Raw genomic sequence first — 56616 nt, 5'->3', positions numbered from 1 at the left:
CCTTGATCCTTTTTTGCATTTGGGGCGTCTTGAAAGTCGACGTTGTCCAAACAGTGCCCTTGCTTTGCACGGTCTTCAGTGCCGGCTTGGCCTTTTTCTGCATCATCAGCGCACTGACCCATTTCATGGGCGATGCGGGACGCGCTTTGGCCATGGTCTTGCTGGCCGTTCAATTGACCTCATCCGGCGGCGTGATGCCCGTCGAACTCAGCGGCAGTTTTTTTGCCACCCTGAGCCCCTGGCTTCCCATCACTTGGCTGGCGCACGGTTTGAAGGCCACCTTGTTTGGTGCCTTCGAGGGGACTTGGCTCGTGGAGTGGTTCAAAATTTCCGCGATGGGTTTGCTGGCCTTGGGCGTCACCACGATTTGGGGACGCTGGCGCTTTGTTTTCGTGCGTCAACTGCGCCCACAACTTGACTTGTGATTCGCCGAAACCGCCATGAAGACCTCGTCCATCTCACGCATCAAGGCCTGTTGGACAAGCACGCACTCAGCAGCTCATTGAACCGGTCTGCCGCTTCGAACTGCACCCAATGACCGGCCCCCGGCACTGAGTGCCATTGGCCCCAATCTTTGGCCCAAGCTTGCATGGCCAAGTGGACTTCGGGTAAGCGCCAACGGTACAAAGCGTCGTGCTCACCGTACACCGCGCTGATGCGGCAAGTCAGGCGTGGCAAGGCCTGCGCCACGATATCGGTCGAAGACAAGCGCCTGCGCGGCATGCGGTCACGCTGCACATTGGCCGCATGCAAGCTCAGCGCCAAACCATCCAAAGCTGTGGGGTCTTGCAGCATCAAGGCCATCAGGTTGTGCCGATGCACTTCGTTTTGCGCCTCGGGCGTGGGCAGGTGTCGCCAGCCCTTGAGCGGGATGCGGTCTGGCAATGCAAAGCCCATGCCGGGCGCGCCCACCAAGACCAATTGCTGCGCGTCCTGCGGAAAAGCCTCTAGCCACAGTGCTGCCGCCATGCCGCCAAACGAAAAGCCCACCAAGGCCACCGGCCCCACCGGGTTCAATTGGCGCAAGCCTTCGTGCAGATGCACCGGCAAATCATCCACATCGGTGCAGCCTGTGGGCAAGTCTGAATCGCCAAAGCCTGGCAAATCGGGCACCAGCACGCGCCAGCCTGCGCCCCGCAAAGGCGCGATGTTGCGCACCCAATGCGTCCAGCTGCCGCTGCCGCCGTGCAGCAAAACCACCACCGGCCGGTCGGCATCGCCCCAGGCATGCCAGACCGTGCGGGCACCCGCGTGCTGCGTGACATGGCGCTGCACACCGGTCAGTTCCCGCTGCAGTGTGGGCGGCAAAAATTCAGGCAAAAGGGTCATGAAGCAGCCCGTGTGACGGCGGTGCGCGGGTGTTGCAGGCGCCACACCTTGTAGGCCGCGGCGGTGGCCACCAGGCTGGTCAGCACGCTGGCGGCAAACACGCTTTGCAAGCCCCAGCGCTCGCTGAGCACGCCGCCCAGCAAACCGCCCAACACACCCGGAAAGCCATAAGCGATCACGGTGTACAGTGCTTGACCTCGCCCGCGCAAGCGGCCCGGGAAATGGTGCGACAACAAGGCAATGCAAGCCGTGTGGTGCGCCGCAAAGGTCAGCGCATGGATGGCTTGCGCCAGCAGCAGCACCCACAACACATCGGCCCACGCGGTGGTCAAGGCCATGCGCAGCACCATGGCCGCCGAGCAAGCCACCAGCCAGCCCGTCAAGGGCAGGCGCGGCAACCAGCGCGATTGGGTGAAGAACCAAACGATCTCGACCGCGACAGACACCGCCCAGAGCACACCGATCATGGTTTTGCTGTAGCCCAGCGCATCGAGGTACAGCGAGAAAAACACATAAATGCCGATGTGCGACAGCACATGGAAAAACGCCGCTGCAAAAAACCAGCGCACCGGCTTTTGGCGCAACACCGGCCAGATCGGCAGGTGCGAATGCTCAGCATGCACCGATTCCTTCAAGTCGGGCAGCCAAAAAGCACTCAGCAACACAGCCCCCAGACTGAACACCGTCCAGCCCGGAAAGTGGTGCATGCCAAAGGCTTGAAACCAAGCCCCAGCCAAAAAGACCGTGACCAGAAAACCGAGCGAGCCCCACAGGCGCACGCGCCCATAGCGCTTGGTGTCAAAGCCCCCACTCTGGCTGACCAGGTGCGCCATGGCCGCTTCGCTCATGGGCATCATCGAGCTGGTGTGGGTGAACATGACCAGCAAAACCAAACCCAGACCCACCGGCCCCCAGTCCAGCCACAGCAGGCAAGCCGAGGCAAACGCCACCACCGCGCCCAAGCGCAGCAGCTTGACCCGCTCGCCGGTGCGGTCGCTCAAGGCGCCCCAGGCATAGGGCGCAAACAAACGGGTGGCCGCCTGCACCGAGGTCAGCACGCTGATGGCCAAGAGGCCCAACCCCATGTCTTTGAGCCAAAGGGGCAAATAGGGGTTGAAAAACCCGATGTGCGCGAAATACGCGGCCGACATGGCCGCAAAAGGCAGCAGCTGCTTGCGGCTGTCGGGCATCAGGGTTTGACGGCAGCGATCGGGGCCACGGCATGCACCACATCGCCGCATTGGGCGCGGTGTTGCAAGACATGGTCCATGACCACCAAGGCCAGCATGGCCTCGGCAATCGGCGTGGCACGAATGCCCACGCACGGGTCGTGGCGGCCCTTGGTGATGACTTCGGTCGGCTGGCCATTCGAGTCGATCGACTCGCGCGCAATCAAAATCGAGCTGGTCGGCTTGACGGCGATCGACACTTCCAGGTCTTGCCCGGTGCTGATGCCGCCCAACACGCCACCGGCGTTGTTGCCCACAAAGCCCTCGGGCGTGAGTGCATCGCCGGCCGTGCTGCCTTTTTGCGTCACGCAGCCAAAGCCCGCACCAATCTCCACACCCTTGACGGCGTTGATGCCCATCATGGCGTAAGCGATGTCGGCATCCATCTTGTCAAACAGCGGCTGGCCCAGGCCCACAGGCACGCCACGGGCCACCACGCGCAAGCGCGCACCGCACGAGTCACCCGACTTGCGCAGCGCGTTCATGTAGTCCTCCAGCGCCGACACATCGGCCACCGGGGCAAAAAACGGGTTGTTGGGCACATGGTCCCAGCTCTCAAAGCCGATCGGCACATCGCCGATTTGCGTCATGCAACCCACAAAAGTGGTGCCCAGTTTTTCCTTGAGCCACTTCTTGGCGACAGCACCCGCAGCCACCATGGGGGCGGTCAAGCGGGCCGACGAACGGCCACCGCCACGCGGGTCGCGCAGGCCGTATTTGCGCCAGTAGGTGTAATCGGCATGCCCCGGGCGGAAGGTCTGCAAGATGTCGCCATAGTCCTTGCTGCGCTGGTCGGTGTTCTGGATCAGCAGGCAAATCGGGGTGCCGGTCGTCAGGCCTTGGTAAACGCCCGAGACGATTTGCACCGCATCGGGTTCGTTGCGCTGGGTGACAAACTTGCTGGTGCCGGGACGGCGGCGGTCCAAGTCGGGCTGGATGTCGGCCTCAGACAGCGGCAAGCCCGGTGGGCAGCCGTCGATCACGCAGCCAATGGCCGGGCCGTGGGATTCACCAAAGTTGGTGACGTTGAATAGGGTTCCGAAGGTATTGCCGCTCATGCGTGGATTATCCCCGAATGACGCACTTTGCCGATGACTACTTTTGTGGGAGCTGCACCCCGTGCGCAATGCTGGAATGATCCACTTCGTTCGGCAATCGCGCACAGGGTGCGGCTCCTACTCATGAATCTACCCCTCGCATCAAAAAAGGCCTGACCCCTTTTCGGAATCAGGCCCTTTGAAGGGGTGGGCAGGCTCAGATCTTGACGCCTGGCTCGGCATTGGCCTCGTCCGGCCAGTCGCGGATGTAGGCCTTGAGCATCTTGTTTTCAAAGTTCTGGCCATCCACCACGGCCTTGGCCACGTCGTAAAAGCTGATCACCCCCATCAGCATGCGCTCGTCCATGACGGGCATGTAGCGGGCGTGGCGGTCCAGCATCATGCGGCGCACCTCGTCCAGATCGGTTTCGCTGCTGCAGGTCATGGGTTGTGGGTCCATCGCATCATTGACGGTGGTGTTGCCCACCTGGCCGCCGTTTTTGACGATGCGCTGGATCACCTCACGGAAAGTCAGCATGCCGGCCAATGCGCCTTTGGACATCACCACCAGAGAACCAATGTCTTTTTCGGCCATGAAGCCCATGGCTTCGGACAAAGGTTCGTCGGGCTTGACCGTGAACAAGGTGTTGCCTTTGACGCGGAGGATGTCGCTGACTTTCATGGTGTGTCTCCTGAGGGTCGAACCGGGGTGAATTTGATTGTCAATATAGCCCACAATGCAAGCAAAGCGTAGCGAAACAAGCTTGCCACACACTTTCTTTTTCGGAGACATTTCATGGCTGGTTACAGCGACCCCGGATTTGACACCCTCGCCCTGCACGCAGGTGCCGCACCCGACCCGGCCACCGGTGCCCGCGCCGTGCCGATCCACCTGACCACCTCTTTCGTGTTCGAGTCCAGCGACCAGGCCGCCGCACTGTTCAACCTCGAGCGGCCAGGGCATGTGTACAGCCGCATCAGCAACCCCACCAACGCGGTGCTGGAGCAGCGCATCTCGGCTTTGGAGGGCGGCATCGGGGCCATCACCACGGCCAGCGGGCAAGCGGCTTTGCACCTGAGCATCGCCACGCTCATGGGCGCGGGCTCGCACATCGTGGCGTCCACCGCTTTGTATGGCGGCTCGCACAATCTGCTGCACTACACGCTCAGCCGTTTTGGCATCCGCACCACCTTTGTCAAACCCGGCGATCTGGACGCGTGGAAAGCCGCGGTGCAGCCCAACACCAAGCTGTTTTTTGGCGAGACCGTGGGCAACCCGGGCCTGGACGTGCTGGACATCCCAGCCATCAGCGCCATCGCCCACGAGGCGGGTGTACCGTTGCTGGTGGACTCCACCCTCACCTCGCCCTGGCTGATCAAGCCTTTTGACCACGGTGCCGATCTGGTCTACCACTCGGCCACCAAGTTTCTGTCGGGCCACGGCACGGTGGTGGGCGGTGTGGTGGTCGATGGCGGCAGTTTTGATTGGGACAAATCGGGCAAGTTTGCCGAGCTGAGCCAAGCCTACGAAGGCTTTCACAACATGGTCTTCAGCGAAGAAAGCACCGTGGGCGCCTTCTTGCTGCGGGCCCGCCGCGAAGGCCTGCGCGACTTTGGCGCCTGCATGAGCCCGCACACCGCGTGGCTGATCTTGCAAGGCATCGAAACCCTGCCCCTGCGCATGGCGCGCCACATGGGCAACACCGAAAAGGTGGTGGCATTTTTGGCCGCACACCCGCTGGTCAGCCGCGTGGGTCACCCCATGCTGGAAAGCCACCCTTCGCATCAGCTCGCGCAAAAGCTGTTGCCTCGCGGCGCGGGCTCTGTGTTCAGCTTCGACATCAAGGGCAGCCGTGCCCAAGGCCAAAAGTTCATTGAGACCCTCAAGGTCTTCAGCCACCTGGCCAATGTGGGCGACTGCCGCAGCCTGGTGATCCACCCGGCCAGTACCACGCATTTCCGCATGAGCGACGAAGCCCTGGCCGCCAGCGGCATTGGCCCAGGCACGATCCGTTTGTCGATTGGCCTGGAAGACCCAGACGATTTGATCGACGACCTCAAAAAAGCCTTGAAATCGGCTGAAAAGGCTGCGGAGAAAGCCGCATGAAAATTACAGTCCAAGACCACGAGCTCTACGCCTACACCGGCGGCAAAGACTTCAACCCCGCGCAGCCCACCGCCGTGTTCATCCACGGCGTGCTCAACGACCACAGCGTCTGGATTTTGCAAACACGTTACATGGCGCACCACGGCTGGAACGTGCTGGCCATTGACCTGCCGGGGCACTGCAAAAGCGCAGGCACGCCACCGCAAAGCGTCGAGGAAGCGGCAGGCACCGTCATCGCTTTGCTCGATGCGCTGAAGATCGAAAAAGCCGCCTTGATCGGCCACAGCTTCGGCTCGCTGATCGCGCTGGAAGCCACCGCCCGTGACGCGGCACTGCATCCGGGGCGCGTGGGCCACCTGGTGATGGTCGGCACGGCCTACCCGATGCGCGTCTCGCCCGCCCTGCTCGACTTGTCGGTCAGCGCACCGTTCAAGGCGATCGACATGGTCAACAGCTTTTCTCATTCCACCTTGGCCCCACCACCTTCGGCATTGGGCCCGGGCACTTGGCTGTATGGCGGCAGCAAGGCGCTCATGCGCCGTGTGTTGGCCAGCAACACCCAGGTCAATGTCTTCCACACCGGCTTCAAGGCCTGCGACAGCTATGCCGGTGCCGAAGCGGCCATGCCCCAAGTGACTTGCCCCACCTTGTTTGTGCTGGGCTCGGCCGACCAGATGACGCCCCCCAAAGCCGCGCAAAGCCTGATCCAGCTGTGCGCCCACCCCACCGTGGCGCAGTTGCCTGCGGGCCATTCGCTGATGACCGAAGCGCCCGAAGGCGTTCTGCAAGCCCTCAAGGATTTTTTAAAGCCGTGACCCTGGCGAACATTCGCGCACAGGGGTGCGCTCCTACAAGATGAACACACTGCCTGCCCACATCACCCCACCCTTGTCACCCGAACGAGCCCAAGAGATCGCCCGCACGCTGGACCTGCGCAGCCTGCCGCGCGATTTTTTGGACAACCCCTACCCGGTCTATGCCATGCTGCGCGAGGCCGAGCCTTTCAAGCGCATGCCCGATGGCTCGTATTTCCTCACGCGACATGCCGATCTGGTGGCCGTGTACCGCGACGCCAAGGTCTTCAGCTCCGACAAACAAGTCGAGTTCGGACCCAAATACAACCACGCGCCCTTCAACCAGCCGCCCTACACCACCGCGGGCGGTGTGGCGCCGCTGTTCGAGCACCACACGAACAGCCTGGTCTTCAACGACCCACCGCTGCACACCCGGGTGCGACGCCTGATCATGGGGGCGCTGACCCGCCGCGCCATCGAGGCCATGGAGCCTGGTCTGGTCAGTCTGGTCGACAGCCTGCTGGACAAGATCGAGGCCCAAGGCGGCGGCGACCTGATCGAGGACTTCGCCTCGGCCATTCCGGTGGAGATCATCGGCAACCTGCTGGACGTGCCGCATGCCGACCGCGAGCCGCTGCGCAACTGGTCGCTCGCCATTCTGGGGGCACTGGAGCCCTCACTCACGCCTGAGCAAGAAGCCCTGGGCAACCGCAGCGTGAATGAATTTTTGGATTACCTGCGCGAGCTGGTGGCCAAGCGTCGCCAGCACCCGGGCGATCCGGAGCACGATGTGCTGACCCGCTTGATCCAGGGTGAGGCAAGTGGCGACGCCCTGAGCGAAGTCGAGCTGTTGCAAAACTGCGTCTTTCTGCTCAATGCCGGACACGAGACCACCACCAACCTGATCGGTAACGCGCTCATCAGCCTGCAGGAGTGGCCCGAGCAACGCATGCGCCTCTTGTCGGACCTGCAGCAAGCACCCGACGAGGAAGCCGAGGAACAGATTTTGGGCCTTGCGGTGGACGAATTCTTGCGCTTTGAATCGTCCAACCAATTGGGCAATCGCCGCGCCTTGCAAGCCACGCAGGTCAATGGCGTGGACTTGCCTGCAGGCACCTTGGTCACGCTGTGCATAGGCGCGGCCAACCGCGACCCTGAGGTTTATGAAAACCCCGAGCAGCTGGACCTGCGCCGCACCGGCAACAAGCACCTGGCGTTTGGCTTTGGCGTGCACCAGTGCGCGGGCCTGAGCTTGGCGCGACTGGAAGGCCGCATTGCCATTGGCCGGTTTTTGGGGCGCTTCCCTGATTACCGCTTGACCCGCGATCCCGAGCGCGGTGGGCGTGCCCGCTTTAGAGGCTTTTTGAGCGCCCCCTTCAGCACCCGTTAAAAAACCAGAGGAGACAAAAATGACCCACAACAGCTTTGCCGAGTTCTACCCGTTTTATTTGAGCGAGCACAACAACCGCACCTGCCGCCGCCTGCACTTTGTGGGCAGCACGCTGTCTTTACTGTGCCTGGCCATGCTGGCCTACACCGGCAAGCCGCAATACTTTTTGTATGGCCTGCTGTGCGGCTATGGCTGCGCCTGGCTGGGCCACTTTGTGTTCGAGAACAACAAACCCGCCAGCTTCAAACGACCGCTCTACAGCTTCATGGGCGACTGGGTCATGTACAAGGACATCTGGACGGGCCGTATCCCGTTCTGAAAACCGCCCATCGATGCCGGCGCTCAGTCACCAAGCGATCAGATCAACCCTTGAGGCCCCCTTGCGTGAGGCCGCCAACCACCCGCTCCTGAAACAGGGCAATCAAAATCGCCACCGGCACGATGGCCACAATCAAGGCCGCTGAAATGATGGGCCAAGGGAAGGTGAATTCGCCTTGGTACAGCGCGATACCCACCGGCAAGGTGCGCACTGCCGGACTGGAATTGAGAGACAGCGCCAGCAGAAACTCGTCCCAGGAATTCACAAAAGCCAAAATGCCCGCCGTGAAAACACCCGGCGCAGCCAAAGGCACCACCACTTGCCAAAGCGCGCCCATGCGGGTGCAGCCGTCGATCATGGCGGCATTCTCCAGATCACGCGGGATGCTTTGAAAGAAACTCACCAACACCAAAGTACAGACTGGCAAGTTGAGCACCACGTAGGGCAAGATCAAAGCGATGTAGGTGTTCAACCAGCCCAAAGCGCGCATGGTCTCGAAAATCGGCACCAACAAGGTCACCAGTGGGAACATGCTGGAAGCCACGATGCACGTCAAGATGAGCTGACGCCGTTTCAGGTTCAAGCGGGCAATCGCATAGGCCGCAAAAGCCGCCACCACCAAAGACAAAGCCGTGGCACCACAGGCGATCAACAAACTGTTCTTCAAGTAAGTCAACAGCGGCTGGTCGGTGAACGCCCGCACGTAGTTGTCCAGCATCGGCTTGGCCGGCCACCAGGTGATGGGTTTTTGCACCAGCTCCGCTTCGCTTTTGAGCGAGGTGAACAAGATCCAGACCGCCGGGAAAAAGCCATTGATGACCACCATGCCCGCGGCCACCCAGCGCAGCATGGGCGAGCTCCAAAGTCCTGTGGGGTTCATGCGGCGTTCTTCCCGATCTGTTTCAAATAAAAGCCGGTGACCACCAAGGAAATCAGGAACATGAAAACGGCCAGGGTCGAGCCAAAGCTGATGTCCGAATAGTCGATGGTGTATTTGTGGATCAGCATGGCCAAGGTCTCGGTGGCTTCACCGGGCCCGCCACGCGTCATGGTGTACGGAATGTCAAACGTCTGCAAAGCCGTGATGGTGCGAAAAATCAGCGCCACGATGATGCTGGGCATGAGCATGGGGATGGTGATTTGCCAGAACTGCTGCCAACGGCTGGCGCCATCTACCTCGGCCGCTTCGTAAAGCGACTTGGGGATCATTTGCAAACCAGCCAGCAAAATCAAGGCCATGAAAGACGATGTTTTCCAGATCACCGTCAGGCAAATGGCCGCCATGGCCCAGTTGGGTTTGAGCAGCCAGCTGGTGGGCTCGCTTTGCAAGCCAAGACGGTTCATCACATCGTTGACAACGCCGTACTCGGTGTGAAAAAACCAGGCAAAAATCAGCCCGGCAAATGACAGCGGCAGCGCCCAAGGCAAGAGCAAAGACAAACGCACCGGCCATTTGCGCTTGAAGGGCAAATTGGCCAGCATGGCCAGCGCCAGCCCGGCGATCAATGCGCCGGGCACCGTGATCAGGGTGATCAGCAAAGTGTTCTTCGTGGCATTCCAGAACAAGGGGTCCTGTACAACATCGATGTAGTTTTGCAAGCCCAGAAACGCCCCGTTCTTGTCCACCGCGTACAGGCTGTTGTAGACCAGCTTGCCAATCGGGTAGACCACGATCATCAGCAGCAACAAAAATGCCGGAGCCAAGAGCAGCACTGCAAGCGTTTTTTCACTGGGATCGCGCAATTTGGACAACATGAACGGGGATGGGTTAGCTTAAAAAAACAAACCCGGGCACAAGCCCGGGATGGCGGTGCGTCAATGCCTCAAAGGCCTTCAGCGCATCAAACGGCCAACGCGTGCGGCAATTTCATCCACACCGGCTTCTGGCGTCTTGGTGCGGGCCAAGATGGCGCTGGTGGTGGTGCGGATGATGTCCGACACCTGGCCGTAGTCTTCCACCATGGGGCGGCTTTGTGCAGCCAGCACCACAGGCAAGGCGTCCTTGAACCAAGGCACCACCTTGTTCACTTCGGCGTCCGAATAAACGCTCTGGTAGACCGGGAGGATGGAGCCTTCACGGGCGATGAAAGCGCTGGCCTGCTTGGACGACAGGAACTGGATCAGCTTGCCTGCGGCGTCCTTGTTCTTGCCATAGGCATTCATGGCCCACTGCCATCCGCCCATGCAGGTGGCCGATTTGCCGCCGGTCATGGCCGGCAATGGCATCACGCCCACTTTGCCTTTGACGGTGGAGTCGGCATCGTCCTTGAAGCGGTCAAAGGCAAAGCCCCAGTTGATCGCGAACACCGCCTGCCCGGCCTTGAATTCGTTGACCGTGATGGGGGTGGTGACTTCGGCCACGTTCTTTTTGATGACGCCTTGGTCCATCATGTCCAGCCAGCTCTTGAGGCCTTTGACGGCAGCGGCCTTGTCCAGCGTCAACTTGCCACCGGCATCGTTGAACTGCTTGCCCTGCCCCCAGTACGGCAGCAAGAAGGTGCACACCGCGCCTTCGATCGGCGCGCCCTGAATGGACAAGCCTTGCAAGTTGGCGTTGCCCTCGGCTGCGGTGATCTTCTTGGCCGCTGCGGCCAACTCTTCCCAAGTCTTGGGCTCGGCCACGCCATGTTTGGTCAGCAAGTCCTTGCGGTAGTACATGAACATGGCATCGCCCTGGCTGGGCATGGCATAGAGCTTGCCGCCAATCACGTTGGCCTGCTGGTACACCGGCAAGTAGTCATTTTTCAAAACGGCGGCGCCGCCCACGTATTTGTCCAATGGCTCGATCCAGCCTTTGGAGGCGTATTGCGCGGGGTTGACGATGTCGATCAAGAACAGGTCGATCGCCGAGTCCTTGGCGTTGAGCACGGTCGACAGGTACTGGCGCTGGAGTTCGGAGGTCGCACCGCCGGTTTCCACCTCGACTTTGACGCCTGGATTGGCCTTGTTGTACTGCTCGAACAGTTTGGCCTGCAGATCAGGGCGCTGGTTGGGGCCGACGAACACACGCAAAGTGGTTTGCTGCGCCCATGCAGAGCCCATGGCCAAGGTGCTGGCCAATGCCCATGTGGCGAATTTCAAAGTGTCACGTTTTTTCATGTCGGTCTCCTGGTCGAAGTGAAAGAAAGAAATGGTGGCCAAGCTGTCAGAGCGCTTGGCCGGAAGCACGGTCGAACAAATGCATCGCTGCGGGGTTCATGTAGAGGGTCTGCGCTGTGCCGGGTGCGGCCTTGAAGCTGGCGGGGCAACGCGCCACCAATTCGGCCTGGCCCACTTGGAAGGTGACCAAGGTTTCCGCTCCCAAAGGCTCACTGATGACCACGCGCGCAGGCACCGCCACTTCACCGGTCAGGTGTTGGGGTGCGAGCGACACATTTTCTGGGCGGATGCCAAACACCTGCGCGGTGCTGGCCGCTGCCCTGGCTGTCAGATCTGCAGGCAAGGCGATCATGGCGCCGCCCAAATCGGCATGGCCTTGCACCAAGGTGCAATCGACCAAGTTCATGGGCGGGCTGCCGGTGAAACCCGCCACAAATCGGGCCGCAGGCCGGTTGTAGATCTCGTCGGGCGTGGCGTACTGCATTTTGTGCCCACCGCTGAGCACCGCGATGCGGTCGGCCAAGGTCATGGCCTCCACCTGATCGTGGGTCACGTAAATGATGGTGGCGCCCAAGCGCTGGTGCAGCTTTTTGATTTCGCTGCGCATCTCGTTGCGCAATTGCGCATCGAGGTTGGACAAGGGTTCATCGAAGAGAAAGACCTTGGGCTGGCGCACGATGGCCCGCCCAATGGCCACACGCTGGCGCTGCCCGCCCGACAAGGCGGCGGGCTTGCGGTCGAGCATGTGGTCGATGCGCAGCAATTTGGCCGCGTCCATGACCCTTTGGTGGATCTCGGCTTCGGGCGTTTTGCGCAGGCGCAAACCGAAAGCCATGTTGTCGTACAGGCTCTTGTGCGGGTAAAGCGCATAGTCCTGAAACACCATGGCGATGTCGCGGTGACGCGGTGGCTCGTCGTTGACACGGCGACCGTCGATCAACACGTCACCGCCCGTGATGGGTTCGAGCCCTGCGATCATCCGCAGCAGTGTGGACTTGCCGCAGCCCGACGGCCCCACAAACACGACGAATTCGCCATGCTGAATCTCCAGGTCGATTCCATGGATGACCTTGTGCTGACCGTCGTAGCTTTTTTGGACTTGTTGAAGTTGGACCGATGCCATGGCGTGTTTATAAATGAATCAGACACACTCCATAAGAAGAACTTTTCATATGAATATGCAATGTGAATGAATCATAGAGAACTTGGGCCGCCAAAGCTCTTGGGGTTTTCGCCACCCCAAGAGGAAAACCCCTCTCGAAAAGCGGTCAGAAATCCAAAATTTCAGACACCGGATCGTCGTGCCTTGGCAATTGCCCCGCCACAGGACTGGCCACTGCAATCTTGGTGCCCTCAGCCACAAACATCGGCAAATGCCCAAGCGGTGCTGCCACGGTGTGCCAGGCTCCGGCGGCCAACCGTTGGCGGGTTTGAAAGTCCACCCAGCAACGCCCGCCAGACAGTTGGGGCATGTAAACCCGTTTTTCACGCTGACCCTCGGTCACGACCGGCGACACCAAAATACTCTGGCCCAGCATGAACTCGTCAGAATCTTCCAGGCATTGCAGATCGTCCGGGAAATTGAAGAACGTGGGGCGGATGATGGGCACGTGCTTTTGGGTGGCCTGCTCAAAGCAATCCCACAGATACGGCATCAGCCGGTAACGCAAAGCGATCGCGTCGCGAACGGCATCGGTGACCTCGGGGTGCATCCAAGGCAGGTTGCTGATGCCGCCCTCTTTCCAAGAATTCATGACCATGCGGGGGTTGAGGCAGCAAGCCTGCACCCACCGCAGGAACAACTCCGGCTCTGGCAACGGGCCATAAAAGCCCCCCACGTCGTGCCCCACATTGAACATGCCCGACAGGCTCATCTGCAGGCCCGTGCGCAAATTCCACTTGAGCGTGGCCCAGCTGGTGGTGTTGTCCCCCGACCAGGTCTGGGCATAGCGTTGCAAGCCAGGTGGACCGGCACGGGTCACGGTGAACGTGGCCTCAGAAGGGTCGGCCGCATGCGCTTGTTGCGCCTCAAAGGTAGCGCGGGTCATCAGCAGCGAATGCAGCGGCCTGCTGCGGTGCATGGCCAAGCGGGCACCGCCAGCGTCGCTGTAGGCGTCTTCATTCTGGATGGCGTATTCGTTGTTGTCGTTCCAGCCGGCATCAATGGCCTGCTCCAGCACTTGGCGCTTGAGCTGCTCCTGCCACCAGGCCACTGCTTGTGGACGGGTGAAGTCCAGGTGCGAGCCCTGGCCATCCCAAAAAGGCTCAACCACCGCCTGATCCGTGCTCTGGTCTTCAATGAAAGCATGCTGTGCATTCAAAGCCTGATACGACGGGTGGTCGTCGAGCAGGCATGGCTTGATGTTGGCCACCAGCCGCATGCCGTGGCTTTGGAATTTGTGGTTGATGGCCTTCGGATCGGGGAACTTGTCGTGGTTCCAGGTGAAGACATAACGCTGCTTGCCTCGGCTCGAATACCCCGAGCCGTAGTGGAACGATGAAATCGGGATGCGCTGGCTGGCGCACAGGTCGATGAAACGGTCCAGCTGGTTTTGGGCATCGGGCGCATCGGCCAGGCCCATGGCCGTCTGGGCATAACCCAGGCTCCAGCGCGGGGGCAAATGCGTGCCGCCGATGAGCGCCACAAATTGGGCCAACACCTCGGCCGGGGTCTGGCCCAGCATGAGGTAGTAATCCAGGTCACCATCGTCAATGTCCACGGTGCGGAAAAAGCCGTGGTAGTTGTCATGCTCACAGCCCAAATCGAAGGTGCACATGGCCAAGGTGTCGTAATACAAGCCCACCCACAAACCGTCCACGGTGCGCGACATGACAAAAGGCCAATGTTTGTACAGCGGGTCACCGCTTTGAGGGTCGTAACCCAAAGCGTCCTGCCCCAGACAGCGCAGGCGGCGGCCATGCAGGTTCAGCGGGCCGGTCTTGTCGCCCAGGCCGAAGTAGTGCTCACGCGGGTCGCGCACCACGCTGTGCCGCACCAGGCCTGTGCGCCGCTCTTGAAGGTAAGCGCTCGTGGGCCGGTCTTCCAGCACCGTCTTGCCCGTGGCCGCACACACCCACTGCAAGCGCAAGGGGGTTTGCCCATCGCCGAGCAAACTGACTGACAAGCGCGGGCTCGACAAGGTCGTCACGCCCGCCGAGTCCTTGGACACCGCCAAAGCCGGACGCTCGAAACCGCTCATGTCCTCACGCGGGCGACCCGACCAAAGCACATCCGAGCCTGCCACGGGTGCAATGGCCCAGGTGTGTGGCTCCTTGAAGCCTTCGGCAGGTCGCACCGTGACCCGCGCCAAGGTGGGCGACAAAAAGGACAGTTGCAACTGCCCCCCTGTGGTCAAGGAAGCGGTGGCATCGGGCGCTGTGCGCGACGAGGTGGCCAATTCGGTGGACAGTGTCCAGGACTGCGCCAGCAAAGGTTTCATGGCTTCACCTGCGCCAAGCGCTGTTCGTTGTCGTCAAAGGCATGCAAGCGGTCTGTCCGCGCCGTGATGTGCAAGGTCTCGCCCACATGTGGCGAACGCTCACCATCGATCAGCACCTCGACGCGGGTGCCGTCCACCAACTGCCCCTGCAGCAAGCGTTGCGCTCCCAGGTATTCGGTGCCCAGCACCCGCAACACCAAGCCCTGCCCCGCCTCGCACACCTGAAAGTGCTCGGGCCGGATGCCCACCTGCTGGGCGCAAGCCGGCACAGCCGCCTGCAAGGACGCGGCCGTGCGCGCCGTGGCCGCCGGGATGAAATTCATGCGGGGGCTGCCAATGAAGCCCGCCACAAACACATTGGCCGGTTTTTCATACAAGGCCTGTGGCGTGCCCACCTGTTCGATGCGCCCGGCTCTGAGCACCACGATCTTGTCGGCCATGGTCATCGCTTCGACCTGGTCGTGCGTCACATAGACCATGGTCGCGCCCAGCCGCTGGTGCAGCTCGCGCAATTCGGAGCGCATGGACACCCGCAATTCGGCGTCCAGGTTGGACAGCGGTTCGTCAAACAGGAATATTTTGGGATTGCGCACGATGGCGCGGCCAATCGCGACGCGCTGGCGCTGACCGCCCGACAGCTGGGTGGGCTTGCGCTGCAGCATCGCGTCCAGACGCAAGAGCGCGGCCGCGTCCTGTACTTTTTGCGCGATCTCGGCTGGGGGCACTTTGGCGTTTTCCAGACCAAACGCCATGTTGGCGTACACGCTCATGTGCGGGTACAGCGCATACGACTGGAACACCATCGCGCAGCCCCGGTCGGCAGCGCCAACGTCGTTGACGCGTTCGCCATCGATCAGCAAGTCGCCTCGCGTGGGCGAGTCCAGGCCCGCGATCATGCGCAGCAAGGTGGACTTGCCGCAGCCAGACGGCCCCACAAACACAACAAATTCGCCATGGGCGACGTGCAAATCCACACCATGGATGACGTGGGTTTGATCGAACGATTTCTCGATGGCGCGCAGTTCTAAAGTGGACACGGTGCTTCGATTCAATGGATAAAAATGGACACGATCACTTGACACCCGCACTGGCAATGCCGGTGGTGATGTAGCGTTGCAAGAAGGCAAACACCAGCGTGACCGGGATCAGCGTGATCACCGTCATGGCCAGCAGGTAGTGCCACTGTGTGTTGAGCTCGCCCTGGAAGGAGTTGAGGGCCAGCTGCAAAGTGAAAAATTCGCTCTTGGACAGCACAATCAGCGGAAGTAAAAAGTCATTCCAACGCCACATGACCGAGAAAATGGCCAGCACCGCCAGCGCCGGGGCCGACAAAGGCAAGACGATGCGCCAGTAAATCCGCCATTCGCTGGCGTGGTCCATGCGGGCCGCTTCGATCAACTCGTCCGGAATGGTCAGCATGTATTGGCGCAGCAAAAACACCCCAGTGGGCGTGGCCACCGCAGGCAAGATCACGCCCCACAGGCTGTTGAGCAAGCCCACCGAGTTGATGACCAGAAACACCGGCACCAAGATGATGGTGGGCGGGATCATCAAGGTGGCAATGATCAAAAGAAACACCGCCTTTTGCCCCTTGAACTGGTATTTGGACAAGGCAAAAGCCGCCATGGAGTTGAACAACAAGGTCAGCAGCGTGGCCACCACCGTGATGAAAACGCTGTTCCACAGATAAACACCAAAGGTGAACTTGCCAAACAGATCGGTGTAGTTGCTGGTGGAGAGCTTCAGTTCATTGACCGGCACCCGCTCGCGGATGTTGACCTGAACCGTCTCACTGGGTTGAGCCGGATTGACCATGGTCGCCATGATGCCGATGCGGCTGACCTGGGCCAGCTCGCGCACCTGACCACCCTCGCCTGCCACCTTGAACAAGGGCAAAGGTTTGTCGTGCCCCGGCACCACCACGGCCTTTTGGCTGTAGGGCAAAAAGGTGGGCGGAAACTGGCCAATGGCCGATTCGGTCTTGAAAGAAGACATCACCAGCCAGAGCACCGGCGCAAACATCACAAACAGACCGACCAGCAAATAAGCGTAGCTGAGCACATCGGTCCAATGCAGCTTTTGACGGCCACGGGTGAGCCAGAGAAAACGAAGGGACTTCATCTCATTTCACCTTCTGGCCAGCCTGGCTGGCACGGGTCAAGCGCAGCTGCGCCAAGGTCAGCAAGATCAAAAAGACCGCCAACGACAAAGACGCCGCAGCCGCCAGACCATACAAATGGATCTGCTCGGCAAAACCAGTCTGGTAGATGAACTGCACGATGAAGGTGGTGGCCGATCCGGGGCCACCACCCGTGAGCACAAAGACTTCGTCAAACACCTGCACCGCCCGAATGGCCGCCAGCACCAGCACCACAATCAAATTGGGCATGAGCAGCGGCAAGGTGATGCGCGTGAGCGTGCGCATGGGGCTGGCCCGGTCCATTTGAGCCGCTTCGTACAAATCGCCCGGAATGGCCTGCAAACCCGCCAACAAGATCAGGGTGTAAAAGCCCATGTGGGCCCAGATGGACACGAACACCGTCCAGAAAAAGGCCCAACCGCCTTCGGTGAGCCATTCGACCGGGGGCATGTCCAGCGCCACCAGACCGGCGTTGAAAACGCCTTGGCTTTGCAGCAACCACTTCCAGATGAGTGCCACCACCACCGGCGACAACAGCACCGGGTAAAAGTAAACACCGCGCCAGAAACCTCGGCCAATGATCTTGCGGTTGAGCACCAGCGCCGTCACCAGCGAAAACAGCACCATCAAGCCCACTTGCAAGACGCTGAACTTGAGGGTGTTGAACATGGCACGCCAGAACACGTCTTTGCGGCACGATGACAAGTCGAGGTAGTCGCGGCACTCGAACAGGATTTGGAAATTTTCTGCGCCCGTGTAAGGCCGCTGCGCAGGCATGAGGTTCACCCCGCCCGTGGTGGCATAGACCAAGTTGATCAGGATTGGCAAAAAGGTGAACAGGCCAAACACGATCAGGTTGGGCCCGACAAACAGCCAGCCCAGCCGCGACGTGCCCAGCCAGCGCTGGCCCAGCTTGAACACCGGCTCCAGCAAATTAAAGAAAAACGACAAAAATTGCACAAAAACCTTTGAGGTAAAAACCGCAGAACACCGGCGATCTGCTGGTCTCATTGCGGAGAGCTTGGGCGCTTGTTCTGGATTGCCGCGCTTCGCTCGCAATGGCGACATCAGTCATGGCGAGGCGCTTGCGACGCGGCCATCCAGCGGACTCGCGGGATCGGCCAATGACGCGACCCCGTCACGTCATGGCCTGAGCCCAATGCTTACTTTTGCGCCTGCTTCAAAGCGTCTTGCATGTCGGCGTTGATCTTGCCAATGGCTTCGTCCGCGCCCATCTCGCCCACAATGACCTGGGTCACACGCGCCACGGTGGGCAGCATGATGGCGCGGTTGAACTTGTAGCCCTGGAACTGATAAGCCACGGGCGACAAATTGGCCACACCGCTGCCGAACACACCCAAGGCCGCTTTGGCACCCGGTTGCGCGCTGGCGTAGTTCACACCCTTTTTGGCCAGACCGGCGTGCGCAGGGATGTTGTTGGTGCGGGCGCTGAACTCACCGTAGGCTGCTTCTGAAGCCATGAAGTCCAGGAATGCGCCCACTTCTTTGGGTGACTTGCTGGTTTTCAAAGCAGCCCATGCCGCGCCACCGGGGATGCCCGTGCAAGCAGCAGGACCGCAGGGGTTGGGCACAGCCACCCAGTCGAACTTGTTGCCCACATCTTTTTGCAAGCGGTTGATCTGCCAGCTGCCCGACAAGACCATGACCACGTTGCCGTTGATGAACTCACCGATGGAGTCGGCATAGGTGGAGCCGCCCGAGCCCGCCCAGACTTCGCGCAACATGCTGCCGTCCTTGTGCCAGGCGACAAACTTGTTCACGGCGGTCTTGTAACCGTCGTCGATCACGGGGTTGCCCTGCGCATCGAAAATCTTGGCGCCATAGCTGATGGCGGGGCCAGCAAAGCGGTGACCCGAACGGTCCCAGGCCACAGCGGCCTTGGTCTGGGTGGCTTTGGCCACTTTGCGTGCGGCGTCCATCCACTCGTCCCACGAGGCTTTGGCACCGGGCATCGGAACTTTGGCTTGTTCAAACAAGGTCTTGTTCACGTAAGGGCCGGTCATGGTCAGCTGCGACATGAAGCCATGGATGCCCTTGTCGGCCGGTGTGGGGCGCAGCCAAGGCGCTGTGCTGCCAAAGTTGGCGTCCCAGTATTTGCGGTCCTTGATGTGGGCCGAGATGTCCATGTAGTACTTGGACAAGCCGCCCAAGTCGGTCACGCGGGCGATGTCAGGGCCCTGCCCTGCGGCCAGTTGCACGGGCAGCTGCTCGACGATGGTTTTGTAAGGCACGGTGTCGACGATGACCTTGGTGCCGGGGTTTTGCGCCTCGAAGCGCTTGGCCAAATCGGCCGTGACATCGCACTCGCTGCCATCCTGGTAGCACATGACACGGATTTCGCCGGCCTGAGCCAAGTTGTGGCCCAGCGTCAGGGCCGAGCCCAAAGCCAAAGCGACGGGAAGAATTCGAACTGCTTTCATGGTGTCTCCTCTAGGTGGTGTGAAAAAGCTTGAAATCAAACAGGGCCGAGCAAGCCCGGCAATGAAAAATCGCCCTGGGTCAGATCCACGGCTTGGCCCGTGCGTGCGGATTCTTGCGCCGCCAGGCCCATGATCACGGCCGACAGGCCATCGCGCAAGCCGACCTCGACCGCCCCCTGCCCACGCACCACGGCGTTGAACTTTTGGTGCTGGTAAAGGGTCGACCCGTTGTGGTCGCCAGCGGCCAAGGCCTGTGGGTCAACCGGTACGTCCAGCTCGCGTGGGCCTTTGGGCTCGCGGGGGCTGATGACCAGCTTGGGCACGGGCGCATCGCCCAGGTGCTCGGGCCAAAAGCGGCCGGGGCCGGGCACAAAGCATTCGGCTTTGCCCAGCGGGCCTACCACCGATATTTCTTCCTGATACCGCGCCCCCTCGGCAAACATGCACAGCTCCAGCATGGCCCTCTGACCGGATGCGAAATCGACGATCACATAGGCGTTGTCCAGGATGTCTGGCGTGCCATCGAGGTAGGTTTCATCGAGGTGGTTGTGGTCCACCCCGGCAGAAGCGTAAACGCGCACCGGCTCGCTTTGGGTCAGGTGGCGCATCAGGTCAAAGAAGTGGCAGCACTTTTCGACCAAGGTGCCCCCGGTGTAGCGGTTGAAACGGTTCCAGTCGCCCACCTTGACCAAAAACGGAAAGCGGTGCTCCCGGATGGTGATCATCTTGACCGGGCCGGTGTTGTGCTGGCCATGCACCTCGCCTGCCAAGGCGGTCACGGGGGGCATGTAACGGTATTCCATGGCCACCCAGATCGGTGCGGGGTAGCTGGCCTGCAAGGCCGCCAGGCTGCGCACATCGTCCAGGCTGGTGCAGGCGGGCTTTTCCAGCAGCACCGGCAGCGGGCGCAGGCGGGCAATCTCGCGCAACTGCTCGGCATGGCAAAAGTTGGGGCTTGCGATCAAGAGGCAGTCCACATCTTGGGCCATGACCACCTCGGCCAAGCTGGCGGCACTTTGGGCGCCGGGGGCCATCGCCAGGCTGCTGGCCAGCATGTGGGCATCGGGCTCAAAAATGCGGGTCACCTGCGCGCCGGGCAGCAAGGCGATGTTGCGCAAATGTTCTTGTCCCATCATCCCGCAGCCGATGATGCCGTAACGCGTGGTGCTGATGCTTGCCTTTGTCATGTGTTCAAAACCTGTTGTCTGATCGGTTCAAAGTTTAAAAATTCAATCGGCCAGCGTGTATTGCTGGCACAAATCCAAAAATGCTTTCAGCTGGGGGTCAAGCCCGGTTTCTTCTTGCAGCAAGGCCGCCACCGCTGGCGCCATCTGGGCCGCTTGCCGCGCATCCAAGAACAGCGCACGCCAGCGACGCGCAAGCATATCCTCAACCGTCAAGGCCCACTCGCTGCGCGCTGCAAAACGCACCATCGCCTCGGTCAGGCCCATGCCCAGATCGCGATCGGCACCCGGTAAAGCGAGCACCAAAGCGGCTTCGCTGCCCCACAAATGCAAGCCCGGCGCTTCGCTGATCGCATGCACGGCTTGCCCCGCAGCAGGTGCGCCCACCAGCTGGTGATGCGCCGTCTGGGCCGAGCCCTGCGCTGCGCGAGGCAAATCGCCGTGGCTCACCAGGGCCTGCATGACCTGTGCGGCCATGCTGCGGTAGGTGGTCCATTTGCCTCCGGTCACGGTGAACAGCCCCGGCGCTTCCCGGAGGATCAGGTGTTCCCGCGACATCTGGCTGGTGGTGCCGCCCTGGGCGCTGCTGGCGCTCTTCACCAAGGGGCGAAGCCCCACCCAAACGCTGCGCACATCGGCCCGCGTCAAGTCCACCCCCAAAGCTTGGCGGGTCTCGCGGAACAAAAAGTCCAGCTCTTCTTGCAGCGGCAAGGGCTCCAGCGGTGCATCGCTGCGCGGCGTGTCGGTGGTGCCAATCAAGGTGGCGCCCAACCAAGGCACCGCAAACAACACGCGGCCATCGGCGGTGCGGGGAATCAAAACCGCCTCCTCAATGGGCAAACGCTCGCGCGCCACCACCAGGTGCACTCCCTGGCTGGGCTTGACCAGCGCTTTGACCGGCACTTCGCCAGCCCAGGGCTGCAACACCATTTGCCTCAAAGCATCGACCCAAACCCCGGTGGCGTTGACCACGCAACGGGCTTGCACGGTCGATGTCTGGCCATCGCGCTCGTTGAACAAGCTGACTTGCCAGCCTTGGGCAGAAGGCGCCAAAGCCGCGACCCGCATGTGGTTGTGCACGCTGGCCCCTGCCCGCCTGGCCGTTTTGGCCAAGGCCAGGGCCAGCCGGGCGTCTTCAAATTGCCCGTCCCAATAGCGCATGCCAGCCACCGCACCGGCCACCATGCGCGGCAAACCCGGCAAACTGCGCCCCAGCGCTTGCTGTGACAGCGCCTTGGTGGCACCCAGACTCAAGCGGCCAGACAACCATTGGTAAGCCTTGAGCCCCAGCCCCGTCCATGCCCAAGACAGCCAGCCAGTACCCGGCACCACAAAGGGCAAAGGCTGCGCCAGATGCGGTGCCAGCCCCAAGACCGTGGCCCGTTCGCGCAAAGCCTCTTGCACCAAACGCAGGCGGCCCTGCGCCAAATAACGCACGCCGCCATGCAGCAGTTTGGTGGACCGGGAAGAGGTACCAGAGGCAAAGTCACGCGCTTCCACCAGCGCCACACGGCGGCCTTCCAGCGCGGCTTGCACCGCCACGCCCAAGCCCGTGGCGCCACCGCCGATGACCAACAGGTCCCAAACGGTTTCTTTGCAGGGTCCACTTGAGCCGTGAATTTTCAAAACAACACCTTAAACGATCAACAAATGATGAATTATTTGATTCGTTTTTGATTGTATAGACGTCAAGTGGGCAAATTCCGCTATTCTTGAGCGCCTAGTGAAGACCCCTAGTCCAACTCCACACGCACAAGCCATGGCCCTCAATCCCCGACAAATCGCCATCCTGCAATCCGTTCGCGAACAAGGCAGCGTCAAGACCGAAGAGCTGGCCGAGGAGTTCGGCATCACCTTGCAAACCGCCCGCCGCGACATCCAGCGGCTGACCGAAGCAGCAGGGCTTGAACGCTTTCATGGCGGCGTGCGGGCGGTCGATTCGTCCACCCGCAACACGACGTACACCGAACGCCAGCGCACCCAGTCACAAGCCAAGCAAGACATTGCCCGGCAAGTGGCCGCCGCCATCCCGCACGGGGCCAGCCTGTTCATGAACATCGGCACCACCGTGGAAGCCGTGGCCAGCGAGCTGTTGCAGCACCGCGACCTGCGCGTGGTGACCAACAACCTGCACGTGGCCCGCATCTTGGCGGCCAACCCGCACTGCGAAGTGGTCGTGGCCGGGGGCACCGTGCGATCCGAAGACTTGGGCGTGGTGGGCGAAGCGGCGCTGAACTTCATCCGCCAGTTCAAGGTCGACATTGGCCTGATCGGCATCAGCGGCATCGACGCCGACGGCACCCTGCGCGACTACGACATGCGAGAAGTCATGGTCGCCCGCGCCATCGTCGCGCAATCGCGCCAAGTCTGGCTGGTGGCCGACCACAGCAAATTCGACCGCCCCGCCATGATCGAGATGGCCCCCCTGAAGGTGGTGCACACCCTGTTCACCGACATCGCCCCCGCGCCTGCGCAGCAGCGCTTGATGGAGGATTTGGGGGTGCGGTGTGTGGTGGCGACAAACAACTTCTGAAATGGGTCATGCCATCAAAAAACGGCAACGCACCAAAAGTTCATGCTTTTTGATCTTTGGGCGCAGGCAAGGACTGAACCATGCGGTCAAAGTCAGACTCAAAGCGTGCATCTTCCAGCACGCGGTACTTGGCAAACTCGCCCTCGGCGTGTTGTTTGGCCAACTCAGCCGACACCTGCCCTGCGCTTTGCAAAATTTCGCGGTCGTTCAAGGTCAAAAAGCCTTCGAGCTTGTCAATCCAAGCTTGCATGGTCATGGCCACGCGGCGGGCCGCCTGGCCCTCGGCAAACACCAGGTATTGCTCGGCCAAGTTGTTCAAGGCACGCAACTCGTCTTCGTTCAGGTAGTTTTTGGCCACCGCCACATCGCTTTTGCGAATGCGCTCGCTCGGCCAATTGGTCATGCCCATGTGGGGCTTGGCGCTGTCGGCCCGCAGCATGACCAGCTCTGCAGCCGTGTAGCCATGAATGGCGAAATGCACCTTGTTTTGCACCGTCGCAAAAAAGTCCTGTGTCAGCTCGGCGCTGACGTCATAGTCCACGCTGGTGGCGTAAATGTCGGTGATCTTTTGGTAAAACCGGCGCTCGCTGGTGCGAATGTCTTGCAGGCGGCGGGTCAGCTCGTCGAAATAATCGCGCCCTTGGCCGGGGTTTTTCAGGCGCTCATCGTCCAGCAAAAAGCCCTTGACGATGAACTCTTTGAGCTGAGCACTGGCCCACTGCCTGAACCGCACACCCGCTTGGCTGCGCACCCGGTAGCCCAGGGCCAGCACCATGTCGAGGTTGTAGTGCTCTACCTCGCGCTCCACTGTGCGGCGGCCTTCGGTTTGAACTGTTCGGAATAACCGAACAGTTGCGACGGGTGTCAGCTCCCCATCCTCAAAGATGTGTTTGATGTGCTCGCTGATCGTGCCCTTGGCCTTGCCAAACAGCTCGGTCAGCTGCTTTTGCGACAACCAAAGGGTTTCGTTTTCCAGCACCACCGAGATTTGGGTTTTGCCCCCCTCGGTCTGGTAAATCAAAAACTCGCTCATCAAAGGCCCCCAGCGCAATGCGCAATTATTGAAGGTCGCATTCAGGCGGCCTTCACCACCTGACGGCGGTTGGTCTGCACGGTCTGGCGCACGGCCTGCGCCAGACGGCCGGTGCTTTCTGCGGCCAAAAAGTCTGCTTGCAGAGCGTCCAGCGGGTCGGCATCCGCAGGGGCGCCCTGGCGGACATCGTAGAGCGCGATGGCCTCGCGCGCCTCAGAGACCGTCAAGCCCGATGCCTCGGCAATGCAGCCCAAAGTCGCCCAATACTCGATCTGCCCGGCCACCGACCGGCGCATGGGCGCAGCCGCCTGACGCGCTTGGGTGACCAAACCGGAAGGCAATTTGACAGATGAAAACGGAGAAGGTGATGCAGGCATAAAACGCTCCTTGATGGCGCATTTTGCGCCAAAAAGCGCCCCAAAAAACAATCAACAATGCAAAACCTGCAACGGTCAGGGCTCCAACGACGACTTCATCTTGGAGCTGGCAATCAAGACCCAAGCTGCACAAGTCGCTCTCTGAGAAACCACAGCTCCTGCACAGCAAGGTCATCCTTATGCACCCAGCAAACGCCGGGACAGTAACGAGGCCATGTCGCGCCGACCGTCAGCGATCAGGTAAATGAGCACCTGATTGCCCGTGACGCGGTAGATCAGCCTGTAGGGTTTGAAAAACGTCTGGAGATATTCCTGGATGCCGAGACTGAGCAGTTCTTTCGGGAAACTGCCGCGATGAGGAAACTCGGCCAAGCTCTCCACCGCATCCATCAAACCATCCAGCACGCGGTTGGCATTGTCCACGCTGTCGAACTCGCTGATGTAGTCGTGGATGGACTCCAAGTCTTGCTCAGCCCCTTGGGTGATCAGGACCTCAAATCTGGCTGGCATGGGGGCGCTCAAGCAGCGGCGCGTTTGGCGCGCAGACGGGCCACCACATCGGCCACAGGCTTGACCTTGCCAGCCGCTACATCCTGATTGCCCAGGGCAAGGATTTTCAGCAAAGCCAAGGTTTCCTGCGTGTTTTCGAACGAGACGACATCCTGCAAAACCGCCTTGGCCTCACCGTTTTGGGTGATGACCATCGGCTGGCGCTCTTGCGCCAATTGCGCCAACACCTCGGCCGCGTTGGCTTTGAGGTAGCTGATCGGCTTGACTTGGGTGGAATAGCGCATGGATGGCCTCTTGATGGAACAGGACTGAATATAGTCTTTTTAAAGACCTCCCACAAATCCACGCCGAGTTGAGTCCGATCCATCCACACCACCCGTGCCCAAGGCTGTGGATAAACCCCGGAACAAGTGCGGCAAGGCGCATGGCTGTTGGGCTTGCGGGGTACGCTTAAAAAACAGGCAACATCAGCACACAACCTTCATGCGACTGTCTAAAAGCCAAATGCAAGTTACCTCTTTGCGCGCGGCGGCAACCCCGTGTGCTGCGTCAGCAACTGCCCCTTCTTCGGCTGCCCCATGCGCTTAGGCGCCGTCGACAAAGACACCGACGACTTGGCCCCCGCGCCCGTGCTGTTTTTGCGCCGTGCGCTTTTGTAGCCGTCTTCGGCCAGCGGCTGCCAGTTCGGAATCAAATGGTGCTTGCCATTGCCGATCAAATCCGCCCGGCCCATCGCTTTGAGCGCTTCGCGCAGCAGCGGCCAGTTGTTCGAGTCGTGGTAGCGCAAAAACGCCTTGTGCAGGCGGCGGCGTTTGTCGCCTTTGACCACGTCCACTTTTTCACTGTCGCGGGTGATTTTGCGCAGCGGGTTGCGGGTGGAGTGGTACATGGCCGTGGCTGTGGCCATGGGGCTGGGGTAGAACGTCTGCACCTGGTCGGCCCTGAAACCGTTCTTTTTGAGCCAGACGGCCAGGTTCATCATGTCTTCATCGCTGGTGCCGGGGTGGGCGGCGATGAAGTACGGAATGAGGAACTGCTTTTTGCCCACTTCTTCGCTGTACTTGTCGAACATCGACTTGAAGCGGTCGTAAGTGCCGATGCCCGGCTTCATCATCTTGGACAGCGGGCCACCCTCGGTGTGCTCGGGCGCAATCTTCAGGTAGCCGCCCACATGGTGCTGCACCAGTTCTTTCACGTATTCGGGCGACTGCACAGCCAGGTCGTAACGCAAACCGGAGCCGATCAAGATCTTCTTGATGCCCTTGAGGTTGCGCGCCCGGCGGTACATGTTGATCAGCGGGCCGTGGTCGGTGGTCAGGTTCTGGCAGATGCCGGGGAACACGCAGCTGGGTTTGCGGCAGGCCGATTCGATTTCGGGGCTGCGGCAGCCCAGGCGGTACATGTTGGCCGTGGGGCCGCCCAGGTCAGAGATGACGCCGGTGAAGCCTTTGACTTTGTCGCGGATGTCTTCCACCTCGCGGATGATGGATTCTTCGGAGCGGCTTTGGATGATGCGGCCTTCGTGCTCGGTGATGGAGCAAAAGGTGCAGCCGCCAAAGCAGCCGCGCATGATGTTCACGCTGAAGCGGATCATTTCCCAAGCGGGGATTTTGGTCGCGTGGTCGTGGCTGCCGTTTTCGTCGGCGTAGCGCGGGTGCGGGCTGCGGGCATAGGGCAGGTCGAACACATGGTCCATCTCCGCGGTGGTCAGCGGGATGGGCGGCGGTGTGATCCACACGTCGCGGGCGGTGTGGCCTTCGCCATGTGCTTGAACCAGGCAACGGGCGTTGCCGGGGTTGGTCTCCAGGTGCAGCACGCGGTTGGCGTGGGCATAGAGCACCGCATCTTGCTTGACTTGCTCGTAGCTGGGCAGGCGGATCACACTCTTGTCGCGGGGCGGGACTTTGTGGGTGCCTTTGCCGCGCAAAGCCGGGTTGGGCACAAAGGTGAGCGGCTGAATGATGGGCTCAATAGCGGCTTGCACGGTACGGGCTTGGGCCACGGCGGCGGACAAGTCGGCTTCGACGTTTTTGGCGTTGTGGCCTTCGGCCACTTCTTTGGCTTCTTCCTCACGCGCACAGGTCGCGCCCTGCTCCCGCGCTTGGTCCGAAATCATCAAATACGGGTTGATGTGCGCCTCAACGTGGCCGGGCGTGTCCACGCTGGTGGAGTCGATCTCGAACCAGCCTCGGGCCGATTCGTCACCACTGCGGCGCACAAAGGCGGTGCCGCGCACGTCGGTGATCTGCTGCACTGGCTCGCGGGCAGCCAGGCGGTGGGCGATCTCGACAATCGCCCGCTCGGCGTTGCCGTACAAGAGCAAATCGCATTTGCTGTCCACCACCACCGAGCGGCGCACCTTGTCAGACCAATAGTCGTAATGCGCGATGCGACGCAGGCTGCCTTCGATGCCGCCGAGCACGATGGGCACTTCGGGGAAGGCTTCGCGGCAGCGCTGGCTGTAGACGATGGCCGCACGGTCGGGGCGCTTGCCGCCCACATCGCCCGGGGTGTAGGCGTCGTCGGTGCGGATTTTGCGGTCCGCCGTGTAGCGGTTGATCATGGAATCCATGTTGCCGCTGGTCACCCCCCAAAACAGGTTGGGTTTGCCCAAAGCCTTGAAGGGGTCGGCGCTGGTCCAGTCGGGCTGCGCGATGATGCCGACCCGAAAACCCTGGTTTTCCAGCATGCGGCCAATCACCGACATGCCAAAGCTGGGGTGGTCCACATAGGCGTCGCCCGTGACGATGATGATGTCGCAGCTGTCCCAGCCCAGTTGGGTCATTTCTTCGCGGCTCATCGGCAAAAACGGGGCCGTGCCAAAGCGCTGCGCCCAGTATTTGCGGTAACTGGTCAGCGGTTTGGCGTCGCGCGGGAAGAAAGAGACGTCGACAAAAGCGTTCATGGGCTGGGCACTCGGGATAACCCGCTAGTGTAGGGGTTTGGGGGTGGGCTCACGGGGCTGGTGGGTATTGCTGGCAGTTAGGCCATTCCTTAAGCCCTTAGCTGCTTTACCTGAAAGCAAGGCATCCATTCCTGTGCGTGGTGAAGCACTTGGAGTGGGACAATCCCAAACTTGTTCATCCAGAAACAAAAAATGACGACTCACAGGGAATGGTGGCTTGGCCTCACGCGGCGGCTCCACACGGGGCGTGTGCCCAAAATCTTGGCCTATTTGCTCGCAGGCTGGGTCTTGCTCTTGGCCTTGGGCTATTTTGTGGCCCCACCGCTGGCCCGGTCTGTCCTGGCCACGCAGCTGGGCAAGGCCCTGGGTCGCGATGTGGTCATCGAACGTGTGGCGATCAACCCTCTGGATTTGTCTTTGGATGTGCTGGGACTGTCCGTCAAAGACCGGGCTGGCGCAGAGCAATTGGGCTTTGCGCAACTGCACATCGACCTGTCGAGCGCTTCGGTGACGCAAGCGGGGATCGTGGTCGATCAAATTCACTTGCGAGCCCCGCGTGTGGCCGTCACGCGTCTGGCCGATGGGCGCTACGACATCTCGGACTGGCTGGACCGCTGGGCCAGCAGGGCTGAAACCGACTCGGGCCCCCTGCCCCGCTTTTCATTGAACAACATCCAGATCACGGACGGCCAGTTGGTGTTCGACGACCGGCCCAAGGGGGTTCGGCACACGGCCGAGGCGGTGACGTTCAGTTTGCCTTTTATCTCCAGCCTGCCTTACAAGGCCGATGTGTTTGTGTTGCCCGCCTTGTCGGCGGTGGTGGATGGCTCGCCCTTGGCGCTGCAGGGGCGCAGCCTGCCCTTTGCCAAATCACACACCAGCTCGCTGAAGATCGAGCTCGACAAGTTCGAGCTGTCCCAACTTCAAGCTTATTGGCCCAGCAGCCTGCCCTTGCGCCTGAAATCGGGCCAGCTCGCCACCCGCTTGAGCGTGGACTTTGCCCAGTTGGCCGATGGCGCACCTTCGCTGAGCGTGAGCGGTACGGCGCAATGGCAAAGGCTGACCTTGAGCGACGCCGCTGGCAAGCCCTGGCTGGGGCTGGAGGCGCTCGATGTGCAACTTGAAAAGTCCAGCCCCTTGCAGCAGCGCTGGCTGTTGGCGCAATTGGACCTGAGGGGTCTGCGCCTGGGCCAAGACACACCCGATGCACCTTTGCGGGTGCAAAGCCTGTCGGCGCGGCAAGTGCAGGCCGACCTGCAGGCCCATCGCATTGATGCCGAGACTCTGAAAGGCTCGGGCATCGTGACCCGCATGTCCCGGGCTGCCGATGGCACCTTGTCCTGGCTGCGTGTGCCCGGATCAAACAGCGCCGCTGCGGGGGCTGCACCGGCCGACAAGTCGGGCAGTCCGGTCTGGTCGGGCCTGGTGGGTCAACTGAACCTGGATGAAGTCGGGCTGCGCTTTGAAGACCACACTTTGTCGCCTGCGGCGGTACAAGAGCTGACACACGTGAGCTTGTCGGCCACGCAACTGGACATCCACCCCGGGCGCGAAAAGACCTTTGCACTGAACGCCACGCTCAACCAGACAGGCCAAATCAAGGCCAGCGGTTCGGTGCAGCTGCAGCCACTGGCGGTGCGCCTGGCGCTGGAAACACAGGCTTTGCCGGTGGTGCCGATGCAAGGCTATGCGGCACCGTACCTGAACACATCGATCGCGCAGGGCCTGCTCTCCAACAAGGGCACCCTGGAGGTTCGCCAACCCGCAGACAAACTGTGGGTCAACTACAAAGGCGGGCTGACGCTGGGCCAGTTTCGGGCTGTGGACCAGGCCAACAGCACGGATTTTTTGAGGTGGAAATCACTTTACTTTGGCAACGTTGACTTTCAGCTGGAACCCGCTCGGCTGAACATCGGCGAAATCGCCCTGTCGGACTTTTATTCGCGCCTGATCCTCAACCCGCAAGGACGCCTCAACTTGGCCGACATCCTGCGCACACCGGCAAGCCCCAGCCCCGGCGCTGGCGGGCCTGCGGCATCGCACCCCACAGCGGCCATGCCCATTCAAATCGCCAAAGTCACCCTGCAAAACGGGCGCGTGGATTTTTCCGATCACTTCGTCAAGCCCAACTATTCGGCCACCGTCACGCAACTGGGCGGCAGCGTCAAGGGCTTGTCCTCGGCCCCGGACACGCTGGCCGATCTCGATCTGCTGGGCCACTACGCCAGCAACGCACCGGTGCACATTGCGGCCCGTTTCAATCCGCTGACGGAGAAAAAGTTCCTGGACCTTCAGGCCAAAATTTCCGACATCGACTTGGTCGATTTCTCGCCGTATGCCGGCAAATACGCGGGCTACAACATCAGCAAAGGCAAGCTGTCCATGGACGCCACTTACAAGCTGCAGGACCGTCAGCTCACCGCACAAAACCGGCTCGTGATTGACCAACTGACCTTTGGCGACAAGGTAGAAAGCCCGGATGCCACCCAGTTGCCCGTGCAGTTGGCCATCTCCTTGCTCAAAAACAACCGGGGGCAAATCGACATCCAGTTGCCGGTTGCCGGCTCGCTGGACGATCCCCAATTTTCGATCGGCGGCTTGATCTTCAAGGTCATCGGCAACCTGTTCGTGAAAGCCGTCACCTCACCCTTTGCGCTGCTGGGCTCGCTGTTTGGCGATAACCAAGAGCTTTCGCAGCTGAGCTTTGCACCCGGCCGCGCCAGCCTGGATGAAGCCGCTGTGCAAAAGCTGCAAACCCTTTCCAAGGCGATGCGCGAACGCGAAGGATTGAACCTGGAAATCACCGCAAGCAGCGACAACACCGTGGACCCAGAAGGCCTCAAGCGCGCCTTGCTGGAGCGTGCGGTCTTGAGCGAAAAACGCAAAGACATGAGCCCATCACAGCGCGAAAACACGCCCCTGGCAGACATGCGACTGGACAGCAGTGACTACGCGACCTACTTGACCCGCGCTTACCAGCAAGCCAAGTTCCCCAAACCCCGCAACGTGCTGGGCCAGACCCAAGTGCTGTCGGTAGAGGACATGGAAAAGCTGATGTTGGCCAACCTGGCGGTGGACGATGAAGAATTGCGCGCCCTGGCCACACGCCGAGCGCAAGTGGTGCAAGGCTGGTTGGTACAACAAGGCCAAGTCCCTTTGAGCCGGATTTTTCTCTTGCCCATCCAAGTCAACACCTCGGCCAAGGGCGGCAATGACACGGGCTACCACCGTGTGAATTTTTCTTTGCGCTGAACACTTCACGCATTTTTTTGCACACTTGACCTGTCCATGGCCTTCTCTCTCGCTCAAACTGCCCACCACGAACTGGTCATCAAGAAAAGCCGCTTCATCGCCTGCGTCGAACCCGTGGCTGGCCGCGAAGAAGCCCAAGCCAGAGTGGCCCAGCTCAAAGCCGAGCACCCGGACGCGGCCCATGTGTGCTGGGCGCTGCTGGCTGGGGGCCAATCGGCGGCCAACGACGATGGCGAGCCCGGCGGCACGGCTGGACGCCCGATGCTGGACGTGCTGCGGCACCAGGACCTGCAAGGCGTGATGGCCTCGGTGGTGCGTTACTTTGGTGGGGTCAAGCTGGGCGCGGGTGGTCTGGTGCGGGCCTACACCGATGCGGTGGCGCAGGCGCTGCTGATGGCCGAAAAAATTCCCTTGATTCAAAAAACCGAACTCGCCTGCAGCGTGCCCTATGCACTGGAAGGCCTGGTGCGCCGCGAAGTCGAACTGGCCCAAGCCCAGCTGCAAGAGGTCACGCATGGCAGCGTGGTGACTTTGCGCTTTGCCTTGCCCGCCTCTGATGCAGCAGCACTGATGCACCGGCTGAGCGAAAGCGGCCGGGGACAGCTGGTGTGGCTGGATGGGGACAAGCCCTGATGACGCCACGCACCGATAATCCCAGCATGTCCGATCAAGCCCCCCTGAATCACCCCCAATCCAAGGCCGACTTGTTCTGGTCCTTCACCATCTTGGCCCTGCAGGGCTTTGGCGGGGTGCTGGCGGTGGTTCAGCGTGAGCTGGTCGAGAAAAAACGCTGGATGAGCCGCGAGCAGTTCATCGAAGACTGGGCCGTCGCGCAAATTCTGCCGGGCCCAAACGTGATCAACCTGTCGCTGATGATCGGCGGGCGCTACTTTGGCCTGGCCGGGGCCATGGCGGGTGTGGCGGGCATGCTGACCGCACCACTGGTGGTGGTTTTGCTGCTCGCCGCGGCCTTTGGTGGCGTGTCGGACGCGGCCTGGGCCCAAGGGGCTTTGCGCGGCATGGGCGCGGTGTCGGCAGGGCTGATTGCGGCCACCGGCCTGAAAATGATTTCGGCCCTGCGCGCCAACCCGATGGGCATGCCGGTGTGCATGGGGCTGGCGGTGGCCAGCTTTATCGGCGTGGGCGTTTTGCGCTGGCCATTGGCCTATGTGCTGCTGGGCACCGGCCTGGTGGCTTGCAGCTGGGCCTACGCGCAACTGGCCAAGCAAGCCTTGGCAGGAAAGCGCCCATGAACCCGGTGCTGCACTTGAGCGCCAGCGATTGGCTGGGCCTCTTCACCCATTTCGCATCGCTGTCGCTGCTGGCGGTGGGCGGCGCGATCACCACCGCGCCCGACATGCACCGCTACCTGGTGGATGAAACCCATTGGCTCAGCGATGCGCAGTTCAGCTCCTCGATCGCGTTGGCGCAGTCTGCGCCGGGCCCCAACATTCTGTTCGTGGCCCTGATGGGCTGGAGCCTGGGGCTCAATGCCGGTGCGGGCCTGGGCGGCGGCTGGATCAGCGTGGCGCTGGCCTGTTTGGGGGTGGTGGTGACGATGTTGGGCATCATGTTGCCCTCTTCCATCCTCACCTACACGGCCACACGTTGGGCGCACCAGCACCGCGACAAGATCGGCATCCGCGCCTTCAAGTCGGGCATGGCGCCCATCGTGATTGCCTTGCTGTTGTCCACCGCGTGGCTTTTGACCCTGAGCCACAAGCAGCCAGCGCAGGACTGGCCGCTGTATGTGCTCACGGGCGTGACCACGCTGGTGGTCTGGCGCACCAAGCTGCACATGCTGTGGCTCATTGGTGCAGGCGCCCTGCTGGGCGCACTGGGCTGGGTTTGATCCCAGCTGCGCTTTAACGCGGGTTCTCGAAAAACACCGAGTTGGTGTAATCGCTGATCTCGAAATAGACCTTCTTCTCGCCGTCGTCCACCTGCATGTTCAGGTTTTCGTCGAGCACGCCGTAGCCATAGCGGTAAGCGCGGGGCATTTTGTCGTCGGTGCCCAAGGCTGTGCTGATCTTGTCCACTTTCAAAAAGCGGCGCACCAGTTTTTCACCGGCATACACCTCCAGCACACCGTTGGTGCCGGTCCAGTTTTGGATGTCGCGGCTGATCTTGTTTTGCTGCTCTTGCGTGCAGGCAGCCAGCAAGCTGGAGGCCGCCACGGTGGTGATCAGCGCGATGTTTTTGATTTTTTTGGACATTGCAAACTCCCTGGGTAAGTTGGAAAAATACGTCGAGGCTAAAGCCGCCGACCTGCAAAACAATGTGTCGGTCTGCAGGTCGGAGCTTGAGCGCCGACACGCGGACCAACCGCTCGATCAGGTGCGCTGGCGCAGCGCTTCGTACAGACACACCCCACTGGCGACTGAAACATTCAGGCTTTCGACCGCGCCGCGCATGGGAATGCTCACCAGCTCATCACAGTTCTTGCGGGTCAACTGGCGCATGCCAGGGCCCTCAGCACCCAGCACCAAAGCCGTAGGACCTTTGAGGTCGCTTTGGTACACGGTGCGCGGCGCATCGCCGCTGGTGCCCACGATCCAGATGCTGCGCTCCTTGAGTTCGCCCAAGGTGCGTGCCAGATTGGTGACCATGAAATAAGGCATGGTCTCGGCCGCTCCGCTGGCCACTTTGGCCACGGTGGCGTTGATGCCCGCCGCGTGGTCTTTGGGCGCGATCACAGCGTGGGCACCCGCACCATCGGCCACGCGCAGGCAAGCGCCCAAGTTGTGCGGATCGGTCACACCGTCTAGGACCAAGAGCAGTGGCGGGCCTTCAATGGTGTCAAGCAAATCGTCCAGCGAATGGTTCTGCGGCATGGGCGTCACCAAAGCCACAACGCCCTGATGGCCATGACCACCGGCCAGTTTGGCCAGACGCTCAGCGTCGGACTCGACCATGCGCATGCCCGAGTCGCGGGCCTTGTCGATGAACTGCCGCATGCGGGCGTCGCGACGCGTGACCTCGAAATGGATTTCGACGATGGATTGGGGGGCGATCTTGAGGCGAACGCCTACGGCATGGAAGCCGTACAGCACTTTGTGAGATGACATCTGCTGATTATCGTTGGTCTCAACAACTGCCGTGCCTATTGATCTTGAAGTGTCGGGACAGGGGCTTGCGGCAAATGTTTGTGTAGGAGCCCACCCCTGTGGGCGATGGTTTGAGCGGCTTGTGCAACGCCCAATCGCCCACAGGGGTGGGCTCCTACAAGCACAAGGCCCAGGTCCATGAAGCTGCAGCGCCCATCAAACCGCTTGTGCTGACGCCTCGGACAAGCGACCGGCCTCGATCACCAACATGCGGTCGCACCGCGCGGCCAGTTGGCGGTCGTGGGTGACCAAGACCAAGGTGGTGCCCTGCTCCCTGTTGAGCGCGAACATCAGGTCCATGACCGCAGCCCCCGTGGCATGGTCCAGGCTGCCGGTGGGCTCGTCGGCCAAGAGCAAGGCCGGTTGCACCACAAAGGCACGGGCCAGGGCCACGCGCTGCTGCTCGCCCCCAGAGAGGACTTTGGGCAGGTGCTTCAAACGTTCGCCCAGGCCCACACGCTGCAGCATGGCGGTGGCGGCGCTGCGGGCATCCGAGCGGCCCGCCAGTTCCAGCGGCAGCATGACGTTTTCAAGCGCCGTCAAATTGGGCATGAGCTGAAAGCTCTGGAACACAAAGCCCACATGCTGGGCCCGCACCGCAGCGCGTTGGTCTTCACTCAAATCGAACATCGCCTGCCCGGCCAACATGACTTGTCCGGTGCTGGGCGTGTCCAGCCCGGCCATGATGGCCAACAGCGTGCTTTTGCCCGAACCGGAAGCACCGACAATAGCGGCTGTTTCCCCCTTGGAGACCGAGAAATCGATATCGCGCAAAATGTCCAGCGAGCCGCTGGCGTCTTGCACGCTTTTGGCAACGCCACGAACGGCAATGATGGATTCAGGCATGCACACACCTTTGTTGAGACGACGTCACTTTACCTTGAGCCTGCTGGCCCTTGCAGGCCAGGGCTTTGGTGCGGCGACGCTCGCAGCCAAAGCGGCGCGCATCCTGGTCGTTGGCGACTCCTTGAGCGCCGAATACGGCCTGGCGCGTGGCACGGGCTGGGTGCATTTGATGGCGCAAAAACTTCAGCAAGAACGCCCAGGCACGGAGGTGGTCAATGCCAGCATCAGCGGCGACACCACGTCGGGTGGCCGCTCGCGTTTGCCTGCGCTGCTGCAAAAGCACCAACCCAGCCATGTGGTGATCGAGCTGGGTGGCAACGATGCCCTGCGCGGCTTGCCGCAAGGCATGACACAGGACAATCTGCAAACCATGATCCGCCAGGCCAAGGCCACAGGTGCGCAGGTGCTGCTGCTGGGCATGCAGATGCCCCCCAACTACGGCCCGGAAATGACGCGCCAGTTTGCCGCCATGTACAGCCAACTGGCCAAAAGCCAAGGCACGGGATTGGTGCCTTTCTTTTTGCAAGGGGTGGGCGACGATGCCGAGCCCTTGAAGTGGTTCCAGCCCGACCGCATCCACCCCAATGAGGCAGCGCAATCGCGCTTGCTGGCCAATGTCTGGCCTCAACTGAAGAAGCAATTGAAATGAGCGTTCACCTGATTTCGGCCGCCGAGGCCATGGCCAAACTGGACCAATTCGATGCCATCCTCGATGCACGGTCCGAGGGCGAGCATGCAGAAGACCACCTGCCCGGTGCCGAGAGTTGGCCGTCCCTCAACAACGAAGAACGCATCCGCGTGGGCACGCTCTACAAACAGGTCAGCCCGTTTGAAGCGCAAAAGATAGGCGCAGCGCTGGTGGCCAAGAACATTGCCCACCACATTGAAACCCGCGTGATGGACAAACCGAAGAACTGGCAGCCCTTGATTTACTGCTGGCGCGGCGGCAAGCGCAGCAATTCGCTGGCGCTGATCCTGGGGCAGATTGGCTTCAAGGTGCACCTGATTGAAGGCGGCTACAAAGCCTTTCGCAAAGCGGTCATGGAAGACACGCCGCGCCAGGCACAGCGTTTGCAGTTTCAGGTTTTGTGCGGCCCCACCGGTTCAGGCAAGACACGCCTGTTGCATGCGCTCACGCAGCAAGGCGCACAAGTGCTCGACCTCGAGGGCATTGCCTGCCACCGCAGCTCGGTTCTGGGGCTGATCCCCGGGCAGGACCAGCCCACCCAAAAAGCGTTTGACACGCAGGTCTGGAATGCTTTGCGCCGCTTTGACTCGGCCTTGCCGGTTTACGTGGAAGCCGAGAGCAAAAAAGTGGGCAACCTCACGGTGCCGGCTGAATTGATGAACGCCATGCGGGCCAGCCCATGCATTCGCGTGGATCTGTCGCTGGAAAACCGCGTGAATCTGCTGCTGGAAGATTACGCGTTCTTCACCCAAAACAAGGCCTTTTTCATCGACCGTTTGGAACGACTGGTCGCCTTGCGCGGCAAAGCCGTGGTCGATGGCTGGAAGGACCAGATTGAGCGGGGTGAAATGCGCGAGGTGGTGGCCGATTTGCTGTCACGGCATTACGACCCGGGGTACGAAACCTCCACCGGCAACAACTTTGTCCAATTCGGCCAGGCCACAGTGATCGCGCCTGCCAGCCATGCGCTGGACGACATGCACGCCGCTGCAGCGAAGCTGCGCCAGGCGCAAGGCTGACAAAACCCAACCTGGCTGCACTGGCGGCAGGCAAGATGTGTCAGGCTAGCGTGGATGTCCCTTCGGCTGCGGGACCTGCGCCTTGAGGGGCTTGTGCATTTGCGTCAAGATCGCTGCCGTCTTCTGAAAACGGGCCGGATTTGCGGTCAGCCTTGGCTTTGAGCTTGTCCTCTTTTTTGCGTTTTTTAGCCAGTTCTTTTTGGCGTTTTTCGAATCCGTAGTTGGGTGTGGCCAAGGTGGCTCCTTTATTTGTTGGTGCCCAATGTAACAGCTTCGACAAGCTCATCTTCCCATTCGACGCTTCCACGGTAGGCGTGCCAGCTCGCATGCCCCAGCCAGGGGCCGACAAAAATGATCCCCAAGCTCCATGGCCACAGGGCACCCACGACAAGCACACCCAGCAATGCCCCCCACAGCAAGAGCACTGTGGTGTTGGAAAAAACCACACGCATGCTGGTCAGCACCGCCGAAATGGCGTCAGTGTCCCTGTCCAGAATCATGGGAATGGAGACCACCGACAAACCAAACACCAAGGCCGCAAACACCCCTCCGACCGCGAGGTAGACCAGCACAAATTCGATGTTCTTGGGGTTGAAGATGGCTTCCAGAACACCTGTGGTGGAGGGCATGCCGGTGTCAAAAAACACCGCAAAAACCACCAGCGACGCCCTGCCCCACAACAACTCCAGCACCATCAGAACCAAGATCAGCATCGCCATGCTCGGTATGTGCTGGTCCCAGCACATCAAGGACGAGGCCATGTCGGGTTGCTCGCCCTGCTCCAGACGCCGACTCACTTCGTACAGGCCCATGGCCAAAAACGGACCGATCAACAAACAGCCCGAGATCATCGACAAGGTGTATTCGGGCTTGTGCTTGAACACCAGAGCCAGCAATTGCGCCATCAGAAAAAAACACACGCCGTAAAAAATGCCGATGCCGGGGTGTTTGAACAAGTCTTGACGGCCCAGCTCTAGCCAGCGAAACGGACTGGCCCAGCTGAGTGTTCGCATCCGAGCCCGCGGGCCGACCGCTGCTGGCGGCTCGTAGGGCACCGCCATGGTGGGCAATGCCGAATCGTTTGCGTCTGCTTGGCTTGGGGTGCTGTCGTGGCTGGACATGGATGACAAAGTAATCTGAAGGGACATCAGCTTACCGCTGATGCCGCTTGTCGGACAGTCTGGTAACTACCATGCAATGTCTGTTTGCACCCGTGGGCCCATTCAGCAAGTCTGCAAATGCAATGCAGCCGATTGCTCAAGATCAGCGCGTAATTCCTCGGCCGACTCCAGTCCGATCGAAAAACGCACCAAAGTGCCTGAGGACAGATGGCCAATGTTTTGCTTTCGCATGGACTGCAGCGCATAGGGCATGACCAGGCTGACCGGTCCGCCCCAGCTGTAGCCGATCTTGAACAGCCTCAGGCCATCGCAAAACGCATCCACCTGTGCCAGGCTGTAGCGGGCGTGGAGGATCACACTGAACAAGCCTGCCGCCAAATCGGTGTGCTGACCGCACAGCTGCTGCCAATGCGCGTGCCCTGGGGCCCCGGCCAAAGCAGGATGCAAGACCTGCGAACAAGCCGCTTGTGTTTGCCACCACACGGCCAGACGCCGCGCCGACTGGTCGTGCGCGGCGTATCGCAAGGCCACACTGGGCAAAGAGCGCAGCACGGCCTCCACATCGTTGGCCCCGACACCCAAGCCCAATCGCATGTGGCACAGCTTGATTTTCAAATGCAGCGCCGCGTCGCACGTGACGATGCTGCCCATGAGCACATCACCGCCACCGCTGGGGTATTTGGTCAGCGCATGGGCGCTGATGTCCACACCCAGACGGCCATCGCGCAGCAAATCGAAGGGCGGAAAAGCCAGGCCCGCACCCCAGGTGTTGTCGAGCGCACACAAGACGCCTTGCGCTTTGCAGCGCCGCACCAATTCGGGCAGATCCGGAAACTCCATGCTGACCGAGCCCGGCGCCTCCAGCCAGACCAGTCGGGTGCGCGCATTCAAGCGCGCCGACAAATCGTCGGGGTTCATCGGGTCGTAGTACTGGTGGGTGATGCCATAGCGGCGCAACTCGCCCTCAGCCAGGGCTTTGTTGGGCCCGTAGGCGTTGTCCGGGATCAGGACCTCATCGCCGGTCTGAAGCAAAGCCAAGGCCACCGTGGCCAACGCCGCCAGCCCACTGGGCACCAACAGGCATTGCTGACCGCCTTCCAGGGCGCACAAACGCTCCTCCAGGGTGTAAGTGGTGGGCGTGCCGTGCAAGCCATAGGTGTAGGCGGACTTGTCTTTCCATTCAAACTGCCGCATCGCGGCCACCGAAGGAAAGTAAACCGTTGAGGCTTTGAACACGCCGGGTTGTGGCGCTGCAAAGCCAGCGGGCGGCACATAAGGGTGATGGATCAGCCCGGTGACATCTGGGACAACATGCTTTTTGATCATGCGCCAATCCTAAAGCAAACAGCCTCCCGAGGGAGGCTGTTGGCGGGTGGGTCAGATCGAGATCAGACTTTCCATTTTTCCAGAAGTTTTTCGGGGCGCATGCTGTCGTACGGCTCGAAAGGCTGGTGGATCCAGGGGTTGGTCGGCAGGTCTTCGATCGAGTAATCGGGCTTGAAGGTCGACACACCTTTGGTCCAGATCACGGCAGAGCGCAGTTCGGTGATTGGCTTGTAGTTGTTTTTCAACTGGTCCACCACAGCGCGCAAGGTGTGACCGGTGTCGGCCAAGTCATCGACCAGCAAAACGCGGCCAGCGATCTCGCCTTTGGGGGTGGTGATGAAGCGGGCGATGTCCAGGTGACCTTGCACGGTGCCTGCGTCAGCACGGTAGGAGCTGGTGGACATGATGGCCAAAGGCTTGTCGAACACGCGCGACAAGATGTCACCGGGGCGCATGCCGCCACGGGCCAGGCACAAGATGGTGTCGAATTGCCAGCCGGATTGGTGGATCTTGATCGCGAGCTTTTCGATGAGGTTGTGGTACTCGTCATAGCTCACGTACAGGTGCTTGCCGTCTTCGGTCAACATGGGGTCACTCCAGTCAAAGGGTCTGTGAAGGTTTGAAAATTCTGCCTGCAGCGCCTCAAGCGCTGAAGGGGTTGTGCAACAAGATCGTGTGGTCACGGTCCGGGCTGGTGGACACCACGTGCACGGGCACGCCCGTCACTTCGGCGATGCGTTCCAGATAACGGCGTGCGGTGGCGGGCAGTTTGGCCATGTCGGTCACACCCACAGTGGTTTCGGTCCAGCCGGGGATCACTTCGTAGATGGGCTTGCAGCGGGCGATTTCATCGGCACCCATGGGCAGGATGTCGATCACTTCGCCGTCCAGTTCGTAGCCCGTGCACAGCAGCAGCTCTTTCAGGCCATCGAGCACATCCAGTTTGGTGATGCACAGACCGCTCAGGCCGTTGACCTGGGCGCTGCGCTTGAGCAAGGCGGCGTCAAACCAGCCGCAGCGGCGCGAACGGCCGGTGGTCACGCCTTTTTCGGCACCCACAGTGGACATGTGGTAGCCGGGGGTGCCGGGGGTTTCCCAATCGAGTTCAGTGGGGAACGGGCCACCGCCCACGCGGGTGCAATAAGCCTTGGTGATGCCCAGGATGTAGTGCAGCATGCCCGGACCCACGCCGGAACCTGCGGCCGCGTTGCCGGCCACGCAGTTGCTCGAAGTCACAAACGGGTAAGTGCCGTGGTCCACGTCAAGCAAGGTGCCTTGCGCGCCTTCAAACAGCAAGTTGGCTCCGGCCGTGTGGGCATCGTTCAGCTCACGCGAGACATCGGCCACCATGGGCAGCAGCTCTTTGGCATAAGCCATGGCTTCGTTGTAGGTGGTGTCAAAGTCCACAGGCGCAGCGCCCAGGAAGTTGACCAGCACATGGTTGTGAAGGGCCAGGTTCTCGCGCAGCTTGGTGGCAAAACGCTCGGGGTATTTCAAGTCCTGCACACGGATGGCGCGGCGGGCCACTTTGTCTTCATAAGCCGGGCCAATGCCGCGACCGGTGGTGCCAATCTTGGCGGTGCCAGCTTTTTCCTTGGCTGCCTCGCGGGCCACATCCAGGGCCACGTGGTAAGGCAAGATCAATGGGCAAGCCTCGCTGACGCGCAGACGCGAACGCACTTCGACACCGGCTTTCTCAAGACCCGCAATTTCTTCGAGCAGCTTGGGCACGGACAAGACCACACCGTTGCCGATGTAGCACTTGACGCCCGCACGCATGATGCCGCTGGGAATCAAGTGCAAGGCGGTTTTGACACCGTTGATCACCAGGGTGTGGCCTGCGTTGTGACCGCCTTGAAAACGGACCACGCCTTGGGCGCTTTCGGTCAGCCAGTCCACCAGTTTGCCTTTGCCCTCGTCGCCCCATTGGGTGCCCACGACGACCACGTTACGGCCTTGCGTCTTGTTCATGCTTGAAATGTTCTTTCTCAAAGAGCTTGTACCAGCCACTGGCCTGCGGCTTCAACGAGCTCACGGTCGCAATGGAATTCATCAACTTCACTTTCGTGGCCAGGCAAGACGCAGACCACGGTCTCGCCACGTGTACGCAAGCCTGCAATGGCCTGGCGCAATGATGGCGAGTTGCCCCATGGGGCACGAACGGCAGCGCGCAAAGCCAGGGGCGCAACGGCAGAGACCAATTCTTTCAGATCGAGGCTGAACCCCACAGCGGGACGATCGCGTTCGATGCGGTGACCGAACACGGCACCCACGCCATCGTAACGGCCGCCTCGGGCCAAAGCATCGGATGCGCCTTTGGCGTAAATGGCAAAGCGCATGCCACTGTAATAGGCGTAGCCACGCGAGTCGCCCAGATCAAAGCTGATGGCAGCGCCCGGGATCTGCTCGGCCAACCAACGCAGCTGCGCCAAGGCTTGGGTAATGGCAGGGGTTGCGGGCAAACGCTGAGCCGCTTGGGCCAACACGCTCGCATCGCCATACAAACCCACCAAGGCCAACAAACCTTGACGGCTATCAGCAGAGAAATCGGCCGTCAGCTGGGACAGCTTGGAGGCGTCTTTGGTAGCCAGGGCGGCATGGATGTCGTGGCGCAGCGCTTCGGACATGGCTTGACCCTCCAGCAAACTGCCCACAATGCGGGCGTCTGCCAAATCGACTTGCAAATCGCTCACGCGCGCAGCGCGCAGGCAATCGAGCGTCAACTGCAGGATTTCCAAATCGGCTTCAGGGCCTGCATGACCGTAAATCTCAGCACCCAGCTGCAACGGTTCACGCGTGGCGTGCGGGCGCGCAGGACGGGTGTGCAAAACCGGGCCGCAATAGCAAAGACGGGTCAGGCCCGCGCGGCCAAGCAAATGGGCGTCGATGCGGGCCACCTGGGGGGTGGTGTCGGCGCGCAAGCCCAGCGTGCGACCCGAGAGCTGGTCCACCAGCTTGAAGGTTTGCAAGTCGAGGGCTTCTCCCGTGCCGGTCAGCAGGGATTCCAAATGCTCAAGCAGCGGCGGCATGACCAGCTCGTAGCCATAGCCACGGGCGGTGTCGAGCAGTTCGCGACGGAGTTCTTCGATGTGACGTGCCTCGGAAGGCAGTACATCGGCAATGTGATCCGGGAGGACCCAAGCAGACATGGGATTGGAGGGGGACTGTTAAAACAAGGATTTTACCGGCTTGCAGGCCGGTTTTCTGCCCAAGGCGTCAGGAAACCCACCAAAGCAGCATCAGGCCAGCAATGACCATGACCAATCCGAAAAACCGTATTTGCCCATCCTGCAACTGCAAAAGCTGCTCAAACAGGCGACGCCAACGCAATGGCGAGACCATGGGCATCAAGCCCTCCAGGATGAGCATGAGGCCCAGAGCCAACAGGAGGGTTTGACTCAAGCTTTACTTTCTGGGCGAAGTGCCCGCGCCGGCCGAGCTGCGCATGGCCTTGAAAAAGTCCGAGCTGGCCGGGTCCAACACCATCACGTCGGACTTGTTGGCAAACGTGGTTTTGTACGACTCCAGGCTGCGGTAGAACTGCGCAAACTGCGGGTCGCGGCCAAAGGACTCGGCATAAATGCGAGCAGCTTGGGCATCGCCCTGCCCTTTGATCTTTTGGGCTTCTCGGTACGCATTGGCGACGGTGACCTCGCGCTGGCGGTCGGCATCGGCACGGATTTTTTCGCCCTCAGCACCACCGGTGGAGCGCAACTCATTGGCCACGCGTTTGCGCTCGGCTTCCATGCGGCGGTAGACCGATTCGGTGATGGCATCCACATAGTCGGCGCGGCTGATGCGCACATCGACCACGTCCACGCCCCAAGGCTTGCTGCCCTTGACAACATCGAGCACAGCGCGCTTGACGTCTTCCATCAAGGCTTCGCGTTTGACGGACAACAGTTCTTTGACCGTATGCTTGTTGATCTCTTCCTGGAAGGCATTGCGCACCACACGGTTAAGCTGGTTGGCACCCGACTTTTCGTCCAGGCCCACATTGCGGATATACGCCTGCGGGTCGCTGATGCGCCAGCGCACATACCAGTCGATCACCACGCGCTGCTTTTCAGCCGTCAGCATGGGCTCGGTGTCGGGGCTGTCTAGGGTCAGCAACCGCTTGTCGATGTGCGTCACGTTTTGCAGCGGTGGCGGCAGTTTGAAGTGCAGACCGGGCTCGGTGATCACTTCCTTGATCTGCCCCAGGGCGTAAACCACGCCAAACTGACGCTGATCGACCACAAAAACAGTTGAGCTGATCAGTACAAAAGCCACGAAAAGGCTGGATATCCAAAATCCAATGCGGTTCATGTCGGGGCGTCCTTATCGTGGGTCGCGCTCGCGCGAGCGCAGGGCATCGCGTGAACGGCTGTCTGTTGAAGCGGCAGGTGACACCGGCGCGGCTGGCGCAGGGCTCTCGGTAGCCGCAGCGGGGGTCTGAGCGACTTGCTGCATGATTTTGTCCAGCGGCAAATACAACATGTTTGAGCCCTGTTTGCTGTCCACCAGCACCTTGGTCACGTTGCTGTAGATCTGCTGCATGGTGTCGGTGTAGAGGCGATCGCGCATGACCTGCGGTGCCTTTTGGTACTCGGGCAGGATGGACTTGAAGCGCTGCGCATCCCCTTCGGCTTGTGCCACGATTTTTTCGCGGTAAGCGTCGGCTTCTTCCTTCAGACGAGATGCGGCACCCACAGCGCGGGGGATCACATCGTTGGCGTAGGCCTGAGCTTCGTTTTTGGCGCGTTCGCGCTCCTGGCCTGCCTTGAGCACATCGTCAAATGCGGCTTGTACTTGCTCGGGCGGACGAACGCCGCCTTGCTGCAGGTTGATGCTCACCACTTCGATGCCGACCTTGTAGCGGTCGAGGATCGATTGCATCTTCTCGCGCACACGCGGCGCGATCTGATCTCGTTCTTCGGCCAGCGCTGAATCCATTTTCATTTTGCCCACGACTTCGCGCACAGCGGTTTCGGCCGACTGCACCACCGCTTCGGTGGGGTTCTTACTTTCGAACAAATAAGCACGGGCATCGTTCAGCCGGTACTGCACCGCGAATTTGATCTCAACGATGTTTTCGTCTTCGGTCAGCATGGCCGACTCGCGCAGGCCTGTGGCTTTGATCACCGTGTCACGGCCAATGTCAACCGATCGGATCTGCGACACATAAACCAGCTCGTGGCGCTGCACCGGGTAAGGCACACGCCAATTGAAACCTGCGCCTACAGTGGAGTGGTATTTGCCAAACTGGGTGATGACGGCTTGCTGACCTTCCTGGACGATGAAAAAGCCTGTGCCCAGCCAAACAAGCAAAGCAGCAGCAGCGATGACGCCCAAGCCCAGATTCTTCAAAAAGCCAGGCATCACAGGGCCACCAGAGTGCCCACCACCGCCCTGGGGACCCTGAGGGCCACCCTTGCCGCCAAACATCTGGCCGATCTTGCGGTTGAAGTCACGCCACAGCTCGTCCAGATCTGGTGGACCGCTTTGCGGGTTACCACGGCCTGGCGTATTGTGCGGCCAAGCCTCGGGCTTTTGCCCTGCAGGTGGTGGCGTGTCACTGGTCGGTTTGGACTCCGCATCACCCGATGACTTATCGCCATCGCGGCCCCAGCGGGGATCATTCAGATTGAACATGCCGCGGATCTTTGCAGGCAGCAAGGACCATCGCAGGGCTGGCAGTTGAAAATTCATGGTGAAGTGTCTTTGTCAGAATGACGAACCCGCATTGTGCCGAATTCAAAAGGCTTTCAGACCGGATCACCCGGATATTCCCGGGTCATGTCACGGGGATCTGCTATTTCAGCCACCACCGGTGGCAAGGCCGTTGTCACGATGCCCGACAAGGCCGTGCGCAACACGTCCAGGCCCTTGCCCGATTTGGCGCTCACGAACACACGAGGCACAGGCTGGCCATCGAGTTCATAACTGTCTTGCAGGTGCATGGGGTAGCGCTCGGCATCCAGCGCATCGAGCTTGTTGAACACCAACAATTGCGGCACCGTATCGGCACCGATCTCGGCCAGCACTTTTTGCACCTCGGCCATCTGCTCCGGGAAATCCGGGTTGGCCGCATCGACCACATGGAGCAACAGATCAGCTTCGGTGGCTTCTTGCAAGGTGGCCTGAAAGGCTTCCACCAAACCGTGCGGCAGATCACGGATGAAGCCTACCGTATCGGATAAGGACACAGAACGCCCGGCCTCGCCAAGGTACAGTTGGCGCGTGGTGGTGTCCAGCGTGGCAAACAACTGGTCAGCCGCATAGGCCCGCGCCTTGACCAAGGCATTGAACAAGGTGGACTTGCCCGCGTTGGTGTAGCCGACCAGGGAAATATTGAAGGTGTCGCGCCGCTCGCGCTGGCGCCGCTGGGTGTTGCGCTGTTTCTTGACTTTGCTCAGTCGCTCTTTGGTGCGTTTGATGGACTCGCCAATCATGCGGCGGTCCAGTTCGATTTGGGTCTCGCCCGGGCCGCCACGCAAACCGATACCGCCGGTTTGGCGCTCCAGGTGCGACCAGCGGCGCACCAGCCGGGTGCTCAGGTATTGCAGTTTGGCCAATTCAACTTGCAGCTTGCCCTCGTGGCTGCGGGCGCGCTGCGCGAAGATTTCCAGAATCAACAAGGTCCGGTCATTGACCGGCAGGCCCAAATGGCGCTCCAGATTGCGCTGCTGGGCCGGACTCAGGGCCTGGTCAAACAGGACCTCTTTGGCGCCATGCATCAAGGCCAACTCCTTGATTTCATCGGCCTTGCCACTGCCCACAAACAATGCGGGGTCAGGGGCTTTGCGTTTACACGTCAGGCGAGCCACAGGCTTGAGACCACCGGACTCGGCCAAAAGCCCGAGTTCTTGCAGCTCGGCATCAAAGTGCGGCAGCCCAAAGTCAACGCCGACCAATAAGGTCGGCGCGGGTTGGTTGAAGGATGTTTCGGACAATGTCAGCAAGCACCGGTGGCCCAATCAGGCCAACAGGGCAGATCAAGCAGTGATTTCGCCTTCGCCGGGCGTGTTGAAAGTCACAGAACGTCCGGGAACAATGGTCGAGATGGCGTGTTTGTAAACCATCTGGGTCACGGTGTTGCGCAACAAAACCACATACTGGTCAAACGATTCGATTTGGCCTTGCAGTTTGATGCCGTTGACCAGGTAAATCGAGACCGGCACATGCTCGCGGCGCAGTGCGTTCAAGAAGGGGTCTTGCAGAAGTTGGCCTTTGTTGCTCACGATATTCTCCGTGTTCAGAAGTTATAAAGAGTTGACCTTACCACAGGCTCGGTCGGGGCTTTTTTGGAAAAAACAAATCCACAAAAATCAAGCGGCATCTTTGTTGGCATAGGGATTATTGGCTGTTTTCATTTCAATACGCAGGGGCGTGCCCGACAAGTCAAAGGCCTTGCGGAAACGCCCCTCCAGAAAGCGCTTGTACGATTCCGTCACGTGCTCCAGCGAGTTGCCATGGATCACGATCACCGGCGGGTTCATGCCGCCTTGGTGGGCGTAACGCATTTTGGGTCGGAACATGCCACCGCGCTGTGGGCTTTGGAACTGCACAGCCTCCAAAAGCAAGCGGGTCAGGATCGGGGTGCTCATCTTGACCATGGCCGACTTGTGGGCCTTGATGATGGATGTCCAGACCGGACCCAGGCCCTGGCGCTTCTTGGCTGAGATGAAATGCATGTTGGCAAAGCTGAGGAAAGGCAGGCGCGTTTCAATCGAGCGTTGCACCAGTTGACGCTGGTATTCGTCCACTGCATCCCATTTGTTGACCGCTAAGACCATGGCACGGCCGCTTTCGAGGGCAAAGCCAGCGATGTGCGCGTCCTGATCGGTCACGCCCTGCTCAGCATCCAGCAAGAGCAAGACCACATTGGCCGACTCCACCGCTTGCAGGGTTTTGACGACTGAGAACTTCTCAATGGCTTCAAACACCTTGCCTTTGCGGCGCAGACCGGCCGTGTCGATCAACTCGAACTTCTGGCCATCGCGCTCGAAAGGCACGCTGATCGCATCACGCGTGGTGCCGGGCATGTCGAAAGCCACCAGACGCTCTTCACCCAGCCAGGTGTTGATCAGCGTGGATTTACCCACGTTGGGGCGCCCCGCCACCGCCAGCTTGATGATGGTTTTGTCTTCTTCGGTTTCTTCCGGGTCTTCAGGAAGGTTCAGTGGCTCCAGTGCCAGATCCACCAGGCCGCGAATGCCCTGTCCGTGCGCAGCCGAAATGGCCAACACTTCGCCCAAGCCAAGTTCATAAAACTCTGTGATCTGAATGCCTTCGAGCATGCCTTCGGCCTTGTTGGCCACCAGCAAACAAGGCTTACCCACTCTGCGCAGGTATTTGGCAATGTCGTGGTCTTGGGCCGACAGGCCACCACGTGCATCGACCACAAAAATCACCACATCGGCCTCAGCCACCGCTTGCTGCGTTTGCTTGGCCATTTCCTTGTAAATGCCGCTGCCGGCGTCGGGTTCAAAACCGCCGGTGTCGATCACGATGTATTCATGCTTGCCCTGCTTGCCCTGACCGTAATGACGGTCGCGGGTCAAGCCAGCAAAATCGGCCACGATGGCATCCCGGCTCTTGGTGAGTCGGTTGAACAGCGTGGATTTGCCCACATTGGGGCGGCCCACCAGGGCCAGTACAGGTTTCACTTAAAAATTTTCCGATCCATCATTCAGGGCGATATCCAAAAACGCCCCCGGTGCGTGTCACCACCACCAAAGTTTCATCTGCTAGCACAGGGCGACCCACAATCGCGCTGCCGTCGGTGCCGATCCGCTGAAGCAATTTGCCGTCTTGACGGGCCAGGAAATGCAGCACCCCATCGTCATCACCCAAGACAAGCGAGCGCTCCAGAACCAAAGGTGCTGACAAACCACGGAACCGCAAGGCGGTTTGAGTCCAGGCTACTTGACCATTTTCACGCTGCCAAGCAATGACCTTGCTGTCGGACTCAGCCCCAAAGACCCGTTGATCATCTCCCGCCAAACCTTCATGCCCTTGGGCAGAACGGGTCCATAAACTGCTACCGCGGCTGGCATCGATGCATGCGACCGTCGACTGGAAAGCTCGCGCACAAACTGTATTTCCCAAGCGATCAACACCGGCCACCAAGTCCACCAAGCGCTCAACTTCATTGGTGCCACGGGAATTGGCCAGCAGGGTTTCCCAGCGAACACTCCCCGTCATCGGATTCAAGGCCGCAAGACGTCCTCCCCAGCCCACCAGCAACGTATCGCCAAATGGCATGAGCAAGCCTGCCTGATTGAGCACCAAAGGCTCGCCTGCACGCTGTTGCATCCAGAGCTTCTGACCCGTAGCACCATCCAAAGCGGTCACGGACCGATCTGCATTCAAAACAAAAACACGCCCCCCTGCAACCAATGGCGGCGTCAAGGTCAGCGCTGTCAAAGCATAGCGCCAGATCACCTTGCCGTCTTCGATGGTGACCAGTTCGTTGCGACCGGTCACCACTGCAAAGCGTTGCCCATCACCACCAACACCGGCCTGAATCGCGTCTGACAATTTGACACGCCAAATGTCCTTGCCCGTCGCCGCATCCAGTAAAACCACTTGCCCTTGCGTCGACGCTACCGCCACACGGCCAGCATGGACTGATGCTCTCAAAGGCGTCGTGACTGGACCAATGGCGTTGGTCCAGACTTTTTTGACCACCATCTCGCCGCTCACTGCTGGCAAAGGTGCTGGTTTAGGTTTATCAGGCGAGCTCGAGCACGCTGCAAAAAAGGCAAGCGCACAGCAGGCACTCGACCACCGAAGCCATGTCTGTTGCATCAACAATTTCACTGTGCAATCCCTTTGACGGACGCGGCTTGAGGATCCACGCCCAAAGCATTGAGCTTGGCCTGAACCAAGCGACGGTATTCCACCGTGTCAGCCAGCAATTTCCAAGCTTGCTGATAAGCCTCAATCGCTTGTGCAGGTTGAGCTTGGGCTTGGAAAACATCACCGCGCAAGTCAGCAGCCAAACCCGCCATCGAAGGCGTGAACTCTGCGCCCAACTGTTTGAGCGCCTCATCGTAAGACTTGGCATCCAGCTGCAAACCTGCCAAACGCAAGCGGGCCACATCACGGTACGCCAGATCGCTGGCAGACTCGATCACGCTGGTCAATGCAGCGCGTGCCGCCTCAGATTTGCCTTGCGCTTGTAAATTTTTCGCAACCAACAAGGCCGCGTGCTGCACAAACTGCGTACCGCCAAACTTGTCTTTCATGTCCGCAAAACTGCGCTCCACACGGGAAGCGTCGCCTGACTCTATAGCGCGTTCGACTTCATCGTACATGGCAGAGGCCTTGACAGCCTGGCTGCGCTGCCAATAGTTGTAGCCGTTCCAAGCGGCGTAGCCACTTAAAACCACGATCAGCAACCAGGAAATCAGGTTGCCATAGGTCTTCCAGAAATGCTTGATCTGGTCGAGTTGTTCTTGTTCTTCGAGGTCGAGTGGGGTGGCCATGGTGTGTTGATTGCTGTGGTCGCTTCAAAGGGTGGATTGTAGGCTGTGGGCCCAAGTGACAACGGTGTCCAAAGACTCGGTGCGTTGGACACCTGCCCCGTCGCGCAACGATTTAACCGCCACCAGCCCCTGCGCCAGTTCGTCGGCTCCGAAAATCAGAGCAAAACGAGCGCCAGAGCTGTCGGCCTTTTTAAATTGAGACTTGAAGCTGCCCATGCCTTCACCACTGCCCGCATGCATTTGGGCAGACACGCCGCAGGCGCGCAAGGCCTGCAGCAACTGCATGGCCACCGGCAATGCGGCGGTTTCGGGGATGATGGCGTACACATCGGGGGTCAAGTCGGGCAAGGCCTCACCCTGCTCCTTGATGAGTTCGAGCACACGCTCCACACCCAGGGCCCACCCAACGGCGGGCGAAGACTTGCCGCCAATTTGTTCGATCAGGTAGTCATAACGACCGCCACCGCAGATCGTGCCCTGCGAGCCAAGGCTGGTGGTGATGAACTCGAACACCGTGAGGTTGTAGTAATCCATACCGCGCACCAGGCGCGGGTTGATGCTGTAGGCCACGCCGTTGGCATCCAAGATGGCCTTGACCGCGTTGAAATGGGCCAAAGAGGATTCACCCAAAAAGTCGAGCAAACGGGGCGCTGCCTCGACAACGCTTTGCATGTCAGGGTTCTTGGTGTCCAGAATGCGCAGCGGGTTGCTGTGCAAGCGGCGTTTGGCTTCTTCGTCGAGCACATCGCTGTGTTTTTCGAGGTGGGCGATCAGCGCGGCGCGGTGGGCCTGGCGCTCGGCAGGCTGGCCCAAGCTGTTGAGTTCAAGTCGCACGTCTTTCAGGCCCAACACCTTCCACAGGTCATTGGCCAGCAAAATCAATTCGGCGTCGACCTCAGGGCCACCAAAACCCAACACCTCGGCACCGATCTGGTGGAACTGGCGGTAGCGGCCACGCTGCGGCCGCTCGTGACGGAACATCGGACCCATGTAGTACAGGCGCTTGCCGCCTTCGTAGAGCAGGTTGTGCTCGACGACGGAACGTACCAAACCTGCCGTGCCTTCGGGGCGCAAAGTCAGTTGTTCGCCGTTGAGGCGGTCTTCAAAGGAGTACATCTCCTTTTCGACGATGTCGGTCACCTCACCCAGGCCGCGCACGAACAAAGCGGTCGGCTCGACGATGGGCAAGCGCACATTGCGGTAGGCATAACGTGCCATCAAAGTGCGCACCTGGCCCTCGAGCCACTCCCATCGTGCGGAGTCCGGAGGCAGGATGTCGTTCATGCCCTTGACGCCCACCAATTTTTGGGGCTTTGCGGCCTTTTCGGCTTTCTGGGGGACGTTTTCTTTCAGCGCTTCGCTCATTTTTGTTCTGCAGATCCGGAACCAAAACGGTTCTCAATGTAGTTTTCAACCAGCACCTGAAACTCTTGCGCAATGCCTTCGCCACGCAGGGTCAGTCGCTTTTCACCGTCGATGAACACAGGTGCGGCGGGGGCTTCGCCGGTGCCAGGCAAGCTGATGCCGATGTCGGCATGCTTGCTCTCGCCGGGGCCGTTGACGATGCAACCCATGACGGCCACCTTGAGTTTTTCCACGCCGGGGTAGCGCGCACGCCACACAGGCATTTGAGCGCGCAGGAAGTCGTCGATTTGTTTGGCCAGCTCTTGGAAGGTGCTGCTGGTCGTGCGGCCACAACCAGGGCAAGCGGTCACGCTGGGCACAAAAATGCGCAGGCCAAGTGATTGCAAAATTTCAGAGGCAATTACCACCTCCTGCGTGCGGGCTTCACCGGGCTGGGGCGTCAGTGACACACGTATGGTGTCGCCGATACCCTCTTGCAACAAAATAGACAAGGCCGTGGCCGATGCCACCGTGCCCTTGGTGGCCATGCCCGCCTCTGTCAGGCCCAAATGCAAAGGGTAGTCACAGCGACGGCCCAACTCGCGGTACACAGAAATCAGATCCTGCACGCCCGAGACCTTGCACGACAAGGCGATCTGGGCACCGTTCATGCCCATGGCCTCAGCACGCTGGGCCGATGAAATGGCCGAGCTGATCAAGGCTTCGTACATGACCTGACGCGCTTCCCATGGCTGGGCGCGCTGGCTGTTTTCGTCCATCAACTGAGCCAACAACTCCTGGTCGAGACTGCCCCAGTTCACACCGATGCGGATGGCTTTGTCATAGCGCATGGCCGCTTCGATCATCTGACCGAACTGAACATCGCGCTTGTCGCCCTTGCCCACGTTGCCGGGGTTGATGCGGTACTTGGACAACGCCTGTGCACACGCTGGGTAGTCGGTCAGCAAACGGTGGCCGTTGTAATGGAAGTCACCGATCAACGGCACGTCAACACCCATTTTGTCGAGCTGGTCGCGGATGTGCGGCACGGCCTCGGCTGCCTCGGGCGTGTTCACGGTGATCCGCACCATTTCAGAACCAGCAAGCGCCAGTTCTTTGACTTGGATGGCCGTGCCAATCACGTCCACCGTGTCAGTGTTGGTCATGGACTGGACACGCACCGGTGCGCCGCCACCGACAGTGATCACGCGGGAGCCCCAAACCACACGGGACTGTCGACTGGTGCGACTGAGCGGAGCCGCTATGGCAATGGAGGAGCTCATTCATTCACCTCAAAACGTGCAACAGTAACCTTGGTGTGCGCAGTCAGATCAAAGGGCTTACCCTGATAAGTCACTTTCACTGCATCAGCGCGCCCAATCACGACTCGCATGGGCAGCGGGAACTGCGCCTGTGCGCTTTCGCCTGCGCGCACCAAGCGGCTCCACAAGACTTGGTTCTTGCTGTCACGAATTTCAATCCAACTGTCCTGGTTTGCGATAAAACCCAATACAGCGCCATTGGACGATGCGGGGGCTGTCAATGGTTTGGCGAGTACAGCAGCCACAGAAGCAGCAGGCTGAGCAACCAGCGCAGAGACAGGCTCTGTCTGGGGCACCACGGCAGAAGCAGGCTCAATCGCAGGCAATTGTGTTTCGGCCAGTGTTACACCCGATGCCTGCGATGCAGGCACAGAAGCTTCGGATGCAACAGGTTTTACAGGCCTGGGCTGCAACCATGTCCAAGTCGAAGGGGATGGCATCCAGAGCAAGGCTGCAGTCAAAGCCAGCATCAAAGCCGCAATGCCCAAGGTTTGGCGTGGCAGGACACTCAAGAATGCCTTGATGTCAGGACGCCAACTCCTCGCAGACTGCATGGGCGCTATGCTGTCTTGGCGCAGTTGGATCTGACCTGGGGCCTTTGGCAACAACGCCAGAACAGGCGCAGGATCCATTTGCAATTGTCGGCACACGCTGGATGCCAGGGCGCGAATAAACACAGGGCCCTTGAATGGATCGTGCTGATCTGACTCCAGCGCTTCCAGTTGGCGAACGGGCACTTTCAAAGCAACCGACAAAACCGCCAAATGCAAGCCCAACTTTTGACGGGCTGTGCGGATCAATTGACCGGCCGTGAGTGCTGGCAGCTTGTCAGTCAACGTAGACTGGGGCGTTAGAGTCTCTGCAAGGGTGTTGTCGGTCATTGCAATCAGGTGTTGGAAACAGTCGGTACAGGCACCAAGACGATGGTGCGCTGCTGCGCAATACGGTTTTGCACTTGCGTGCGGTCTTTTACGTCCCCGGCCAATTGCCCGCAAGCCGCATCGATGTCATCACCCCGCGTTTTGCGAACGGTCGTGACAAGCCCGGCGTCTTGCAGCGACTTGGCAAACGCCTGAACGCGCGCATAAGGCGATCGCAGTAAACCCGATGCAGGAAAAGGGTTGAAAGGAATCAAATTGAATTTACAGCGCAAGCCATGACGTGCGTGCTTTTGCACCAAGTCTATCAATTGTTCAGCATGTTCGGGCTGATCGTTGACGCCGTCGAGCATGCAGTATTCAAAGGTGATGAAGTCACGGGGTGCGTGCGCCAAATAAGCGATGCACGCTTGCATGAGTTCATCCAATGGGTATTTGCGGTTGAGCGGCACCAAGTTGTCGCGCAAAGCGTCATTGGGCGCATGCAGCGATACCGCCAAGGCCACTGGACAATCGGCCGACAGACGCTCGATCATGGGCACCACACCCGAAGTGGACACCGTCACACGGCGGCGCGACAAGCCGTAGCCATGGTCATCCAGCATGGTGCGCAAGGCGGGCACCAGGGCCGAATAGTTTTGCAAAGGCTCGCCCATGCCCATCATCACCACATTGGAGATGACGCGGTCATCGGTGTTCAGGTGCTTGCGCAGAAAATGTTCAGCAAACCACAGCTGCGCCAGAATTTCGCCGGTCGTCAAATTGCGGCTGAAGCCTTGATGCCCTGTGGAGCAGAATCGGCAGCCCACGGCACATCCGGCTTGGGAGGACACGCACAAGGTGCCCCGGTCGTCTTCGGGAATGAAAACCGATTCGATGGCATTGCCATCGCCGACGTCAAACAACCATTTGATGGTGCCGTCGGCAGAAATGTGTTGACTGATCACGGGCAGCGCTGAAACGTGCGCGTGAGATTTGAGCTTCTGACGCAAGGACTTGGCCAAATCGCTCATCTGATCGAAATCAGAGGCGCCCCGCTGGTGAATCCAGCGGAACAACTGGGTGGCGCGAAAGCGCTTTTCGCCCAATCCGTCACAAAAAACGGCCAGACCTTCCAAATCAAATTCGAGAAGGTTGGCCGTCATAGGGATACGGGTCGCGCTGGAGCCGCGACGCGATCAGCGTGCGTAAACGTTCATGCCGGGGAAGAAAAAGGCAACTTCAGCGGCAGCGGTTTCAGGGGCGTCAGAGCCGTGCACGGCGTTGGCATCAATGCTGTCAGCAAAGTCAGCGCGGATGGTGCCTGCGTCGGCCTTCTTAGGGTCGGTAGCGCCCATCAGATCACGGTTTTTGGCGATGGCGTTCTCGCCTTGCAGGGCTTGAATCATCACGGGGCCGGAGATCATGAAGTCCACCAAGTCCTTGAAGAATGGACGTGCGCTGTGCACAGCATAGAACTGCTCGGCTTCGCCGCGCGAGAGGTGAGCCATCTTGGCGGCGACCACTTTCAGGCCAGCTGCTTCGAAACGAGCGTAGATTTGGCCAATGACGTTCTTGGCGACTGCGTCGGGTTTGATGATGGAGAGAGTGCGTTCGATGGCCATGGTAATTCCTCTGACAGAGTGTTTTTAAAGCATTTTTGCCGTATGGCAAAGCCCCTTATTCTAACCTGAGCAGACCGGCTATTGCCCCCATCCACGGACAAGGGCTCACAGGAGAATCGGTTTTTCAGCGGCTACCGCCGCGCCCACCCCGGCCTGGGCCGACCGGATTGCGCTTGAGGCGGTTGAAGCTTTCTGCACCAATCAAAGCTTGCGAGGTCTTCACTGGCTCAGGCTGAGTCCCTGCCCCGCCCTGTCCCGATTTGGGTACGGGCTTGGCCCGTGGCACTGCCGTGCCCGCCTTGCCGCCACCGCCAGTGCGAGGACGGCGATCGTTGCGGTTGGTGCGGGAAACCGGCCTCTCGGTCACGGGACGAGGACGCTCCGTGGTGCCTGCAGCGCGCATCAAGGAGCCGATATCGGCCTCATCCAGTTCCAACCAAGCGCCCCGACGCAGGCCATGCGGCAGGACCATGGCACCATAACGGATACGAATCAGGCGACTGACGGCATGGCCTACGGCCTCCATCATTCGGCGCACTTCACGGTTGCGGCCTTCGGAAATGGTGACGCGGTACCAGCAGTTGGAGCCTTCACCACCACCGTCTTCGATGGAGCCGAACTGAGCCGGGCCATCGTCGAGCATCACGCCATCCAGTAGGCGTTGTTTTTCGTCTTTGCTCAAGGCACCCAGCACACGAACAGCGTACTCGCGCTCCAAGCCAAAACGCGGATGCATCAACTGGTTGGCCAATTCACCCGAGCTGGTCAAGAGCAAAAGACCTTCGGTATTGAGGTCCAGACGGCCCACCGACTGCCATTTGCCGTTCATCAAACGCGGCAACTTGCGAAAGACCGAAGGGCGGTTTTGAGGGTCATCATGGCTGACGATCTCACCTGCGGGCTTGTGGTAGGCGATCACACGTGCAGGCGGCGGATCGATCCGGATGCGCAGAGGTTTGTCATTGACCTTGATCTGGTCGCCGTACTGAACGCGCTGCCCCACGTGGGCCGCTTCGTTGTTGACAGCCACTCGGCCTTCGGCGATCAGCTTTTCCATCTCAAGGCGCGAACCCAATCCGGCCTGGGCCAGCACTTTGTGCAGCTTGGGGGAATCGGCTTCCGGCGCAAGCACACGCTTGCCCAGCTCAGCAGCCTCTGGCAATGGGGCTTGGTCTTCCTCGTCAAACTGACCCGACACCACATCGGACAGCTCGATCGGCTTGTAAGCCCGCTCAGGGTCAAACATGGACTTGGGCTTACGGGACTGGCTGCGCGGGCCAGATGGTTTTGACGAACGCGCGTCGTCTTGGGTGTGATCGGTCATAGATTGGAAGGTTCTTCGCCGTGCGAAAAGGGTGAAATTGACGTGTTGGGCACGGCGGAAAGGGGCTGTACTGGTTCAGCACAAGCCTCGGAAACATCGTCTGGCAAAACCGCCAAAGCCAAGGCGTCTTGAGGGTCAGTAGACTCGGTGGACGCTACGAAAGGAAACGCCTGCAAGGCGTCCTCCAGGGCCAAGGCCGGTTGCACCGGCAGTTCATCAACCAGTCGCGTCAAGGCCGTTGCGGGGGAGCCCGCTTGCGCCAACAAAGGCAGCTGATTGAGCGAGGCCAGACCCAGGTCGTCTAGGAACTGGCGTGTGGTGGCATACAGACCGGGACGGCCCACCGTTTCGCGGTGTCCAATCACTTCAACCCAGCCCCGATCTTCCAGTTGTTTGAGAATTTGCGAGTTGATCGTCACGCCGCGGATGTCCTCCATATCGCC

General features: G+C 60.3%; 56 protein-coding genes (2 of these 56 cut by a window edge). 12 read left to right on the top strand and 44 right to left on the bottom strand.

What is annotated here, in order from left to right:
• Positions 1-425: the end of a YhgE/Pip domain-containing protein gene (locus tag B9Z52_RS12925; RefSeq protein ID WP_108414255.1), read on the top strand. It extends 1519 nt beyond the left edge of the window; the window shows 425 of its 1944 coding nt (coding positions 1520-1944); its start codon lies beyond the left edge, outside the window; it ends in the stop codon at positions 423-425.
• Positions 426-465: 40 nt separating this feature from the next.
• Here B9Z52_RS12925 and B9Z52_RS12920 read toward each other — a convergent pair whose 3' ends face one another.
• The 4 genes from B9Z52_RS12920 to B9Z52_RS12905 all read right to left on the bottom strand — a co-directional run bounded on the left by B9Z52_RS12920 (position 466) and on the right by B9Z52_RS12905 (position 4277).
• Positions 466-1329, bottom strand: coding sequence for an alpha/beta fold hydrolase (locus B9Z52_RS12920; protein ID WP_108414254.1), 864 nt, complete (start codon positions 1327-1329; stop codon positions 466-468).
• Entirely contained in the window at positions 1326-2519 is a 1194-nt protein-coding gene (locus tag B9Z52_RS12915) for an MFS transporter (RefSeq protein ID WP_108414253.1), read from the bottom strand. Before B9Z52_RS12915 ends, B9Z52_RS12920 begins: the two co-directional genes overlap by 4 nt.
• Positions 2519-3616, bottom strand: coding sequence for a chorismate synthase (gene aroC / locus B9Z52_RS12910; RefSeq protein ID WP_108414252.1), 1098 nt, complete (start codon positions 3614-3616; stop codon positions 2519-2521). The genes B9Z52_RS12915 and aroC overlap by 1 nt, the downstream gene beginning before the upstream one ends.
• 196 nt (positions 3617-3812) lie before the next feature.
• Positions 3813-4277, bottom strand: a complete 465-nt coding sequence (locus B9Z52_RS12905) for a CBS domain-containing protein (RefSeq protein WP_108414251.1) — start codon at positions 4275-4277, stop codon at positions 3813-3815.
• Between the two features lie 114 nt (positions 4278-4391).
• Between B9Z52_RS12905 and B9Z52_RS12900 the strand changes: the two genes are divergently transcribed.
• From B9Z52_RS12900 to B9Z52_RS12885, 4 genes are read left to right on the top strand one after another with little or no spacing between them, the layout of a single operon-like run.
• A complete protein-coding gene (locus B9Z52_RS12900; RefSeq protein WP_108414250.1) occupies positions 4392-5702 on the top strand; it encodes an O-acetylhomoserine aminocarboxypropyltransferase in 1311 nt (436 codons plus the stop codon).
• Positions 5699-6517, top strand: a complete 819-nt coding sequence (locus tag B9Z52_RS12895) for an alpha/beta fold hydrolase (protein ID WP_108414249.1) — start codon at positions 5699-5701, stop codon at positions 6515-6517. The genes B9Z52_RS12900 and B9Z52_RS12895 overlap by 4 nt, the downstream gene beginning before the upstream one ends.
• 40 nt (positions 6518-6557) lie before the next feature.
• Positions 6558-7886 carry a cytochrome P450 gene (locus B9Z52_RS12890; protein ID WP_108414295.1) on the top strand — a complete coding sequence of 443 codons (1329 nt, stop codon included), beginning with the start codon at positions 6558-6560 and terminating at the stop codon, positions 7884-7886.
• Positions 7887-7905: 19 nt separating this feature from the next.
• On the top strand, positions 7906-8205 hold the full coding sequence (locus B9Z52_RS12885) for an Mpo1-like protein (RefSeq protein ID WP_108414248.1): 300 nt from the start codon (positions 7906-7908) through the stop codon (positions 8203-8205).
• Between the two features lie 43 nt (positions 8206-8248).
• Here the strand turns inward: B9Z52_RS12885 and B9Z52_RS12880 are convergent, their stop codons facing one another.
• The 11 genes from B9Z52_RS12880 to B9Z52_RS12830 all read right to left on the bottom strand — a co-directional run bounded on the left by B9Z52_RS12880 (position 8249) and on the right by B9Z52_RS12830 (position 22135).
• Positions 8249-9085, bottom strand: a complete 837-nt coding sequence (locus tag B9Z52_RS12880; RefSeq protein ID WP_108414247.1) for a carbohydrate ABC transporter permease — start codon at positions 9083-9085, stop codon at positions 8249-8251.
• Entirely contained in the window at positions 9082-9960 is an 879-nt protein-coding gene (locus tag B9Z52_RS12875) for a carbohydrate ABC transporter permease (RefSeq protein ID WP_108414246.1), read from the bottom strand. Before B9Z52_RS12875 ends, B9Z52_RS12880 begins: the two co-directional genes overlap by 4 nt.
• A 78-nt stretch (positions 9961-10038) precedes the next feature.
• Entirely contained in the window at positions 10039-11304 is a 1266-nt protein-coding gene (locus B9Z52_RS12870) for an ABC transporter substrate-binding protein (RefSeq protein ID WP_199222095.1), read from the bottom strand.
• A gap of 46 nt (positions 11305-11350) precedes the next feature.
• Complete coding sequence (locus B9Z52_RS12865) at positions 11351-12427, bottom strand: ABC transporter ATP-binding protein (protein ID WP_108414245.1); 1077 nt, start codon at positions 12425-12427, stop codon at positions 11351-11353.
• 145 nt (positions 12428-12572) lie between these two features.
• Positions 12573-14744 (bottom strand): TIM-barrel domain-containing protein, encoded by a 2172-nt coding sequence (locus B9Z52_RS12860; protein ID WP_108414244.1) that lies wholly within the window; start codon positions 14742-14744, stop codon positions 12573-12575.
• A complete protein-coding gene (locus tag B9Z52_RS12855; protein WP_108414243.1) occupies positions 14741-15781 on the bottom strand; it encodes an ABC transporter ATP-binding protein in 1041 nt (346 codons plus the stop codon). Before B9Z52_RS12855 ends, B9Z52_RS12860 begins: the two co-directional genes overlap by 4 nt.
• Before the next feature lie 34 nt (positions 15782-15815).
• Positions 15816-16865 carry a carbohydrate ABC transporter permease gene (locus B9Z52_RS12850; RefSeq protein WP_108414242.1) on the bottom strand — a complete coding sequence of 350 codons (1050 nt, stop codon included), beginning with the start codon at positions 16863-16865 and terminating at the stop codon, positions 15816-15818.
• A gap of 1 nt (position 16866) precedes the next feature.
• Positions 16867-17844, bottom strand: coding sequence for a carbohydrate ABC transporter permease (locus B9Z52_RS12845; RefSeq protein ID WP_108414241.1), 978 nt, complete (start codon positions 17842-17844; stop codon positions 16867-16869).
• Positions 17845-18047: 203 nt separating this feature from the next.
• On the bottom strand, positions 18048-19325 hold the full coding sequence (locus B9Z52_RS12840) for an ABC transporter substrate-binding protein (protein WP_108414240.1): 1278 nt from the start codon (positions 19323-19325) through the stop codon (positions 18048-18050).
• Between the two features lie 35 nt (positions 19326-19360).
• Positions 19361-20512 (bottom strand): Gfo/Idh/MocA family protein, encoded by a 1152-nt coding sequence (locus B9Z52_RS12835; protein WP_108414239.1) that lies wholly within the window; start codon positions 20510-20512, stop codon positions 19361-19363.
• Between the two features lie 42 nt (positions 20513-20554).
• Positions 20555-22135: a glycerol-3-phosphate dehydrogenase/oxidase gene (locus B9Z52_RS12830; protein WP_233251953.1), complete on the bottom strand. Its 1581-nt coding sequence runs from the start codon at positions 22133-22135 to the stop codon at positions 20555-20557.
• Positions 22136-22268: 133 nt separating this feature from the next.
• On the opposite strand from B9Z52_RS12830, the gene B9Z52_RS12825 reads away from it, so the two are divergent.
• On the top strand, positions 22269-23042 hold the full coding sequence (locus B9Z52_RS12825) for a DeoR/GlpR family DNA-binding transcription regulator (RefSeq protein WP_108414238.1): 774 nt from the start codon (positions 22269-22271) through the stop codon (positions 23040-23042).
• Between the two features lie 40 nt (positions 23043-23082).
• On the opposite strand, the gene B9Z52_RS12820 is transcribed toward B9Z52_RS12825, so the two are convergent.
• The 5 genes from B9Z52_RS12820 to B9Z52_RS12800 form a co-directional block, all read right to left on the bottom strand.
• The gene (locus tag B9Z52_RS12820) at positions 23083-24075 is read right to left on the bottom strand and encodes a virulence RhuM family protein (protein WP_108414237.1); all 993 of its coding nucleotides are present in this window, start codon (positions 24073-24075) and stop codon (positions 23083-23085) included.
• 41 nt (positions 24076-24116) lie between these two features.
• Complete coding sequence (locus B9Z52_RS12815) at positions 24117-24452, bottom strand: hypothetical protein (protein WP_108414236.1); 336 nt, start codon at positions 24450-24452, stop codon at positions 24117-24119.
• Positions 24453-24629: 177 nt separating this feature from the next.
• Positions 24630-24962, bottom strand: a complete 333-nt coding sequence (locus B9Z52_RS12810; protein WP_108414235.1) for a type II toxin-antitoxin system RelE/ParE family toxin — start codon at positions 24960-24962, stop codon at positions 24630-24632.
• Between the two features lie 8 nt (positions 24963-24970).
• Complete coding sequence (locus B9Z52_RS12805; RefSeq protein ID WP_108414234.1) at positions 24971-25246, bottom strand: type II toxin-antitoxin system Phd/YefM family antitoxin; 276 nt, start codon at positions 25244-25246, stop codon at positions 24971-24973.
• Between the two features lie 227 nt (positions 25247-25473).
• On the bottom strand, positions 25474-27867 hold the full coding sequence (locus B9Z52_RS12800; protein ID WP_108414233.1) for a YgiQ family radical SAM protein: 2394 nt from the start codon (positions 27865-27867) through the stop codon (positions 25474-25476).
• A gap of 192 nt (positions 27868-28059) precedes the next feature.
• Between B9Z52_RS12800 and B9Z52_RS12795 the strand changes: the two genes are divergently transcribed.
• Genes B9Z52_RS12795 through B9Z52_RS12780 form a run of 4 tightly spaced genes read left to right on the top strand, consistent with a single transcriptional unit; the run spans position 28060 to position 32971 of the window.
• Entirely contained in the window at positions 28060-31119 is a 3060-nt protein-coding gene (locus tag B9Z52_RS12795; protein WP_146182854.1) for a DUF748 domain-containing protein, read from the top strand.
• A 36-nt stretch (positions 31120-31155) separates the two neighbouring features.
• Positions 31156-31752 (top strand): YigZ family protein, encoded by a 597-nt coding sequence (locus B9Z52_RS12790; RefSeq protein ID WP_108414231.1) that lies wholly within the window; start codon positions 31156-31158, stop codon positions 31750-31752.
• A 26-nt stretch (positions 31753-31778) separates the two neighbouring features.
• A complete protein-coding gene (locus tag B9Z52_RS12785) occupies positions 31779-32372 on the top strand; it encodes a chromate transporter (protein ID WP_233251952.1) in 594 nt (197 codons plus the stop codon).
• Complete coding sequence (locus B9Z52_RS12780) at positions 32369-32971, top strand: chromate transporter (protein ID WP_108414229.1); 603 nt, start codon at positions 32369-32371, stop codon at positions 32969-32971. The genes B9Z52_RS12785 and B9Z52_RS12780 overlap by 4 nt, the downstream gene beginning before the upstream one ends.
• Positions 32972-32984: 13 nt before the next feature.
• Here the strand turns inward: B9Z52_RS12780 and B9Z52_RS12775 are convergent, their stop codons facing one another.
• From B9Z52_RS12775 to B9Z52_RS12765, 3 genes are all read right to left on the bottom strand, one after another.
• Positions 32985-33335: a hypothetical protein gene (locus B9Z52_RS12775; protein ID WP_108414228.1), complete on the bottom strand. Its 351-nt coding sequence runs from the start codon at positions 33333-33335 to the stop codon at positions 32985-32987.
• 117 nt (positions 33336-33452) lie between these two features.
• Complete coding sequence (gene rlmB / locus B9Z52_RS12770; protein ID WP_108414227.1) at positions 33453-34187, bottom strand: 23S rRNA (guanosine(2251)-2'-O)-methyltransferase RlmB; 735 nt, start codon at positions 34185-34187, stop codon at positions 33453-33455.
• Between the two features lie 195 nt (positions 34188-34382).
• Entirely contained in the window at positions 34383-35072 is a 690-nt protein-coding gene (locus tag B9Z52_RS12765) for an ABC transporter ATP-binding protein (RefSeq protein ID WP_108414226.1), read from the bottom strand.
• Between B9Z52_RS12765 and B9Z52_RS12760 the strand changes: the two genes are divergently transcribed.
• Together B9Z52_RS12760 and mnmH are read left to right on the top strand one after the other, a co-directional pair.
• On the top strand, positions 35071-35721 hold the full coding sequence (locus tag B9Z52_RS12760) for an arylesterase (RefSeq protein WP_108414225.1): 651 nt from the start codon (positions 35071-35073) through the stop codon (positions 35719-35721). The two genes, B9Z52_RS12765 and B9Z52_RS12760, sit on opposite strands and share 2 nt — an antisense overlap.
• Positions 35718-36779 (top strand): tRNA 2-selenouridine(34) synthase MnmH, encoded by a 1062-nt coding sequence (gene mnmH, locus B9Z52_RS12755; RefSeq protein ID WP_108414224.1) that lies wholly within the window; start codon positions 35718-35720, stop codon positions 36777-36779. Before B9Z52_RS12760 ends, mnmH begins: the two co-directional genes overlap by 4 nt.
• Before the next feature lie 40 nt (positions 36780-36819).
• Here the strand turns inward: mnmH and B9Z52_RS12750 are convergent, their stop codons facing one another.
• The 21 genes from B9Z52_RS12750 to scpB all read right to left on the bottom strand — a co-directional run.
• Positions 36820-37014, bottom strand: a complete 195-nt coding sequence (locus B9Z52_RS12750) for a hypothetical protein (protein ID WP_108414223.1) — start codon at positions 37012-37014, stop codon at positions 36820-36822.
• 10 nt (positions 37015-37024) lie between these two features.
• Complete coding sequence (locus B9Z52_RS12745; protein ID WP_233251957.1) at positions 37025-37840, bottom strand: DUF2189 domain-containing protein; 816 nt, start codon at positions 37838-37840, stop codon at positions 37025-37027.
• A 162-nt stretch (positions 37841-38002) separates the two neighbouring features.
• A complete protein-coding gene (locus B9Z52_RS12740; protein WP_108414221.1) occupies positions 38003-39226 on the bottom strand; it encodes a PLP-dependent transferase in 1224 nt (407 codons plus the stop codon).
• A gap of 62 nt (positions 39227-39288) precedes the next feature.
• The gene (locus tag B9Z52_RS12735; RefSeq protein WP_108414220.1) at positions 39289-39813 is read right to left on the bottom strand and encodes a phosphoribosyltransferase; all 525 of its coding nucleotides are present in this window, start codon (positions 39811-39813) and stop codon (positions 39289-39291) included.
• Positions 39814-39868: 55 nt separating this feature from the next.
• Positions 39869-41197 carry an adenylosuccinate synthase gene (locus tag B9Z52_RS12730; RefSeq protein WP_108414219.1) on the bottom strand — a complete coding sequence of 443 codons (1329 nt, stop codon included), beginning with the start codon at positions 41195-41197 and terminating at the stop codon, positions 39869-39871.
• Between the two features lie 17 nt (positions 41198-41214).
• Complete coding sequence (locus B9Z52_RS12725; protein ID WP_108414218.1) at positions 41215-42375, bottom strand: ATP phosphoribosyltransferase regulatory subunit; 1161 nt, start codon at positions 42373-42375, stop codon at positions 41215-41217.
• A gap of 67 nt (positions 42376-42442) precedes the next feature.
• Positions 42443-42628, bottom strand: coding sequence for a DUF2065 domain-containing protein (locus B9Z52_RS12720; RefSeq protein ID WP_108414217.1), 186 nt, complete (start codon positions 42626-42628; stop codon positions 42443-42445).
• Positions 42629-42631: 3 nt separating this feature from the next.
• Positions 42632-43534, bottom strand: coding sequence for a protease modulator HflC (gene hflC / locus B9Z52_RS12715; protein WP_108414216.1), 903 nt, complete (start codon positions 43532-43534; stop codon positions 42632-42634).
• Positions 43535-43546: 12 nt separating this feature from the next.
• Entirely contained in the window at positions 43547-44917 is a 1371-nt protein-coding gene (gene hflK, locus B9Z52_RS12710; RefSeq protein WP_108414215.1) for an FtsH protease activity modulator HflK, read from the bottom strand.
• A gap of 56 nt (positions 44918-44973) precedes the next feature.
• Positions 44974-46170, bottom strand: a complete 1197-nt coding sequence (hflX, locus tag B9Z52_RS12705; protein WP_199222094.1) for a GTPase HflX — start codon at positions 46168-46170, stop codon at positions 44974-44976.
• 33 nt (positions 46171-46203) lie between these two features.
• Positions 46204-46467: an RNA chaperone Hfq gene (hfq, locus tag B9Z52_RS12700; RefSeq protein ID WP_108322708.1), complete on the bottom strand. Its 264-nt coding sequence runs from the start codon at positions 46465-46467 to the stop codon at positions 46204-46206.
• A 69-nt stretch (positions 46468-46536) separates the two neighbouring features.
• Positions 46537-47877, bottom strand: coding sequence for a ribosome biogenesis GTPase Der (gene der / locus B9Z52_RS12695; protein WP_108414214.1), 1341 nt, complete (start codon positions 47875-47877; stop codon positions 46537-46539).
• A 19-nt stretch (positions 47878-47896) separates the two neighbouring features.
• On the bottom strand, positions 47897-49021 hold the full coding sequence (gene bamB / locus B9Z52_RS12690; RefSeq protein ID WP_108414291.1) for an outer membrane protein assembly factor BamB: 1125 nt from the start codon (positions 49019-49021) through the stop codon (positions 47897-47899).
• Between the two features lie 8 nt (positions 49022-49029).
• Positions 49030-49701: a tetratricopeptide repeat protein gene (locus tag B9Z52_RS12685; RefSeq protein ID WP_108414213.1), complete on the bottom strand. Its 672-nt coding sequence runs from the start codon at positions 49699-49701 to the stop codon at positions 49030-49032.
• Positions 49702-49725: 24 nt separating this feature from the next.
• Positions 49726-51066 carry a histidine--tRNA ligase gene (hisS, locus tag B9Z52_RS12680; RefSeq protein ID WP_108414212.1) on the bottom strand — a complete coding sequence of 447 codons (1341 nt, stop codon included), beginning with the start codon at positions 51064-51066 and terminating at the stop codon, positions 49726-49728.
• Positions 51063-52328 carry a flavodoxin-dependent (E)-4-hydroxy-3-methylbut-2-enyl-diphosphate synthase gene (ispG, locus tag B9Z52_RS12675; RefSeq protein WP_108414211.1) on the bottom strand — a complete coding sequence of 422 codons (1266 nt, stop codon included), beginning with the start codon at positions 52326-52328 and terminating at the stop codon, positions 51063-51065. The genes hisS and ispG overlap by 4 nt, the downstream gene beginning before the upstream one ends.
• Positions 52325-53248, bottom strand: coding sequence for a RodZ domain-containing protein (locus B9Z52_RS12670; protein ID WP_108414210.1), 924 nt, complete (start codon positions 53246-53248; stop codon positions 52325-52327). The genes ispG and B9Z52_RS12670 overlap by 4 nt, the downstream gene beginning before the upstream one ends.
• A 5-nt stretch (positions 53249-53253) precedes the next feature.
• On the bottom strand, positions 53254-54390 hold the full coding sequence (gene rlmN / locus B9Z52_RS12665; RefSeq protein WP_108414209.1) for a 23S rRNA (adenine(2503)-C(2))-methyltransferase RlmN: 1137 nt from the start codon (positions 54388-54390) through the stop codon (positions 53254-53256).
• 33 nt (positions 54391-54423) lie between these two features.
• A complete protein-coding gene (ndk, locus tag B9Z52_RS12660) occupies positions 54424-54849 on the bottom strand; it encodes a nucleoside-diphosphate kinase (RefSeq protein WP_053176502.1) in 426 nt (141 codons plus the stop codon).
• 124 nt (positions 54850-54973) lie between these two features.
• Positions 54974-56173, bottom strand: a complete 1200-nt coding sequence (locus tag B9Z52_RS12655; RefSeq protein ID WP_108414208.1) for a pseudouridine synthase — start codon at positions 56171-56173, stop codon at positions 54974-54976.
• A protein-coding gene (gene scpB, locus B9Z52_RS12650; RefSeq protein WP_108414207.1) for an SMC-Scp complex subunit ScpB crosses the window boundary here: on the bottom strand, positions 56170-56616 show its 3' portion. The gene runs 318 nt beyond the window's last position; only the last 447 of its 765 coding nucleotides appear in the window; its start codon lies beyond the right edge, outside the window — the gene reads right to left on this strand; it ends in the stop codon at positions 56170-56172. The genes B9Z52_RS12655 and scpB overlap by 4 nt, the downstream gene beginning before the upstream one ends.

It is taken from the genome of Limnohabitans sp. Jir72 (assembly GCF_003063575.1).
Classification (GTDB): Bacteria; Pseudomonadota; Gammaproteobacteria; order Burkholderiales; family Burkholderiaceae_C; genus Limnohabitans_A.
Note: the sequence above shows the minus strand (reverse complement) of the source record. Positions and strands in the feature narration are given on the sequence as shown.

What these genes read in the sequence shown, in the direction of transcription:
- B9Z52_RS12915 (WP_108414253.1), bottom strand. Translation starts at nt 2,519, where the DNA reads ATGCCCGACAGCCGCAAGCAGCTGCTGCCTTTTGCGGCCATGTCGGCC.
- B9Z52_RS12835 (WP_108414239.1), bottom strand. Translation starts at nt 20,512, where the DNA reads ATGACAAAGGCAAGCATCAGCACCACGCGTTACGGCATCATCGGCTGC.
- B9Z52_RS12920 (WP_108414254.1), bottom strand. Translation starts at nt 1,329, where the DNA reads ATGACCCTTTTGCCTGAATTTTTGCCGCCCACACTGCAGCGGGAACTG.
- B9Z52_RS12775 (WP_108414228.1), bottom strand. Translation starts at nt 33,335, where the DNA reads ATGTCCAAAAAAATCAAAAACATCGCGCTGATCACCACCGTGGCGGCC.
- B9Z52_RS12790 (WP_108414231.1), top strand. Translation starts at nt 31,156, where the DNA reads ATGGCCTTCTCTCTCGCTCAAACTGCCCACCACGAACTGGTCATCAAG.
- B9Z52_RS12670 (WP_108414210.1), bottom strand. Translation starts at nt 53,248, where the DNA reads ATGACCGACAACACCCTTGCAGAGACTCTAACGCCCCAGTCTACGTTG.
- B9Z52_RS12810 (WP_108414235.1), bottom strand. Translation starts at nt 24,962, where the DNA reads ATGCCAGCCAGATTTGAGGTCCTGATCACCCAAGGGGCTGAGCAAGAC.
- B9Z52_RS12890 (WP_108414295.1), top strand. Translation starts at nt 6,558, where the DNA reads ATGAACACACTGCCTGCCCACATCACCCCACCCTTGTCACCCGAACGA.
- B9Z52_RS12780 (WP_108414229.1), top strand. Translation starts at nt 32,369, where the DNA reads ATGAACCCGGTGCTGCACTTGAGCGCCAGCGATTGGCTGGGCCTCTTC.
- B9Z52_RS12655 (WP_108414208.1), bottom strand. Translation starts at nt 56,173, where the DNA reads ATGACCGATCACACCCAAGACGACGCGCGTTCGTCAAAACCATCTGGC.
- B9Z52_RS12860 (WP_108414244.1), bottom strand. Translation starts at nt 14,744, where the DNA reads ATGAAACCTTTGCTGGCGCAGTCCTGGACACTGTCCACCGAATTGGCC.
- B9Z52_RS12785 (WP_233251952.1), top strand. Translation starts at nt 31,779, where the DNA reads ATGTCCGATCAAGCCCCCCTGAATCACCCCCAATCCAAGGCCGACTTG.
- ndk (WP_053176502.1), bottom strand. Translation starts at nt 54,849, where the DNA reads ATGGCCATCGAACGCACTCTCTCCATCATCAAACCCGACGCAGTCGCC.
- aroC (WP_108414252.1), bottom strand. Translation starts at nt 3,616, where the DNA reads ATGAGCGGCAATACCTTCGGAACCCTATTCAACGTCACCAACTTTGGT.
- rlmN (WP_108414209.1), bottom strand. Translation starts at nt 54,390, where the DNA reads ATGACGGCCAACCTTCTCGAATTTGATTTGGAAGGTCTGGCCGTTTTT.
- B9Z52_RS12765 (WP_108414226.1), bottom strand. Translation starts at nt 35,072, where the DNA reads ATGCCTGAATCCATCATTGCCGTTCGTGGCGTTGCCAAAAGCGTGCAA.
- rlmB (WP_108414227.1), bottom strand. Translation starts at nt 34,187, where the DNA reads ATGTCATCTCACAAAGTGCTGTACGGCTTCCATGCCGTAGGCGTTCGC.
- hflC (WP_108414216.1), bottom strand. Translation starts at nt 43,534, where the DNA reads ATGAACCGCATTGGATTTTGGATATCCAGCCTTTTCGTGGCTTTTGTA.
- B9Z52_RS12740 (WP_108414221.1), bottom strand. Translation starts at nt 39,226, where the DNA reads ATGATCAAAAAGCATGTTGTCCCAGATGTCACCGGGCTGATCCATCAC.
- B9Z52_RS12745 (WP_233251957.1), bottom strand. Translation starts at nt 37,840, where the DNA reads ATGGCGGTGCCCTACGAGCCGCCAGCAGCGGTCGGCCCGCGGGCTCGG.
- B9Z52_RS12850 (WP_108414242.1), bottom strand. Translation starts at nt 16,865, where the DNA reads ATGAAGTCCCTTCGTTTTCTCTGGCTCACCCGTGGCCGTCAAAAGCTG.
- B9Z52_RS12725 (WP_108414218.1), bottom strand. Translation starts at nt 42,375, where the DNA reads ATGTCTGCTTGGGTCCTCCCGGATCACATTGCCGATGTACTGCCTTCC.
- B9Z52_RS12905 (WP_108414251.1), bottom strand. Translation starts at nt 4,277, where the DNA reads ATGAAAGTCAGCGACATCCTCCGCGTCAAAGGCAACACCTTGTTCACG.
- hflK (WP_108414215.1), bottom strand. Translation starts at nt 44,917, where the DNA reads ATGAATTTTCAACTGCCAGCCCTGCGATGGTCCTTGCTGCCTGCAAAG.
- B9Z52_RS12865 (WP_108414245.1), bottom strand. Translation starts at nt 12,427, where the DNA reads ATGGCATCGGTCCAACTTCAACAAGTCCAAAAAAGCTACGACGGTCAG.
- B9Z52_RS12800 (WP_108414233.1), bottom strand. Translation starts at nt 27,867, where the DNA reads ATGAACGCTTTTGTCGACGTCTCTTTCTTCCCGCGCGACGCCAAACCG.
- B9Z52_RS12870 (WP_199222095.1), bottom strand. Translation starts at nt 11,304, where the DNA reads ATGAAAAAACGTGACACTTTGAAATTCGCCACATGGGCATTGGCCAGC.
- B9Z52_RS12805 (WP_108414234.1), bottom strand. Translation starts at nt 25,246, where the DNA reads ATGCGCTATTCCACCCAAGTCAAGCCGATCAGCTACCTCAAAGCCAAC.
- B9Z52_RS12880 (WP_108414247.1), bottom strand. Translation starts at nt 9,085, where the DNA reads ATGAACCCCACAGGACTTTGGAGCTCGCCCATGCTGCGCTGGGTGGCC.
- B9Z52_RS12895 (WP_108414249.1), top strand. Translation starts at nt 5,699, where the DNA reads ATGAAAATTACAGTCCAAGACCACGAGCTCTACGCCTACACCGGCGGC.
- ispG (WP_108414211.1), bottom strand. Translation starts at nt 52,328, where the DNA reads ATGAGCTCCTCCATTGCCATAGCGGCTCCGCTCAGTCGCACCAGTCGA.
- B9Z52_RS12730 (WP_108414219.1), bottom strand. Translation starts at nt 41,197, where the DNA reads ATGAACAAGACGCAAGGCCGTAACGTGGTCGTCGTGGGCACCCAATGG.
- mnmH (WP_108414224.1), top strand. Translation starts at nt 35,718, where the DNA reads ATGAGCGTTCACCTGATTTCGGCCGCCGAGGCCATGGCCAAACTGGAC.
- B9Z52_RS12820 (WP_108414237.1), bottom strand. Translation starts at nt 24,075, where the DNA reads ATGAGCGAGTTTTTGATTTACCAGACCGAGGGGGGCAAAACCCAAATC.
- B9Z52_RS12735 (WP_108414220.1), bottom strand. Translation starts at nt 39,813, where the DNA reads ATGTTGACCGAAGACGGCAAGCACCTGTACGTGAGCTATGACGAGTAC.
- B9Z52_RS12795 (WP_146182854.1), top strand. Translation starts at nt 28,060, where the DNA reads ATGACGACTCACAGGGAATGGTGGCTTGGCCTCACGCGGCGGCTCCAC.
- B9Z52_RS12825 (WP_108414238.1), top strand. Translation starts at nt 22,269, where the DNA reads ATGGCCCTCAATCCCCGACAAATCGCCATCCTGCAATCCGTTCGCGAA.
- hisS (WP_108414212.1), bottom strand. Translation starts at nt 51,066, where the DNA reads ATGAGCGAAGCGCTGAAAGAAAACGTCCCCCAGAAAGCCGAAAAGGCC.
- bamB (WP_108414291.1), bottom strand. Translation starts at nt 49,021, where the DNA reads ATGCAACAGACATGGCTTCGGTGGTCGAGTGCCTGCTGTGCGCTTGCC.
- B9Z52_RS12840 (WP_108414240.1), bottom strand. Translation starts at nt 19,325, where the DNA reads ATGAAAGCAGTTCGAATTCTTCCCGTCGCTTTGGCTTTGGGCTCGGCC.
- B9Z52_RS12685 (WP_108414213.1), bottom strand. Translation starts at nt 49,701, where the DNA reads ATGGCCACCCCACTCGACCTCGAAGAACAAGAACAACTCGACCAGATC.
- B9Z52_RS12760 (WP_108414225.1), top strand. Translation starts at nt 35,071, where the DNA reads ATGCACACACCTTTGTTGAGACGACGTCACTTTACCTTGAGCCTGCTG.
- B9Z52_RS12815 (WP_108414236.1), bottom strand. Translation starts at nt 24,452, where the DNA reads ATGCCTGCATCACCTTCTCCGTTTTCATCTGTCAAATTGCCTTCCGGT.
- B9Z52_RS12885 (WP_108414248.1), top strand. Translation starts at nt 7,906, where the DNA reads ATGACCCACAACAGCTTTGCCGAGTTCTACCCGTTTTATTTGAGCGAG.
- B9Z52_RS12875 (WP_108414246.1), bottom strand. Translation starts at nt 9,960, where the DNA reads ATGTTGTCCAAATTGCGCGATCCCAGTGAAAAAACGCTTGCAGTGCTG.
- B9Z52_RS12900 (WP_108414250.1), top strand. Translation starts at nt 4,392, where the DNA reads ATGGCTGGTTACAGCGACCCCGGATTTGACACCCTCGCCCTGCACGCA.